Origin of the sequence: Celeribacter ethanolicus (genome assembly GCF_001550095.1) — a bacterium.
Classification (GTDB): domain Bacteria; phylum Pseudomonadota; class Alphaproteobacteria; order Rhodobacterales; family Rhodobacteraceae; genus Celeribacter; species Celeribacter ethanolicus.
In genome coordinates, this window is the sequence record NZ_LRUC01000014.1 from 1 (window position 1) to 56058 (window position 56058).

59 protein-coding genes and 1 pseudogene (1 of these 60 only partly in view) are annotated in these 56058 nt (G+C 62.0%); 31 read left to right on the top strand and 29 right to left on the bottom strand.

What is annotated here, in order from left to right; genetic code table 11:
* Positions 1 to 284: 284 nt before the first annotated feature.
* The 3 genes from NH195_RS07345 to NH195_RS07355 all read right to left on the bottom strand — a co-directional run bounded on the left by NH195_RS07345 (position 285) and on the right by NH195_RS07355 (position 3354).
* On the bottom strand, positions 285 to 1382 hold the full coding sequence (locus NH195_RS07345) for a quaternary amine ABC transporter ATP-binding protein (protein WP_081423823.1): 1098 nt from the start codon (positions 1380 to 1382) through the stop codon (positions 285 to 287).
* Positions 1375 to 2265 carry an ABC transporter permease gene (locus NH195_RS07350; RefSeq protein ID WP_202906494.1) on the bottom strand — a complete coding sequence of 297 codons (891 nt, stop codon included), beginning with the start codon at positions 2263 to 2265 and terminating at the stop codon, positions 1375 to 1377. The genes NH195_RS07345 and NH195_RS07350 overlap by 8 nt, the downstream gene beginning before the upstream one ends.
* A gap of 75 nt (positions 2266 to 2340) precedes the next feature.
* Positions 2341 to 3354: a glycine betaine ABC transporter substrate-binding protein gene (locus NH195_RS07355; RefSeq protein ID WP_066705092.1), complete on the bottom strand. Its 1014-nt coding sequence runs from the start codon at positions 3352 to 3354 to the stop codon at positions 2341 to 2343.
* 373 nt (positions 3355 to 3727) lie between these two features.
* On the opposite strand from NH195_RS07355, the gene NH195_RS07360 reads away from it, so the two are divergent.
* The 4 genes from NH195_RS07360 to NH195_RS07375 all read left to right on the top strand — a co-directional run bounded on the left by NH195_RS07360 (position 3728) and on the right by NH195_RS07375 (position 7811).
* Positions 3728 to 5515 (top strand): ABC transporter transmembrane domain-containing protein, encoded by a 1788-nt coding sequence (locus NH195_RS07360; RefSeq protein ID WP_066705094.1) that lies wholly within the window; start codon positions 3728 to 3730, stop codon positions 5513 to 5515.
* An 87-nt stretch (positions 5516 to 5602) separates the two neighbouring features.
* On the top strand, positions 5603 to 6025 hold the full coding sequence (gene lysM / locus NH195_RS07365; RefSeq protein WP_066705096.1) for a peptidoglycan-binding protein LysM: 423 nt from the start codon (positions 5603 to 5605) through the stop codon (positions 6023 to 6025).
* Positions 6026 to 6212: 187 nt separating this feature from the next.
* A complete protein-coding gene (locus NH195_RS07370) occupies positions 6213 to 6494 on the top strand; it encodes a hypothetical protein (RefSeq protein ID WP_066705099.1) in 282 nt (93 codons plus the stop codon).
* 39 nt (positions 6495 to 6533) lie between these two features.
* On the top strand, positions 6534 to 7811 hold the full coding sequence (locus NH195_RS07375) for a DUF2254 domain-containing protein (RefSeq protein ID WP_066705101.1): 1278 nt from the start codon (positions 6534 to 6536) through the stop codon (positions 7809 to 7811).
* Here NH195_RS07375 and NH195_RS07380 read toward each other — a convergent pair.
* Complete coding sequence (locus NH195_RS07380) at positions 7775 to 8893, bottom strand: beta-ketoacyl-ACP synthase III (protein ID WP_066705104.1); 1119 nt, start codon at positions 8891 to 8893, stop codon at positions 7775 to 7777. The genes NH195_RS07375 and NH195_RS07380 overlap by 37 nt on opposite strands.
* A 241-nt stretch (positions 8894 to 9134) precedes the next feature.
* On the opposite strand from NH195_RS07380, the gene NH195_RS07385 reads away from it, so the two are divergent.
* The 3 genes and pseudogenes from NH195_RS07385 to NH195_RS21865 form a co-directional block, all read left to right on the top strand.
* Positions 9135 to 11033, top strand: coding sequence for an acyl-CoA synthetase (locus tag NH195_RS07385; protein ID WP_066705106.1), 1899 nt, complete (start codon positions 9135 to 9137; stop codon positions 11031 to 11033).
* 255 nt (positions 11034 to 11288) lie between these two features.
* Positions 11289 to 11501: a hypothetical protein gene (locus tag NH195_RS07390; protein WP_066705108.1), complete on the top strand. Its 213-nt coding sequence runs from the start codon at positions 11289 to 11291 to the stop codon at positions 11499 to 11501.
* 89 nt (positions 11502 to 11590) lie between these two features.
* Positions 11591 to 11845, top strand: a pseudogene (locus tag NH195_RS21865) (hypothetical protein); the annotation flags it as partial.
* A 49-nt stretch (positions 11846 to 11894) separates the two neighbouring features.
* Here the strand turns inward: NH195_RS21865 and NH195_RS07395 are convergent.
* The 5 genes from NH195_RS07395 to NH195_RS07415 form a co-directional block, all read right to left on the bottom strand.
* Entirely contained in the window at positions 11895 to 12398 is a 504-nt protein-coding gene (locus tag NH195_RS07395) for a GNAT family N-acetyltransferase (protein WP_162265853.1), read from the bottom strand.
* 193 nt (positions 12399 to 12591) lie between these two features.
* On the bottom strand, positions 12592 to 14235 hold the full coding sequence (groL, locus tag NH195_RS07400) for a chaperonin GroEL (protein WP_066705113.1): 1644 nt from the start codon (positions 14233 to 14235) through the stop codon (positions 12592 to 12594).
* A gap of 39 nt (positions 14236 to 14274) precedes the next feature.
* Complete coding sequence (groES, locus tag NH195_RS07405) at positions 14275 to 14562, bottom strand: co-chaperone GroES (protein WP_066705114.1); 288 nt, start codon at positions 14560 to 14562, stop codon at positions 14275 to 14277.
* 216 nt (positions 14563 to 14778) lie between these two features.
* Positions 14779 to 15192: a hypothetical protein gene (locus NH195_RS07410; RefSeq protein ID WP_066705116.1), complete on the bottom strand. Its 414-nt coding sequence runs from the start codon at positions 15190 to 15192 to the stop codon at positions 14779 to 14781.
* Positions 15193 to 15293: 101 nt separating this feature from the next.
* The gene (locus NH195_RS07415) at positions 15294 to 15923 is read right to left on the bottom strand and encodes a DUF2161 domain-containing phosphodiesterase (protein ID WP_202906495.1); all 630 of its coding nucleotides are present in this window, start codon (positions 15921 to 15923) and stop codon (positions 15294 to 15296) included.
* 105 nt (positions 15924 to 16028) lie between these two features.
* Between NH195_RS07415 and NH195_RS07420 the strand changes: the two genes are divergently transcribed.
* From NH195_RS07420 to NH195_RS07460, 9 genes are all read left to right on the top strand, one after another.
* Positions 16029 to 16949: a manganese-dependent inorganic pyrophosphatase gene (locus NH195_RS07420; protein ID WP_066705118.1), complete on the top strand. Its 921-nt coding sequence runs from the start codon at positions 16029 to 16031 to the stop codon at positions 16947 to 16949.
* 69 nt (positions 16950 to 17018) lie between these two features.
* A complete protein-coding gene (locus tag NH195_RS07425) occupies positions 17019 to 17735 on the top strand; it encodes a hypothetical protein (protein WP_066705122.1) in 717 nt (238 codons plus the stop codon).
* 31 nt (positions 17736 to 17766) lie between these two features.
* Entirely contained in the window at positions 17767 to 18246 is a 480-nt protein-coding gene (locus NH195_RS07430) for a GNAT family N-acetyltransferase (protein WP_066705123.1), read from the top strand.
* Positions 18246 to 18626: a hypothetical protein gene (locus tag NH195_RS07435; RefSeq protein WP_066705125.1), complete on the top strand. Its 381-nt coding sequence runs from the start codon at positions 18246 to 18248 to the stop codon at positions 18624 to 18626. Before NH195_RS07430 ends, NH195_RS07435 begins: the two co-directional genes overlap by 1 nt.
* Before the next feature lie 63 nt (positions 18627 to 18689).
* Entirely contained in the window at positions 18690 to 19562 is an 873-nt protein-coding gene (locus NH195_RS07440) for a TIGR01459 family HAD-type hydrolase (protein WP_066705127.1), read from the top strand.
* Positions 19563 to 19820: 258 nt separating this feature from the next.
* On the top strand, positions 19821 to 20264 hold the full coding sequence (locus NH195_RS07445; protein WP_066705277.1) for a MaoC family dehydratase: 444 nt from the start codon (positions 19821 to 19823) through the stop codon (positions 20262 to 20264).
* A 30-nt stretch (positions 20265 to 20294) separates the two neighbouring features.
* Entirely contained in the window at positions 20295 to 21221 is a 927-nt protein-coding gene (locus tag NH195_RS07450; protein WP_066705129.1) for a bifunctional riboflavin kinase/FAD synthetase, read from the top strand.
* Positions 21218 to 21667 carry a YcgN family cysteine cluster protein gene (locus NH195_RS07455; protein WP_066705131.1) on the top strand — a complete coding sequence of 150 codons (450 nt, stop codon included), beginning with the start codon at positions 21218 to 21220 and terminating at the stop codon, positions 21665 to 21667. The genes NH195_RS07450 and NH195_RS07455 overlap by 4 nt, the downstream gene beginning before the upstream one ends.
* Positions 21667 to 22704 carry a threonine aldolase family protein gene (locus NH195_RS07460; protein ID WP_066705133.1) on the top strand — a complete coding sequence of 346 codons (1038 nt, stop codon included), beginning with the start codon at positions 21667 to 21669 and terminating at the stop codon, positions 22702 to 22704. The genes NH195_RS07455 and NH195_RS07460 overlap by 1 nt, the downstream gene beginning before the upstream one ends.
* A 38-nt stretch (positions 22705 to 22742) precedes the next feature.
* Here the strand turns inward: NH195_RS07460 and NH195_RS07465 are convergent, their stop codons facing one another.
* The gene (locus tag NH195_RS07465) at positions 22743 to 23354 is read right to left on the bottom strand and encodes a 2-hydroxychromene-2-carboxylate isomerase (RefSeq protein WP_066705135.1); all 612 of its coding nucleotides are present in this window, start codon (positions 23352 to 23354) and stop codon (positions 22743 to 22745) included.
* Between the two features lie 112 nt (positions 23355 to 23466).
* Here NH195_RS07465 and NH195_RS07470 point away from each other — a divergent pair, with 112 nt between their 5' ends.
* Positions 23467 to 24483 carry a ribose-phosphate pyrophosphokinase gene (locus tag NH195_RS07470; protein ID WP_066705137.1) on the top strand — a complete coding sequence of 339 codons (1017 nt, stop codon included), beginning with the start codon at positions 23467 to 23469 and terminating at the stop codon, positions 24481 to 24483.
* A 72-nt stretch (positions 24484 to 24555) separates the two neighbouring features.
* Here NH195_RS07470 and NH195_RS07475 read toward each other — a convergent pair whose 3' ends face one another.
* The 9 genes from NH195_RS07475 to NH195_RS07515 form a co-directional block, all read right to left on the bottom strand.
* Positions 24556 to 24903 (bottom strand): H-type lectin domain-containing protein, encoded by a 348-nt coding sequence (locus tag NH195_RS07475; RefSeq protein WP_066705139.1) that lies wholly within the window; start codon positions 24901 to 24903, stop codon positions 24556 to 24558.
* A gap of 84 nt (positions 24904 to 24987) precedes the next feature.
* A complete protein-coding gene (locus NH195_RS07480) occupies positions 24988 to 25341 on the bottom strand; it encodes a hypothetical protein (protein ID WP_066705140.1) in 354 nt (117 codons plus the stop codon).
* A 69-nt stretch (positions 25342 to 25410) separates the two neighbouring features.
* Complete coding sequence (atpC, locus tag NH195_RS07485) at positions 25411 to 25818, bottom strand: ATP synthase F1 subunit epsilon (protein WP_066705142.1); 408 nt, start codon at positions 25816 to 25818, stop codon at positions 25411 to 25413.
* A 24-nt stretch (positions 25819 to 25842) separates the two neighbouring features.
* Positions 25843 to 27273, bottom strand: coding sequence for a F0F1 ATP synthase subunit beta (gene atpD / locus NH195_RS07490; RefSeq protein WP_066705145.1), 1431 nt, complete (start codon positions 27271 to 27273; stop codon positions 25843 to 25845).
* Between the two features lie 98 nt (positions 27274 to 27371).
* The gene (locus tag NH195_RS07495; RefSeq protein WP_066705147.1) at positions 27372 to 28088 is read right to left on the bottom strand and encodes a hypothetical protein; all 717 of its coding nucleotides are present in this window, start codon (positions 28086 to 28088) and stop codon (positions 27372 to 27374) included.
* Positions 28089 to 28137: 49 nt separating this feature from the next.
* The gene (locus tag NH195_RS07500) at positions 28138 to 29010 is read right to left on the bottom strand and encodes a F0F1 ATP synthase subunit gamma (RefSeq protein WP_066705149.1); all 873 of its coding nucleotides are present in this window, start codon (positions 29008 to 29010) and stop codon (positions 28138 to 28140) included.
* Between the two features lie 17 nt (positions 29011 to 29027).
* A complete protein-coding gene (gene atpA, locus NH195_RS07505) occupies positions 29028 to 30566 on the bottom strand; it encodes a F0F1 ATP synthase subunit alpha (protein WP_066705151.1) in 1539 nt (512 codons plus the stop codon).
* Entirely contained in the window at positions 30566 to 31126 is a 561-nt protein-coding gene (locus NH195_RS07510) for a F0F1 ATP synthase subunit delta (protein WP_066705153.1), read from the bottom strand. The genes atpA and NH195_RS07510 overlap by 1 nt, the downstream gene beginning before the upstream one ends.
* A gap of 398 nt (positions 31127 to 31524) precedes the next feature.
* Positions 31525 to 32274 (bottom strand): class I SAM-dependent methyltransferase, encoded by a 750-nt coding sequence (locus NH195_RS07515; RefSeq protein WP_066705155.1) that lies wholly within the window; start codon positions 32272 to 32274, stop codon positions 31525 to 31527.
* 70 nt (positions 32275 to 32344) lie between these two features.
* On the opposite strand from NH195_RS07515, the gene gloB reads away from it, so the two are divergent.
* The 3 genes from gloB to NH195_RS07530 all read left to right on the top strand — a co-directional run bounded on the left by gloB (position 32345) and on the right by NH195_RS07530 (position 36760).
* Positions 32345 to 33133: a hydroxyacylglutathione hydrolase gene (gene gloB, locus NH195_RS07520; protein WP_066705157.1), complete on the top strand. Its 789-nt coding sequence runs from the start codon at positions 32345 to 32347 to the stop codon at positions 33131 to 33133.
* Positions 33134 to 33368: 235 nt separating this feature from the next.
* The gene (gene clpA, locus NH195_RS07525) at positions 33369 to 35702 is read left to right on the top strand and encodes an ATP-dependent Clp protease ATP-binding subunit ClpA (RefSeq protein ID WP_066705159.1); all 2334 of its coding nucleotides are present in this window, start codon (positions 33369 to 33371) and stop codon (positions 35700 to 35702) included.
* Positions 35703 to 35782: 80 nt separating this feature from the next.
* A complete protein-coding gene (locus NH195_RS07530; protein WP_066705280.1) occupies positions 35783 to 36760 on the top strand; it encodes a M23 family metallopeptidase in 978 nt (325 codons plus the stop codon).
* Between the two features lie 3 nt (positions 36761 to 36763).
* Here the strand turns inward: NH195_RS07530 and NH195_RS07535 are convergent, their stop codons facing one another.
* The 3 genes from NH195_RS07535 to NH195_RS07545 all read right to left on the bottom strand — a co-directional run bounded on the left by NH195_RS07535 (position 36764) and on the right by NH195_RS07545 (position 40234).
* Complete coding sequence (locus NH195_RS07535) at positions 36764 to 38386, bottom strand: peptidoglycan -binding protein (RefSeq protein ID WP_066705161.1); 1623 nt, start codon at positions 38384 to 38386, stop codon at positions 36764 to 36766.
* 3 nt (positions 38387 to 38389) lie between these two features.
* Entirely contained in the window at positions 38390 to 39562 is a 1173-nt protein-coding gene (locus NH195_RS07540) for a biopolymer transporter ExbB (protein ID WP_066705163.1), read from the bottom strand.
* A gap of 87 nt (positions 39563 to 39649) precedes the next feature.
* Complete coding sequence (locus NH195_RS07545) at positions 39650 to 40234, bottom strand: gamma-glutamylcyclotransferase (protein WP_066705165.1); 585 nt, start codon at positions 40232 to 40234, stop codon at positions 39650 to 39652.
* A gap of 78 nt (positions 40235 to 40312) precedes the next feature.
* Between NH195_RS07545 and NH195_RS07550 the strand changes: the two genes are divergently transcribed.
* Positions 40313 to 41314 (top strand): DUF2125 domain-containing protein, encoded by a 1002-nt coding sequence (locus NH195_RS07550; RefSeq protein WP_066705168.1) that lies wholly within the window; start codon positions 40313 to 40315, stop codon positions 41312 to 41314.
* Positions 41315 to 41431: 117 nt separating this feature from the next.
* Here NH195_RS07550 and NH195_RS07555 read toward each other — a convergent pair whose 3' ends face one another.
* The 6 genes from NH195_RS07555 to NH195_RS07580 form a co-directional block, all read right to left on the bottom strand.
* Positions 41432 to 42379, bottom strand: coding sequence for a prephenate/arogenate dehydrogenase family protein (locus NH195_RS07555; protein WP_274377271.1), 948 nt, complete (start codon positions 42377 to 42379; stop codon positions 41432 to 41434).
* The gene (gene hisC / locus NH195_RS07560; RefSeq protein WP_066705169.1) at positions 42372 to 43466 is read right to left on the bottom strand and encodes a histidinol-phosphate transaminase; all 1095 of its coding nucleotides are present in this window, start codon (positions 43464 to 43466) and stop codon (positions 42372 to 42374) included. Before hisC ends, NH195_RS07555 begins: the two co-directional genes overlap by 8 nt.
* 121 nt (positions 43467 to 43587) lie before the next feature.
* Positions 43588 to 44619 carry an endonuclease/exonuclease/phosphatase family protein gene (locus NH195_RS07565; protein WP_066705170.1) on the bottom strand — a complete coding sequence of 344 codons (1032 nt, stop codon included), beginning with the start codon at positions 44617 to 44619 and terminating at the stop codon, positions 43588 to 43590.
* Between the two features lie 141 nt (positions 44620 to 44760).
* Complete coding sequence (rpsD, locus tag NH195_RS07570; protein WP_066705172.1) at positions 44761 to 45381, bottom strand: 30S ribosomal protein S4; 621 nt, start codon at positions 45379 to 45381, stop codon at positions 44761 to 44763.
* A gap of 288 nt (positions 45382 to 45669) precedes the next feature.
* Positions 45670 to 46731 carry a Hint domain-containing protein gene (locus NH195_RS07575; RefSeq protein WP_066705174.1) on the bottom strand — a complete coding sequence of 354 codons (1062 nt, stop codon included), beginning with the start codon at positions 46729 to 46731 and terminating at the stop codon, positions 45670 to 45672.
* Between the two features lie 132 nt (positions 46732 to 46863).
* Positions 46864 to 47343: an aminoacyl-tRNA deacylase gene (locus tag NH195_RS07580; RefSeq protein ID WP_066705176.1), complete on the bottom strand. Its 480-nt coding sequence runs from the start codon at positions 47341 to 47343 to the stop codon at positions 46864 to 46866.
* Between the two features lie 224 nt (positions 47344 to 47567).
* Between NH195_RS07580 and NH195_RS07585 the strand changes: the two genes are divergently transcribed.
* The 5 genes from NH195_RS07585 (at position 47568) to NH195_RS07605 (ending at position 51884) form a co-directional block, all read left to right on the top strand.
* A complete protein-coding gene (locus tag NH195_RS07585) occupies positions 47568 to 47777 on the top strand; it encodes a DUF1127 domain-containing protein (RefSeq protein ID WP_066705178.1) in 210 nt (69 codons plus the stop codon).
* A gap of 335 nt (positions 47778 to 48112) precedes the next feature.
* Complete coding sequence (locus NH195_RS07590) at positions 48113 to 49153, top strand: hemin-degrading factor (RefSeq protein WP_066705182.1); 1041 nt, start codon at positions 48113 to 48115, stop codon at positions 49151 to 49153.
* Complete coding sequence (locus NH195_RS07595) at positions 49154 to 50008, top strand: heme/hemin ABC transporter substrate-binding protein (protein ID WP_066705184.1); 855 nt, start codon at positions 49154 to 49156, stop codon at positions 50006 to 50008.
* A 3-nt stretch (positions 50009 to 50011) separates the two neighbouring features.
* On the top strand, positions 50012 to 51085 hold the full coding sequence (locus NH195_RS07600; protein WP_066705186.1) for a FecCD family ABC transporter permease: 1074 nt from the start codon (positions 50012 to 50014) through the stop codon (positions 51083 to 51085).
* A 1-nt stretch (position 51086) separates the two neighbouring features.
* A complete protein-coding gene (locus tag NH195_RS07605; RefSeq protein WP_066705188.1) occupies positions 51087 to 51884 on the top strand; it encodes a heme ABC transporter ATP-binding protein in 798 nt (265 codons plus the stop codon).
* A 70-nt stretch (positions 51885 to 51954) separates the two neighbouring features.
* Here NH195_RS07605 and NH195_RS07610 read toward each other — a convergent pair whose 3' ends face one another.
* Positions 51955 to 52254 carry a DUF2218 domain-containing protein gene (locus NH195_RS07610; protein WP_066705190.1) on the bottom strand — a complete coding sequence of 100 codons (300 nt, stop codon included), beginning with the start codon at positions 52252 to 52254 and terminating at the stop codon, positions 51955 to 51957.
* Between the two features lie 108 nt (positions 52255 to 52362).
* Between NH195_RS07610 and NH195_RS07615 the strand changes: the two genes are divergently transcribed.
* The 5 genes from NH195_RS07615 to gph all read left to right on the top strand — a co-directional run.
* The gene (locus tag NH195_RS07615) at positions 52363 to 53256 is read left to right on the top strand and encodes a siderophore ABC transporter substrate-binding protein (protein ID WP_066705192.1); all 894 of its coding nucleotides are present in this window, start codon (positions 52363 to 52365) and stop codon (positions 53254 to 53256) included.
* Positions 53253 to 54182 (top strand): ABC transporter permease, encoded by a 930-nt coding sequence (locus NH195_RS07620; RefSeq protein ID WP_066705194.1) that lies wholly within the window; start codon positions 53253 to 53255, stop codon positions 54180 to 54182. Before NH195_RS07615 ends, NH195_RS07620 begins: the two co-directional genes overlap by 4 nt.
* Complete coding sequence (locus tag NH195_RS07625; protein ID WP_066705196.1) at positions 54175 to 55116, top strand: iron chelate uptake ABC transporter family permease subunit; 942 nt, start codon at positions 54175 to 54177, stop codon at positions 55114 to 55116. Before NH195_RS07620 ends, NH195_RS07625 begins: the two co-directional genes overlap by 8 nt.
* Complete coding sequence (locus NH195_RS07630) at positions 55113 to 55865, top strand: ATP-binding cassette domain-containing protein (protein ID WP_066705198.1); 753 nt, start codon at positions 55113 to 55115, stop codon at positions 55863 to 55865. Before NH195_RS07625 ends, NH195_RS07630 begins: the two co-directional genes overlap by 4 nt.
* Positions 55866 to 55971: 106 nt before the next feature.
* On the top strand, positions 55972 to 56058 hold the beginning of the coding sequence (gene gph, locus NH195_RS07635; RefSeq protein ID WP_066705200.1) for a phosphoglycolate phosphatase. 549 nt of this gene lie beyond the right edge of the window; the window shows 87 of its 636 coding nt (coding positions 1-87); its start codon is at positions 55972 to 55974; the stop codon falls past the right edge of the window.

Below are 56058 nucleotides of genomic sequence, written 5' to 3' on the forward strand. Positions count from 1 at the left end.
AACCAAAGCCCCCCAAAAGCCCCACACAAGCGAGCCCGCCCCAATACTCTTGTGAATCACCGGGACATGCAGGTCGTTTTTCACCTCATGGGTGTAAACTTCCCCGAATTACCCCAGCGTAAGGCGAGTAAAATGCCGGAATCATCTCGTTCTGTAGCCGTGTCGACCGCGAGTCGGTGCGACTCGGCTGCATTCTTGCCGACTCGCGTGACATGAAGACGACTCGGCCACGAAAAAGGGCGGGGTCTCCCCCGCCCTTTCCCATTTCCACTCTGTCGCAACGCTCAAGCGTAGCGCACATCCTCGTCACTGTCGCTTTCCAGCGGCTTGAGCGCATTGATCGCATCGTCGAGAGAGACAGCCCCGAGCGGTTCACCCGTGCGCGACACCACCGGACATTTGCGATCCGGGGCACGCGTGAGTTTCGGCAGCGCCTGCTCGATGGACATCCCGCCCTTGAGCGTCGCCCCCTGCCCTGTCTCGCCTTTCCTGGCAATCGAACGCAGGCGCACGACCTTGGCGCGGTTGATGTCGCGGATGAAGTCGGTGATGTAATCGTCCGCCGGCTTCATGACGATGTCCTGCGGGTCACCCGACTGAACGATTTCACCATCGCGCAGGATCGCAATCTGGTCGCCGATGTTGAGCGCCTCGTCGAGATCGTGGGTGATGAAGATGATCGTCTTGTGCAGTTCCTCCTGCAACTGCAACAGGATCGACTGCATGTCGGTGCGAATGAGCGGATCGAGCGCGGAGAAGGCCTCGTCCATCAGGAGAATATCCGCATCCGTCGCCAGAGCACGGGCGAGACCCACGCGCTGTTGCTGCCCGCCGGAAAGCTGCGAGGGATATTGCTCCTCGAACCCGGCAAGCCCGACCCGGTCGAGCCATTTGCGCGCCCGCGCGTCCGCCTCTTTGCCGTCGACGCCCTGAATCTCCAGACCGTACATCGCGTTTTCCAAAACGGTGCGGTGCGGCAGCAGGCCGAATTTCTGGAACACCATGGACATCTTGAAGCGCCGCAGATCGCGCAACTGCTTCGCATCCATCGCCAGAACGTCCTCGCCGTCGATCCAGATCTCGCCCGACGTGGGCTCGATCAACCGGTTGAGGTGGCGGATCAGGGTGGACTTGCCCGACCCGGACAGGCCCATGATCACCTGAATTCCCCTGGCCGGGATGTCGAGGTTGATGTTGTTGAGGCCCAGCGCATGGCCGTGTCGGTCCATCAGCTCCGGCTTGGTGGTGCCGGATTTGACATGTCCGAGCGCCGTAGTCGGGTTGTCGCCGAAAATCTTGTAGAGATTGCGGATCGAGACTTTGACATCTGCGTTCGGGGTATCGTCCATTGCGGGTTGTTCTGTCACGCTTGCATCAGTCATGGCCGGTCTCCCGATAGGCTTGCAGGCGTTTGCCGTAAGTCTGGCTCACCCGGTCGAAGATGATGGCCAGCGCCACAATGGCGAGGCCGTTCATCAGCCCCAGCGCCAAATATTGGTTGCCGATGGCGCGCAAGACCTGCGTCCCCAGCCCCTTCACCCCGATCATCGAGGCAATGACCACCATGGAGAGCGCCATCATGATCGTCTGGTTCACCCCGGCAAAGATATTGGGCAGCGCGAGCGGGATCTGGACCCCGAACAGCTTTTCGCGCGCCGAGGCACCAAAGGCATCGGCCGCTTCCATCACATCCTTGTCGACAAGTCGGATGCCGAGATTGGTCAACCGCACGATGGGCGGGATGGCATAGATGCACACCGCGATCAGCCCCGGCACCTTGCCGATGCCCAGAAGCATCACCACCGGGATCAGATAGACGAAGGAGGGGATGGTCTGCATCACGTCGAGGATCGGCGTCACGATGGACTGTGCCCGATCCGAACGCGACATCAGAATGCCGACCGGAATACCCAGCGCCACACAGACCAGAGTGGCCACAGTGATCATCGCCAGCGTCGCCATGGTGTCTTCCCACATGCCCATGAAGCCGATGAGCAACAAAGACAGCACAGCACCGATGGTGATTTTCCAGCTACGCGCACCGAGCCATGTGATGATCGCAATCACCAGAATGACAATCGGCCAGGGGGTGTTGATGAGAACCTTCTCGAACCAGACGAGAAATTTGAGAAGGGGATTGAAGAAGGCCTCGAGCGCTTCGCCATATTGGCGGGAAAAGGCGCGAAACCCTTCGTCGATCCCCTGCTTGAAAGCCGAGAGATCGCTCCGGCCCAGAGAGGGGAATTCAGTGAGAAACTCCAGCAAGTTTTCACTCCTATATATAGAGGATAGGGCCCGCGAGGGTATCGCAGGCCCAAAATGATCAGACAGATCGAACGGTCAGAGTGCGTCCTTGACCTTTTCGGCGACCTCGGGCGTCACCCACTGGGTCCAGATGTCCTCATGTTTCTCAAGGAACTCATAAGCGGCATCTTCGCCGATGGCCTGATTGTCCGTCATGTAAACGAGCATCTCGTTCATCACCTCGCCCGGGAAGACCCGCGCCTTGAGGTAATCGAGCACGCCTGCGGGCGCGATCTCCGGCACGTCCTTGGTCACGACGGTCGAGACTTCGGATTTGGTCCAGCTCGACGGTTGCGGATCGGCGCATTCATCGACCGATTTCACCATGCAGCCGTCCCAGTTCTCCGACCCGGCCCATTCGGTTTCGAACGGCAGAGACACGAGCTTGTACTTGCCGACCACGGCGGTCGGGTTCCAGTAATAGCCGAACCAGTACTCGTCCCGGTCGGCGGCTTTCGCAATCGCACCTTCGAGACCGGCCGCGGAACCCGGATCGACCAGCGTCCAGCCCTTGTCTTCCATGTCGAAGGCACGGAACATGTTCGCGTTGGCCGGCTGACAGCCCCAGCCCGCCGGACAGCCCATGAAGGCGCCTTTGCTTTCGTCTTCCACGTAGGGGAAGAATTCCGGGTGTTCGAGCACCTTCTCGACCGTGTCGATTTCCGGGTGATCCTTCGCGAATGCCGGTGTCACCCACCAGCCCTCGCCAAGCCCGGTGATCGGCCCATCGAGAAGCTTGATCATGCTGCCCTCTTCCAACGCTTTCGCGAGAGGCTCGCGCACCGCATTGGTCCAGAGCTCCGGCGCGATCTGCGGCTCGCCCTTCTCGTTCATCGAGGCGAACAGCGTGTTCGTGCCGCCATTGATCAGCTCGACGTCACAGCCGAACCCCTCTTCGAGGATGATGGCATCGACATTGGCCATCAACTCACCCGAGGCCCAGTTGAACTCGGCGATCTTCAGAGCGCCACAGTCCTCCGCCGCGAAAGCGCCGCCGGCCATGGTGCCCAAGGCCAGAAAACTGACCGCAAATAGTTTGTTGTTTTTCATAAGGGGGACTCCCGCTTACTTCGTGTGAGTTCTCCGATCCCCGCGCTCTTGGCGTCTCAGGACCAGTCACCACCCCGAATTGGGCGATTTCTCCGCGCTTGCCGTTCGCTGCCCATCGAAGGAGCGCCTCGGCCTCCCCCTCTCACATAAGCATGCAGAGAAGACCATGAGGCACGATCCGGCGGAGCGTGACCATAACCCAACATATCACGCCTCGTGATGCAACCATCTTCCCGGACACCGCGACCTCACGCCCCGTCTGACACGAAAAATTCACGAAACTTCGCGCAATCCCCGCAGGTGTTGCGCCAAAGCGACGCGCGCACTATCAGTCATGCACCTATGCGCACTTTACATATACGAAGGACAGGACATGGCCGCCGACCGCACTCTTACGGATGCCGCTGACCGCGAGAAATCGAAACACATCGGCGCCCTCGGTGCGCTCTGGCCTTTCATCCGGCCCTACAAGGGGCTGATGATCGCCGCCCTCGTGGCGCTGGTGATCACCGCCTGCATCTCCCTCATCCTCCCCGTCGCCGTGCGCCGGGTGGTCGACGGGTTCCAGAGCGCGGGCGTCGTCCTGCTCGATCAGTATTTCGGCGCGGCGCTGATGATCGCGGGTGCCTTGGCGCTCGGCACCGGCATGCGCTACTACCTCGTCACCCGTCTGGGCGAACGCGTCGTGGCCGACATCCGCAAGGCGGTGTTCGACCGGATGATCCGCATGTCGCCCGCCTTCTATGAGCGCATCATGACCGGCGAGGTGCTCTCGCGCATCACCACCGACACCACGCTCATTCTCTCCGTCATCGGCTCCTCGATCTCCGTCGCTTTGCGCAACGCGCTCATCATGGTGGGCGGGCTGATCCTCATGCTCTTCACCTCGGCGAAACTCACCGGGCTGGTGCTTCTGATCGTCCCCGTCGTGATCGTGCCGATCGTGGTTCTGGGCCGACGCCTGCGCAAACTGTCGCGCGAGAACCAGGAATGGATCGCCTCGTCTTCCGGCACCGCCTCCGAAGCGCTTCTCTCCGCCCAGACCGTGCAGGCCTTTACCGGAGAGGCGCAACAGGCCGAGCGCTTCGATGCCGTCACCGAGAAAAGTTTCACCTCCGCCCACACCCGCATCAAAACCCGCGCCGTGATGACCGTGATCGTCATCGCGCTGATTTTTTCCGGCGTGGTCGGCGTGTTGTGGATCGGTGCCCGAGACGTGCGCACCGAAGCCATGACCATCGGCGAGCTGGTGCAATTCGTGATCTACGCCATCATGGTCGCGGGCGCCTCCGGTGCGCTGTCCGAGATCTGGGGCGAATTGCAGCGCGCCGCTGGCGCGACCGAACGCCTCGTCGAGCTTCTGTCCTCCGAGGACCCGGTCAAGGACCCCGCCGATCCGAAACCCTACCCCCTGCCCGCCAAAGGCGCGATCTCCTTCAAAGACGTGCGCTTCTTCTACCCCTCGCGCCCGACGACGCCCGCCCTCGATGGCGTGTCCTTCGACATCCAGCCGGGCGAAACCGTCGCGCTCGTCGGCCCCTCGGGCGCGGGCAAATCCACCATCATCCAGCTCCTGCAACGCTTCTACGATCCGCAGGAGGGCGTCATCTCCATCGACGGCATGCCACTCTCCGACATGGCCCGTGGCGATTTCCGCCGTCACATCGCGCTGGTGCCGCAAGACCCGGTGATTTTTGCCGCCTCCGCCGCCGACAACATCCGCTTCGGACGCCCTGACGCACCGATGGACGAGGTGATCAAAGCCGCCAAGGCCGCCGCCGCCGATGAGTTCCTCGCCAAACTCCCCGAAGGCTACGACTCCTACGTCGGCGAGCGTGGCATCATGCTGTCGGGCGGCCAGAAACAGCGCGTCGCCATCGCCCGCGCCATCCTGCGCGATGCGCCAATCCTTCTCCTGGACGAGGCCACCTCCGCGCTCGACTCGGAGAGCGAACGTGCCGTGCAGAAAGCCGTCGAAGATATGGCCCGCACCCGCACCACGCTGATCGTCGCTCACCGCCTCGCCACCGTGAAGAAAGCCGACCGCATCCTCGTCTTCGAGGACGGCAAGATCGTCGCCACCGGCACACATGACGCCTTGGTGGCCGAGGGTGGGCTTTACGCGCGGCTTGCAAAGCTCCAGTTCACAAACGAGGCGTAACTCCGGGGAGAAACCGGTGAAATTCCCGTTTTCATTCCGTCACATTCGACGGATAGTCTGAGCCGACCCTATGACAGGAGATGAGTGATGGGACTGTTCAGCTTTGTGAAAGACGCCGGCAAGAAAGTGTTCGGCAAGAAGGAAGAAGAACCGAACGCGGACGATCTTCTCGCCGAAATCAAGGCCTTGGGTCTTGAGGCCGATGGCGTCGAAGTGGCCGTGGATGGCGACAAGGTGGTGATCGGCGGCACGGTCACCGATCAGGCGACCAAGGAAAAGATCATCATGGCCGCCGGCAATGTCGAAGGCATCGCCTCCGTCGAGGACACGCTCGAAGGCGCCGACCCGGTGTTCCACGAGGTGAAGAAAGGCGACACGCTCTGGGCGATCTCCAAGACCGCGCTCGGTGACGGCAACCGCTACATGGAGATCTTCGAGGCCAACAAGCCGATGCTCTCCGACCCGGACAAGATCTACCCCGGCCAGATGCTGATCATCCCGCAGGGCTGATCCCGCCGAAACCGCCAAGACATCCGGAGGGCGTCCTCACAAGGGCGCCCTTTTGCATTTGGCAAAGGCCCTGCCCCGCTGTGCGCCTCTCCGCTTATCGTTTTCATTTGCGAAACAATGCAATGGCCGTTTCGAGACAATCTGATTAGTTTACCCCCCGTAGTGACGAGGAAACGGACCGCCCACGTTGGATGAGAGCACAAGACAGGATTGGCTCGAGGAACAGATCATCGCATGTCTTCTAATCGAACGGCAAAGCCCGTATGATACGCTCAAGACACTGTTGGCGCATCCCGATCTCGCCGACCCGATGGCCGCCGTCTTTGCCCTGACCACCGTGGCCGCCGATCTCTCCGGCTGGCACGAACCCGTCCTCCACGATCTGTCGAACCGCTGTTTCGAGGCCGCCACCCTGTTCATCTGTGAGCTCTGGGCCGATGGCTATCGGCTTGAACCGCCCGCAGATTGAGCCATCATAAGGGGAACCCCAAAGGCATAAGGCCCAGAGATGCCCGATGTTCTGAAAAAACCCCTGTTGCTATTCCGGCGCTATTATCATGCGCTCTGGCTGCGGGTGACGCTCTATGCGCTTATGTCGCTCGCCGTCTCGCTGATCACGCTCGTGCTGCGCCGCTACATCCCCGAAGAACTGGCCCAGCGCATCGACACCGCGGCCGTGTTACCGGTCCTGACCATTCTCGCCTCCTCGATGCTGGCGGTCTCGACCTTCACCCTCAATGTCATGGTCAGCGCGCATAGTTCGGCAGCCAATACCGCCACGCCGCGCATTCACCGTCTGTTGCTTCAGGACACGACAACGCAATCGGTCCTGGCCGCCTTCATCGGCGCGTTCATCTTTGCGCTGAGCACCATCATCCTGTTCCGCACCCATCTTTACGGCGATGACGAGGCGGTGGTGGTCATGGCGCTCACCATTGTCGTCGTGGTGGTGATCATCATCGCCATGCTGCGCTGGATCGAGCATCTGAGCCAACTCGGCAGCCTCGACAACAGTCTCAATCTGGCCGAAACGGAAGCGCGGCGCAGCATGGCGGCGCTGCGCAAAGACCCTGCTTTGGGGGCCAACCCTCTGACGCCCGAGACGATCCTGCCGGAGACAACATCGCCGCTCCGCGCTCCGAAAACCGGCTATATCCAGTTCATCGACACACGGGCGCTCAACAGTTGCGCAGGCGACCACGGGTTGGTCTATATTTTGCACCGCCCCGGCGCTTTCGTCCTCGAAGGCACGGCTCTCGCCCAGCTCTCCGGCATGTCGCCCGACAGCGATCTCGACGCCATGGCCCGCGCCTTCGTCATCGGCACAACCCGCACCCATGAGATCGACGCGGAGTTCAGCCTCAGCACCCTGTCGGAAATTTCCTCGAAAGCCCTCTCCCCCGGCGTCAACGATCCCGGCACCGCGATCGACGCCGTGACCCGGATGACCGCGCTGTTCTGGGAGGCCGCGCACATCGCGCCAACCGACACCGTGCGCGCGCCGCAGGTGTTCTGCCCGGCCCCCTCGGCACGGGCGCTGATCGACGCGGCGTTTGCCGCCACCGCCCGCGACGGCGCCGGTCAGATCGAGGTCACCCGCACCCTGCGCCGGTGTCTTCTGTCTCTGACGGGGGCGCCGGACGAGGCGCTTGCCGAAGCGGCTAGAGAGATGGCCGAGCGCGCTTTGGACTATGCCCGCGCAGCCTTACCGCTTGAGAGTGAGAAACTGGAACTCGGCGACGTCCCGGCTCAGAGCTTCTCGACCACCACAGAGCCGACCGAATAGCCCGCCCCAAACGAGCAGATCAGCCCCAGATCGCCCGCGCTCATCCCGTCGTGATGCTGGGCAAAGGCAATGATCGAGCCGGCCGACGAGGTGTTCGCATAGTCCTGAAGGATGTTCGGCTGTTCTTCCGGCTCCGGCACCCGCCCCAGAACCTTCTTGCCGATGTAATCGTTCATCGACTTGTTCGCCTGATGCAGCCACATGCGTTTGAGCCCGGTCGGATCCTGCCCTTCTTCTTCCATATGCTGCGCGATGTGATGCGACACCAGCGGCAACACCTCTTTGAACACCTTGCGCCCGTTCTGCATGAACTGCATGTCGCGGCGGTCTTCCATCTGGTCATGCGCGCGGCGCAGGAAACCGTTGTTGTTGCGGATATTGTTGGAGAACTGCGTGGCGCAGCGAGTGGAAAGCACTTTGAACTGCGGCGTCTCGGCTACGTCCGAGGACTCCAAAAGCACGGCGGTCGCAACATCGCCGAAGATAAAATGACAATCCCGGTCGCGCCATTCGAGATGGCCGGAGGGCAACTCCGGGCACAAAACCAGCGCGCGTTTGATCGAGCCTGCGCGGATCATGTCCACCGCCGTCTGGATGCCGAAGGTCGCCGAGGAACAGGCGACATTCATGTCGAAGGCAAAGCCGCCTGCGCCCAGAAGCGCCTGAATTTCCACGGCCATCGCCGGATAGGCGCGTTCCATGTTGGAGGCGGCGCAGAGGATCAGGTCGATGTCCTTGGCCTCGACACCGCCCATGGCAAGCGCCTGCCCCGCGGCATCGACGGCCATCTCCGCCATCAGCGAAGGCTCCTCGTCCAAGCGTGGCGCATAGCGCGGGCACATCCGGGTCGGGTCGAGAATACCCTCTTTCTCCATCACGTAGCGGCTTTCGATGCCGGAGGCCGCAAAGATGAACTCCGAGGAGGAATAGCTCTTCGCCTCGACCGTCCCTGCCGCGATCTCGTCGGCATGCTCGGCATTGTAAAGATCGACATAGGCATTGAACGACGCGACAAGCTCGTCGTTGGAAATCGCATAGGGCGGCGTAAAAACACCCGTTCCGCTGATCACAACCTCTTTCATCGCACCGCTCCTTTGACGTATTCAGAGTGCGCGCACACTAGTCAGGCGCAAGGGGTTCGTCCACTGTTCCTGACCGGGCGATATAAATTCTGACGTCGCGTCCAAGGGGGAATTTCGTCGCATGACGCTGCGTTTCGCCTACCGGGGGCGCTCTTGCGCGGTGCGGGGATTGCCCGCATCATGACCGCGAGGAGACGCACGTGCCGGAACGAACCGCACGGCGGCATAAGGGGAGGACAGCATGCCATCCGATTTCAGCTCGCTTCAGGCGCGCAACGCTATTGACGCGGAAATGCCGTGGGAGGCACGCGATGTGCCGGTCACGATCTATGAACGCCTGAAGAAAACCGCACAGGCATTCGGGGATCGCCCGGCGTTTTCCTATCAGATCACCTCCGGCCCCAAGGACAAGGCGGAGACCCTGACCTGGTCCCAGACGCTTCATAAGACCACGCAGGCCGCGAACATGTTCCGCGCGCTCGGTGTGCATGAGACCGACGTGGTTGCCTATATCATGCCCAATGCCAACGAGACGGTGCTGACCTTCCTCGGCGGCATGGTCGCGGGCATCGTCAACCCGATCAACCCGCTTCTCGAACCGGAACAGATCGCCGCCATCCTGCGCGAAACCAATGCCAAGGTCGTGGTGACGCTGAAAAGCTTCCCGAAAACCGACGTGGCCCAGAAGGTCGCCGAAGCGGTGCGTCACGCGCCCAATGTGAACACGGTGCTCGAGGTCGATCTCCTGCACTATCTCACCCCGCCGAAGAAATGGATCGTTCCGTTCATTCGTCCGAAGAACGACGATGCGCGCGCGCATCACGCCGACATGCTCGATTTCAACACCGAGTTGGCGAAATATCCCGGCGACAAACTCAGCTTCGCCGATGCCACGGAAGACCGCGTTGCCGCCTATTTCCACACCGGCGGCACCACCGGCATGCCGAAGGTGGCGCAGCACAAATATTCCGGCATGATCTACAACGGCTGGATCGGCTCGCGCCTGTTGTTCACCGAGCGGGACAACATCATGTGTCCGCTGCCGCTGTTCCACGTCTTCGCCTGTCAGGTGATCGTGATGAGCCAATTGGCCTCCGGCGCCCATGGTGTTTACCCGACCCCTGCGGGCTATCGCGGCGAGGGTGTGTTCGACAATTTCTGGAAGCTCTGCGAGCGCTGGAAAATCTCCTTCATCATCACCGTGCCGACCGCCGTCTCGGTCCTGATGCAGCGCAAGGTGGATGCCGACATCTCCTCCGTCCGCATGGCATTTTCCGGCTCCGCGCCGCTGCCCGTCGAACTGTACAAACGCTTCGAGCAGGCCGCGGGTGTCGAGATCGTCGAGGGCTACGGCCTCACCGAGGCCACCTGTCTCGTCTCCGTCAACCCGGTGGGCGGCCCGAAAAAGATCGGTTCCGTCGGCATTCCCTTCCCGCATACGGACGTGAAAATCCTGCGCCACACCCCCGAAGGTCCGGTGGAATGCGCCGTCGACGAGGTGGGCGAGATCTGTATCGACAGCCCCGGCGTTTTCGCGGGCTCGACCTACACCGAGAAGGACAAGAACCACGACCTGTTCCACCATGACGTCTATCTGCGCACCGGCGATCTGGGCCGGATCGACGCCGACGGTTATATCTGGATCACCGGGCGTGCAAAGGACCTGATCATCCGCGGCGGACACAACATCGACCCGGCCGAGATCGAAGAGGCGCTGGCCGGACACGAAGCCGTCGCCATGGCCGGGGCCATTGGCCAGCCCGACGCGCATGCGGGCGAGCTGCCCTGTGTCTATGTCGAACTCGTTGAGGGGGCTTCCGTCACGGCGGACGAGCTGATGGCCTATGCCAAGGTTCACATCCACGAACGCGCCGCGATCCCGAAACATGTCGAGATCATGGACGAGCTGCCGAAAACCGCCGTGGGCAAGGTGTTCAAACCCGACCTGCGCAAGCGTGCCATCACCCGCATCTACAACGCGGCTCTGGAGGCCGAAGGGCTCACCGCCCACGTCATCCAGGTGATCGACGACAAGAAACGCGGCCTCGTCGCCCGGGTCGATCCGGCCGCCAAAGCCGAGGCCGAACAACTCTCCCATGTGCTGGGCCGCTTCACCAACCCCTGGGAATGGGCCGAGTGAATCAGAGAAGAAACATGGGCTGACGGCCCGAAACGACATTGCGAAAAGCCCCGCTCCGGCGGGGCTTTTTCGTGGGCCGGAACCTCATGTCTTTAAAATTCGACGGTCTTTTCTGGCCTTTAATCGAATTTCAACCTTTCCCACGCCATGATTGTGCCCAGATCGCCACCTAACGTGATCTCCATCCCGCCGGTACATTCGGAAAACACCGGCCTCTCGACCCTTGAACCAAACCCGTTGGAAAAGGACTGCGCCATGCTCGTCGGACTGCTTTCCCTCTCTCTGCTCACCGCAGCTCTCGCCACCGGACTTGGCCTGGGACTCGGAATGCCGCTTTGGCTCGGACTTGTCACCCTGCCGATGATCGGCAGTGTGACGCTTCTCCTGCTGTCAGCCCTGCTCTACGGCTTGCGCGCCACCCCGAAGGAGCACACCGCACTTCCCGAGGGCGATCATCTCCTCGCCTGAGCGCTTTTAATCCTCCCGGATCTTGCGAACCATAAGCCGCGAGAGACGCCCCGGAGACAGTCGGTTGAGCCAAAAGGACAGCCGCGGCGATCCCGGCTGGCTGGTTTACGGTCGGCGGATCACCCAGGTCTCCGCCGACGACCGGAAGCACGCAGACGGAGCGCTGTTTCGATCCGACAGTGACGCGGCTGATGCAGGAAATCCGCAAACGACAACCAGAGGCTAACCCGGTCCGGGGTGGCGCCTATTTCGTCTTCACCGTCTCGGCGATGCTCTCTGTCTGCACCTCACGCTGGCAGATCGCAGCGCTGGCCGGGGAAGAGCCGCCCCGAAAACAGCCTGCCCGATTTCTGCGAAGCAGGCTGCGAGACCGGGACACGGGCGTGATCCGCCTCAGAGCAGATCCTCTTCGCTCAGATGCGCATAGGCATCCGGGTAGATCAGCGTCTCCTGCGCCATGCCGGTGCCCGGTGCAATCGGATAGAGCAAAGTGTGTTCCGGCATCATCTTGGTTTCCAGACGCGACGCCGCCAGTTTGGAAAAGCCCATACGCGAGAAATAGCGTGCATCGCCGATCACGATCACAGCCTTCGCTCCCGCGCGCTTGGCATGATCCATGCCCCGCACCACAAGCTCCCGCCCCATGCCGCGCTTATGGTGGCTCGGCGAGACGGCCAGAATCGACATCACCCACCAGTCTTGCGGCAGCACCATCCGCGCGCAGCAGATATAGCCCAGAATGGACCCTTTATCGTCAAAGGCCACACGCTCCATCGCGACCGCCTCTTCGCGCCGCAATTCCCTGGTGAAGCGGTACATGTCGGGACCTCCGAATGTACTGTCCAAAAGGATCGACAGCGGAAGTTCATCGTCTTGCGTTAAAGCGCGTAAGTGCATTTCTTGCCCCATGGACATAAGGTTTCCCGTCAGCCTTGCAGATGCAGAAAGTCCAAGGCAAGCAAGAACATTCCCCGTGCAGCGCGGCAACGCCTTCTTTATCCGCTCGCCGAAATTTCATGCAACCGCATAACTGAAACTCATAAAAAAGGCTGCCCGAAGGCAGCCTTTTCATAGGTTTATGACGGGGCGATTACATCATGCCGCCCATGCCGCCCATGCCGCCCATGTCCGGCATACCGGCACCTGCGCCGTCTTTCGCCGGTTTGTCGGCAACCATGGCTTCGGTGGTGATCAGCAGACCGGCAACGGAGGCCGCGTCTTCCAGAGCGGTGCGGGTCACTTTGGCCGGGTCGATCACGCCGAATTTGAACATGTCACCATATTCTTCGGTCTGAGCGTTGAAGCCGAAGGCGGTGTCGGTGGATTCGCGGACTTTACCGGCCACAACAGCCCCGTCCACACCGGCGTTCTCAGCGATCTGACGCAGCGGCGCTTCGATGGCTTTGCGCACGATGGTGATCCCGGCGTTCTGATCGGCGTTCGCGCCTTCCAGACCTTCGAGAGCCTTGCCGGCCTGAACCAGAGCCACACCGCCGCCGACGACGATGCCTTCCTGAACGGCTGCGCGGGTCGCGTTGAGAGCATCGTCCACACGGTCTTTGCGCTCTTTCACTTCCACTTCAGTCATGCCGCCGACCTTGATCACCGCCACACCGCCAGCGAGTTTGGCAACGCGCTCTTGCAGTTTCTCACGGTCGTAATCGGAGGTGGTTTCCTCGATTTGGGTACGGATCTGGGCCACGCGGGCTTCGATCTCGGCCTTGTCGCCAGCGCCGTCGACGATGGTGGTTTCGTCTTTGGTGATGGAGATTTTCTTGGCGGAGCCGAGCATGTCCATGGTGACATTTTCAAGCTTCATGCCGAGATCTTCGGAAATCACCTGACCGCCGGTGAGGATCGCGATGTCTTGCAGCATGGCTTTACGGCGATCGCCGAAGCCCGGTGCTTTCACAGCCGCGATTTTCAGGCCGCCGCGCAGTTTGTTGACCACGAGGGTCGCCAGCGCTTCGCCTTCCACGTCCTCGGCGATGATGAGGAGCGGTTTCTGGGACTGGATGACCTGCTCGAGGAGCGGCACCATCGGCTGGAGCGAGGAGAGTTTCTTCTCGTGCAGCAGCACGATGCAGTCTTCCAGCTCGGCGACCATCTTGTCCGGGTTGGTCACGAAATACGGCGACAGGTAGCCACGGTCGAACTGCATGCCTTCGACCACGGTGGTCTCGGTTTCCATGCCTTTGTTCTCTTCGACGGTGATCACGCCGTCATTGCCGACTTTCTGCATCGCGTCGGCGATCTGGCGACCGATTTCGGTCTCGCCGTTGGCGGAGATGGTGCCAACCTGAGCGACTTCGTCGGAATCGGCAACCGGACGCGCGGAAGCTTTGATCGCTTCGACGACTTTGAGGGTCGCGAGGTCGATACCGCGCTTCAGGTCCATCGGGTTCAGACCGGCAGCAACCTGCTTGAGGCCTTCCTTGATGATCGCCTGCGCCAGAACGGTCGCAGTGGTGGTGCCGTCACCGGCTTCGTCGTTGGTGCGGGAAGCGACTTCCTTCACCATCTGCGCGCCCATGTTTTCGAACTTGTCTTCAAGCTCGATCTCTTTGGCCACGGACACACCGTCTTTGGTGATGCGCGGGGCGCCGAAGGATTTTTCCAGAACCACGTTGCGGCCTTTCGGGCCGAGGGTCACTTTCACAGCGTCGGCGAGGATGTTCACGCCTTTGAGCATGCGGTTGCGTGCGTCGACGTCAAACTTGACTTCTTTAGCCATTGTTCACTCCGTAAATTCGGTTTGAGGGGATCGGATGTCTCAGGCGATGATGCCGAGAATGTCCGACTCTTTCATGATGAGAAGCTCTTTGCCGTCCACGGTGATTTCCGTGCCGGACCATTTGCCGAAGAGGACGATGTCGCCCTCTTTGACGGACGGTGCGATCAGCTCGCCGCTGTCTTTGCGAGCGCCTTCGCCCACGGCAACGACTTTGCCTTCGGCGGGCTTTTCTTTCGCGCTATCGGGAATGATGAGACCACCTTTGGTCTTTTCGTCGCTCTCAACACGTTCGACCACAACGCGGTCGTGCAGCGGTTTGAATGCCATCTTCGAGGCTCCTTCGCTCAAAGTTCCAGGTTTGCATCCACCCTCACGGGCGGGGATAAATCATGTGTTAGCACTCATAGGGTTCGAGTGACAACGACGCATAGTTAGGAAGGAGGTGGAAGTGAGTCAACAGGGGAGATGGGGAAATTTTGATGCGGTGTGCGCAGGGCGTTCGTAAAATTACTCGCGTTCGAATTGACTAATCTTAGGGTAAATCTAAGAGAGGCGCTCAATACGAAAGTTAGTACAAAGCTCAGGCTTGGCGAAATCATCTTCGGCCAGCTCTGCCGCGAGCGGCCGAAGCACCAACTTTATGTGACCAACATCGCATCTTGCAAAATCATAGATGAAATAGCTTTGGGACGCACAGTCAACGACGACCGCCGCAGTTGCATCGCCATCGTTCTCAAAGCCTAATCTTCGGAAGCTATTCACATTCAAGGCCACTGAACTGTCGCAGACTGGCCGCAGCACAAAGGAGGAAAACATAGTCTGGACGATGTCTTCCCACTCATCATAGGCCTCTTCGTAGTCCGTCGCGATACCTGCGGTCTCGGCGATCGGAACAAGGGCTTCGAGCGCTTTGATGCATAGTCCCACTTGCGCTTTAATATCGACAGCTTGGTTCAATTCTTTTCCTCTTAAACAGCCAATTAGACTAGCATAATTTCACTTGTGTTTTGATGAACGACAGCAGCGTATGCACAGCAGCCATTCACAAAGCAAATCACTCAACCCACCACCCCATAAACCCCCAAACCAACCTTCTCAAACCACCCATAATGATTGTCCCGCATCATACGGGTGGCATTCTTCACTCCCGTCGCCCGCGCCACCTCCGCCCCCTTCGACGGCCCATTCTCCCGCAAATAATCCCGGCATTTCTCCGCGTCCTGACGATAGGCGGTCACACGCCCGCCCGCCGGAGTGCCCCCCAAATTCGGATCCCCCTCCCGGCGTTCGAATTCGGTCAAAAGCTTCCCGGCCTTCGCCTTGTTCTTACGGGGCACAAAAGCACGCGGCTCGTGATGCACTTGCACCGTCTGCTCCGCCACGTTCACCGAAATCACCCCAAGCCCCAGCCGCTTACACAGCCCAAGGTTCCCCTTGAACATCCGCCACGCCGCCCTGCCCTTCCAACGCGGCACCGCCAGATAGACCTGATCGGAAATCGCCTGCCGCGCCACGCCCTGTTGCAACAACAAGAGCGAAAACCCGGTCTTCAACTCGACGATCACCGTCTCCTCGCCCCGAACCGCCACCACATCCGCGTCCCGCACCTCCGCCTTCACAACATATCCCAGCCCCTCGAAATGGGCTTTCACGGGCGGATAAAGATCGGTTTCGCGCAGCTTGGTCATGTCCCATGTGTTACAGCCAAGCCGTGAGCGCTCGCAAGGCGTGACAACCCATGCTGCACCGCCTATAAGGCGTCCGAAATCGCCAATATCCATGGGACAGCTCACATGACCACGCTTGTTTTCGGCCACAAATCCCCCGACACCGATTCCACCGGCTCCCCGCTCATCTGGGCGTGGTATCTGAACGAAGTGAAAGGCGTCGACGCCAAAGCCGTCCTTCTGGGCGAGCCGAACACCGAGGCCGCTTTCGTCATCGAAAAATGGGGCTTCGACAAGCCGGAGATCATTTCCGAGGTTGCCGAAGGTCAGGACGTCGTCATCGTCGACACCAACAACCCCGCCGAGCTGCCCGCCGCGATCAACGACGCCAATGTCACCGCAATCATCGACCACCACAAACTCGTAGGCGGTCTTGAGACCAAAGGTCCGATCGACATCACCATCCGTCCGCTCGCCTGCACCGCCACCATCATGTACGACCTGATGGGCGACGACGCCGACAAGATGCCCGACAACATCAAGGGCGCGATGCTGTCCTGCATCCTCTCCGACACGCTGGAATTCCGCAGCCCGACCACCACGGACGTGGACCGCGCACTGGCCGAGAAACTGGCCTCCGAGCTGAACATCAATCTGGGCCAATACGCCTCCGAGATGTTCGAAGCCAAATCCGATGTGGCCGCCTTCTCGGACGCCGAGTTGATCCGCATGGACTCCAAGGAATACACCGTCGGCTCGACCGACCTGCGTGTCTCCGTGCTGGAAACCACCGCGCCGAAGATGATCCTCGACCGCAAGGACAGCCTGATGGCCTCCATGCCCGCCGTGGCCGCCGAGGACGGCGCCCATGAAGTGCTGCTCTTCGTTGTCGACATTCTTAACGAGGAAGCCACGCTGCTGGTGCCCAACGACACCGTGAAAGCCATCGCGGAGGCCTCCTTCGGCTGCACCGTCGAGGGCGACACCGTGGTGCTTCCGGGCATCATGTCCCGCAAAAAACAGATCATCCCGAACCTCAAAGTCTGATCGACTTTTCAGGTTCAATAGGTTTTCAAGGGGTGCGGAAATCCGCGCCCCTTTTTGTTTGGTTGTGTCATGTTGTTCACCCCCCGCCGTCTTTGGCTGTTCACCCTTCTCTATGTCCTCGCCACCTTCGGCGCGGCGCCGATCCCGTTGGGGAAGTTGGCCGAAAAAGTCCCGGACGCCATTGGCGACGGCGGCGCAAGCGCCTTGTTCATGTCCGAGTTTCTCGGACTGGCCCTCGCGCCCCTCTTCGCCCCGCTCGCGCTTGTGCTCACGACGCCTCCCGTAGCGATCCGCGTCCTGATCTCGCTCCTGTGGCTGCCGAGTCTCCTGATCCTGATCATGTCGGGACCGGGGATGACACATATCTTTCTCTATATCTTCGTCACATGGGCGGCGCTGATTGGTCTCTGGGCCCAGCGCTCACGCATGGGGCAAGCCCTCCTCCTCACGGTCACGTTCATCTCCCTCTGGTCGCTTGGAACCATGGCCCTCGCAGCCTCTCAGATCATCGCCAAGACCCAAGGCGCGCCCTATTGCGTGGCCCGTTCCGGCGCCCCGATCCATTCCATCGCAGAGCTGCGCGGGCTGGCGTTTTACACCGACGAAACCGGGTTCAAATCGACATCGCGCTGGACCTTCCACGGCGTCCTCCTCACGGAAAATCAGGCCTGGAACTGGTCGCCACAGCGCCTGCGCTTCGATCCCATTCCCGAGCCGGTCTTCCCCGACACCCGCCGCCCGGAGTGTCCGCTTGAATCGCACTTCCTGCGCAGGCATATCTTCTGAACCAACCGCAGAAGCCCCGAAGGAAAGCCCCATGCTCAAATCCCCTGACTTCATGCGCGAGATGAAACGCGGCGAGGAAACCGCCGTCGCAGATCTCCTGACCGAGGCTTTCGGCCAGAAAGACGAAGCGCACCTGGTCGAGGCGCTGCGCAAATCGCGCGCCATCGCCGGTGAAATGGTCCTGCCCATGAACGGCGAAGTGATCGGATATGCCGCGCTCTCGACCATGCTCTCGCCCAAGGGCTGGCTCTGCCTCTCCCCGGTGGCGATCCGCCCGAATCTTCAGGGCCGCGGCTTTGGCCGTCGTCTCACCGGCATGATCACGCAATGGGCCGAGATGTCCGGTCAGACCGTCGTTGTCCTCGGCGATCCGGATTTCTACAGCCGCTGTGGATTCAAAATGATCGCCAACGGCTTCACCTCCCCCTACCCGCTCACACATACGTTGACGGCAGGCCCGGCCAAGGCCAAGGTGAAAGACCTGATCTATCCCAAAGCCTTCGGTGCCTGATGCCTTCATTTCCGCTTTTGTCCCGGATCACTGCCGGAATTTGTCTGGCCCTCGCGATCACGATTTTCGTCGCTCCGTCGTTGTTTTTCTGGCTCTTCCATCTCGACCCCTCCGTGACTGGTGCCGTCATGGCCCGCCGCGCCGCCGTTTTGTTCCTCGCCCCCGCCCTGTTGCTCTGGGGCCTTAAGGACATCGCCAAATCCGACATGGCGCGCATGGCCATCGCCCGCGCCATCGCCGTGACCATGCTCGCAATGGCGCTTCTCGGGCTGAGCGAATTCGCTCTGGGCCGCGTCGGACCGGGGATCGGACTGGCCGTGATCACCGAGGCCGCGCTGTTCTGGCTCTGGTATGGGCTGATGAAAGACCCGCAGCGCTGATCTCCACTGTCCTTTTGCGACCACGCGCGCTAGGTAAGGCACAACGCAAACAGTGAGGCCGCGATGACCCGCCTGATCCGAGAGCTTTCCGAAATCTCCAACGAATACGACGCGTTGTTCGTCGACCTCTGGGGCTGCATGCACAATGGAGTCACCGCTTTTCCTGAGGCGGTCGCGGCGATGCAGAAGTACCGCGCAGGCGGCGGCAAGGTCGTTCTGGTCACCAACTCCCCCCGGCCCTGGCGCTCCGTCGCCGATCAGATCGCGGAATTCGGCGTGCCCGACGACGCCTGGGACGCCATCGCCACCTCGGGCGACTCGGCGCGGTTGGCAATGTATCTCGGCGTGGTCGGTCAAAAGGTCTGGCACATCGGCGAGATGTTCGAAGCAGATTTCTTCCAGCCGATGGAACTTCTCGACGCGCCGCTCGACGTGACCGTCGTGCCGCTCGAGGAGGCCGAGGGCATCGTCTGCTCCGGCCCCGAGGACCCGCTGGCCGACCCGGAGATTTACCGTCCGCAATTCCTCTATGCCAAACAGAAGGGGCTCAAACTCCTCTGCGCCAATCCCGACATCGTCGTGGACCGTGGCGAGGTGCGCGAATGGTGCGCGGGGGCATTGGCGGCGCTTTACACCGAGATGGGCGGCGAGAGCCTCTATTTCGGCAAGCCGCATCCGCCGATCTACGACCTCGCCCGCAGGCGTCTGGCACAGATCGCGCAGATCGACGACAACCGCATTCTCTGCATCGGCGACGGCATCGGCACGGATGTGATGGGCGCGATCGGCGAAGGGCTCGACGTGTTGTTCATCACTGGCGGTCTGGCGGCGCAGGAATTCGGCCCCGATCCGGTCAACCCCGATCCGATGCGCCTCAAGATGTGGCTGTCGGAACAGAACCTCTCGCCGACGGCCGCGATTTCCTTCCTGCGCTGAGTATTTTCGACAGCAAAGGAAACAGGGCGTCGGAGCGATCCGACGCCTTTTCTCATGTTTGAGAGGCCTGTCGGGGTCCGACAAAAGTCCGACACAAATCCGACGTTAATCCGACAGGGCAAACCGGGCCAGATCGCCCCCTTTTTGCAACTTATTTACAATAATTGCGCAAACATGAAAATTTTCTTTCGCGCAATATTGTTTCTTAACTTCTTTTTCGCTATGCTGCACCGCAACATCACGAAGGAATCGGAGATCATGTTGGACAATCAGCCGCGCGGCACCATCTGCATCGAAGACATCGAGATCGGCATGACGCGCTCCCTGCGCAAAACCATCACCGATCATGACATCGAACTGTTCGGCGAGGTTTCGACCGACCGCAATCCGGTGCATTTCGACGACGCCTATGCCGAGGATACGATTTTCGAGGGACGCATTGCCCATGGCATGCTGACCGCCGGGCTGATCTCTGCCGTGATCGGCGAACAGCTTCCGGGGCATGGCACGATTTACATGGGGCAAACCCTCAAGTTTCTTGCCCCTGTGCGCCCCGGCGACACGGTGCTCGCAGAAGTGACAGTGACCGACATCCAGCACGCGAAACGCCGGGTTGCCCTTGATTGTCGCTGCACCGTGGGCGATACCGTGGTCCTGAAAGGCGAGGCCATGGTGCTTGCGCCCAGCAAAAAGTTCGACTGACGACGCGGGGGCTGCCTCGCGAGGAGCCCCATGCAGATCTACACGCACTGGACCGACATTCCCGACGAGGCCAAAGGCTGTTCCGCGGCCATTGGCAATTTCGACGGCGTCCATCGTGGCCACCGCCATGTGATCGACCTTGCCCGCGCCCATGGCCCGCTGGGCATCGTCACCTTCGAACCGCATCCGCGTGAATTTTTCGCCCCCGGCGCCCCGCCCTTCCGCCTGATGAACGCCGAGTCGAAAGCCAACCGTCTGGCGAAACTCGGTGTCGAACGCCTGTTCCAACTGCCCTTCAACGCCGATCTCGCCGCCAAGACGCCAGAGCAATTCGCCCGCGAGATCCTGGTCGAGGGGCTGGGCCTCAAACATGTGGTGGTCGGCGCGGATTTCTGTTTCGGCGCGAAACGCGCGGGCACGGTCGAAGAGCTGAAATGTTTCGGTGCGCAGATGGGGTTCGAGGTCACCGTGGCCGAGCTTCTGAAAACCGACAGCGGCGTATCCTCCTCCTCGGCGATCCGCGCCGCGCTGGCCGAAGGAGATCCCCGCCGCGCGCAAGAGATGCTGGGCCACTGGCACCGCATCGAGGGCAAGGTGAACCATGGCGACAAGCGCGGCCGCGACCTCGGCTTTCCAACGGCGAACATGTCGATCGACGGGCTGCACGCGCCGAAATTCGGCGTCTATGCCGTGCTCGTCGATGTGCTCACCGGCCCGCACAAGGGCCATTACCAGGGCGCGGCCTCACTCGGTGTCAAACCGACCTTTGGTGCGAACCTGCCCTGTCTCGAGACCTTCATCTTTGATTTCAAAGGCGATCTTTACGACGAACATCTCTCCATCGCCTTCGTGGATTATCTCCGTCCCGAGCTGGTGTTCACGGGCCTCGATCCCCTGATCGAGCAGATGAACGCCGATTGCGATCAGGCGCGGGAGATCCTCGGGGCGCTGGAATGAGCAAGCGCCCCCGGTTCTGGGAAACCGTTCCGCTCGCCAAGATGACCGAAGACGAGTGGGAAGCGCTTTGCGACGGCTGCGGCAAATGTTGCCTCAACAAGATCGAAGACGCGGACACCGGCGAGGTGTTCCTGACCCGCGTCGCCTGTCGCCTTCTGGACGATTATTCCTGCCAATGCGGGCAATACGAAATTCGCAAACGTCTCGTCCCAGAGTGCATTCAACTCACCCCCGAGAACATCGCCGATCACGCCTATTGGATGCCCGCCACCTGTGCCTATCGGCTGTTGTGGCAGGGACGCACCCTGCCCGACTGGCACCCGCTTCTGACCGGCGATCCGGAGAGCGTTCATGCCGCAGGCATTTCCGTCCGCGGCATGACCGTGCCGGAGTTTGAGGTCGACGAGGAGGATTGGGAGGACCATATCATCGAGGAGCCCAACTGATGTTTTTCGGATCCGACAACACCTCCGGCGTGCACCCCAAACTCATGGAAGCGCTGGCGAAGGCCAATGACGGCTATGCCGCGCCCTATGCGAATGACCTTTGGACGGCCGAGCTGACCGAGCGGCTGCGCGACATGTTTCAGGCCCCCGATGCGCTGGTCTATCCGATGACCTCCGGCACGGGGACCAACGCCGCGCTTCTGGCCGCAATGACCCCGCCCTGGGGCATCATCTATTGCCACAAGACCGCGCATATCGAGGTCGACGAGCGCAATTCCGTGCCGTTCTATTCGGGCGGGGCCAAGCTCAAACTCATGACAGGCGAAGGCAGCCGGATGACCCCGGAGGAGCTGCGCCAAGCGGTGATCAACGACAGCTCCAAGGACGATGTGCACGCCAGCCCGCCCGCCGCCGTCTCGCTGACCAACCTCACCGAGTTTGGCGAGTTCTACCGCCCGGCCGACATCGCGGCCCTTGCAGAGGCCTCCCGCCTGCCGCTGCATTTCGATGGCGCGCGGTTTGCCAATGCCATGGCGGCCAGTGGTGCCACTCCTTGGGAAATGACCCGCGAACTGGCGACACTGTCGCTGGGGGCGACGAAAACCGGGGCGATGGGGGCCGAGGCCGCCGTTTTGTTTGACCCGAGTTACAAAGAGGCGTTCGAGAGCCAGCGCATGCGCGGTGGGCATAACCTGTCGAAAGCGCGCTATATTTCGGCGCAGATGCTGGCGTGGCTCGAAGGTGATCTCTGGCTTGAGCTGGCGACGCAGGCCAATGCTATGGGTGCGCGTCTGGCGCAGGGTATTTCGGAAATCGGCGGCGAACTGGCTTACAAGGTCGAGGGCAATCTGGTCTTCGCCCGCCTGCCCCGCAAGATGCATGTGAAAGCCAAGGCCAAGGGTGCGGTCTATAACATGTGGGGGCCGGGCACCGCGCTCACCGGCGATCCGGACGCGCCGCTTCTGGCGCGTTTCGTGGCAAGCTGGTCCACGACCGAGGCCGATGTCGATGCGCTTCTGGCTGCGTTGAGCGACTGAATGAGGGCGGGTTTCCCCACCCCTCTGCGCCCTGCGCCTCAGAGCGTCCCGAGATAGTCGTCCAACATCTCCAAACGATCCTGCCCCCAGAACCGCTCGTCCGTGTCGGTAACGATGAAGAAGGGGGAGCCGAACACCCCCGCCGTCATCGCGTCTTCGAGATTGCGTGGGTAAAGCTCCGCCCCTGTCAGCATACCGGTCATCGACAGCATCGGATCGAAGCCCGCGTCTTTCAGCGCCGCGGTGATGACCGCATCCTCGGAAATGTCCTTGTCATCGCGCCACATTGCAGCGGACAAGCCGTTCACCAGTTTGCCGAGATCGCCTTCGCTTCCATTGCGCACCGCCTCCTGCGCCGCGATCAGCGCATAGGAGGCCGGGGCCACATTCGTCGGCCAGAAGGGGGGCGTGAGGTTCATCGGCAGACCGGATTTTGCCTTGAAGCGCTTCAGCTCCTGCATCCGGTAGACCTTGCGGCCCTCGGGACGTTCGGAGGGGCGTGGCGCTCCGAGACGATCAAACGCCGTCAGCAGATCGAAGGGCTTGTACGTGACAGTCGCCCCATGTTTTTCCGCGATCTTTTCGAGCCGTCCGTCCGAGAGATAGATCCACGCAGACAAAAATGAAAAATAATAGTCGATATGTGCCATTTGCTCTCTCCCGGCGCCGCATGATGTTTGCAAGAAGCTAGCGGGGTGGTAAGCGGTGTCAACGTTACGATTCCGTGACGGCCAGGCCGAAAATCACCCCGGGAAAGCTGCTATGCCCATGACTCACGAGCCCAAACTCATCGCCGGTAATGCCAACCGCACCCTCGCCAATGCCATCGCGCGCCGCCTCTCCATGCATCGCGGCATGTCGATCGACCTCTGCGACGCGCGTGTCGAGCGGTTCAACGATGGCGAGATCTTCGTCGAGGTCTACGAAAACGTGCGCGGCGAGGACATGTTCGTCGTTCAGCCGACCTCAAACCCGGCGAACGACAATCTCATGGAGCTTCTGATCATCACCGACGCGCTGCGCCGCTCGTCTGCCGGTCGCATCACCGCCGTGGTGCCCTATTTCGGCTATGCCCGTCAGGACCGCCGCACCAAGGCGCGCACACCGATCTCCGCGAAACTCGTCGCCAATATGATGGTCGAAGCGGGCATCGAACGCGTTCTCACCCTCGATCTGCACGCGACGCAGATCCAGGGCTTCTTCGACATCCCGGTGGACAACCTCTACGCCTCGCCGGTCTTCGCCCTCGACATCAAGCACAATTTCAAGGACGGCATGGACGACATCATGATCGTCTCCCCGGACGTCGGCGGCGTGGCCCGCGCCCGTGAGCTTGCCAAGCGGATCGACGCGCCGCTGTCCATCGTCGACAAGCGCCGCGAGAAACCCGGTGAGGTCGCCGAGATGACCGTCATCGGCAACGTCGAAGGCAAGAAATGCATCATCGTGGATGACCTTGTCGACACCGCCGGCACGCTCTGCAAGGCCGCCGATCTTCTGATGGATCACGGCGCCGCCGAAGTGCACGCCTATATTTCCCATGGCGTTCTCTCCGGCCCGGCGGTCGAACGCGTGACCAATTCGCGCCTGTCCTCGCTGGTGATCACCGACTCGATCGAGGCCAATGATTCGGTCGCCAAGTGCAAGAACATCCGCGTGGTCCCCACCGCGCCGCTGTTCGCACAGGCGATCATCAACACCTGGAACGGTACTTCCGTGTCCTCTCTCTTCGAAGACAAGACGCTGATCCCGCTCTACGAGGGCGTGTATCACCCGTAACTCCGGTGTCATGGTCACGAGAAAGGCGCGCAGGACCTCCTGACGCGCCTTTTTTCATGCCGGATCGGTCGATCAGAGGTCCCAGTCGTCCTCATGGCGCACCGCCCCGAAGGCGGTCCAGTCGGCGCGCACACGGGCGATCTTGGTATCCCCCCAGGTGCGAAAGACGATGACGAAACCGTCCTCCGTGACCATCTCGGCGGAGATGTCGACGCGGTGATTGGTCGAATGGTCGATGTCCAGCATCGACAGGCTCACCTGCACCAGGGGCGGTCGCATGAAAGCCTCGTCGAATTCCACGACCCGTCGCAGCTCGCGCGGGCCCTTGCCGGTCCACATGGCTCCGCCGTCCTGGAAATCGGAAAAAAGCACAAAGGATCCCTGCGTGATCCCGAGCTGATGGCTGTCAATTCTCAACATCGGTCTTTTTGATCTTGTCCCCCGCGCTCAGACTGCCTCGAAACGCCCAGGAAAGGAAAGAGGGAAAAGTCGCCCCTGCCCTTGCTAAAACTGCGGTTTCCCAGCGTGTTTGGCGCGAATTCTGGCGATGATTGCGGGGCTTTCGATGCGGGACAGCTCTTTTTCCGCCTCATGTGCAAGGTCGATGCCATGGGTCGCACAAAGCGAAGCGAGCGTCACCATGACCCCACCGATTTCCTGTGGCGCATCGCCTTGAGGGCGGGAAAACACATAATCGACCAGTTCGTGGGCAAACGTCCGGCTCGCCCCCAGCGATTGCACCAGTTCCAGCGCTTCTTCCAGAAACCGTCGGTTGCGCTCTGCCGCATCCATCGCGATCTCTTCGCCGAAACAGGTCAGCACCCAGTCATGCACCGCATCTTGAAATTTCTTGTCCATCAAACCATCCCTTCAAACAAAAAGGCCCCGCATCGCGCAGGGCCTTTCCAATTCCGTATCGACATCCAATCAGAGATTGGTGTGGAACCCGAGGTCCTCGGCGATGTGCACGAGATCGGCGAGGAAGGAATGCGTTTCCGCCTGTTCTTCCTGCGTCGCCTTGTTGTGCTCGGCGCGGGCCTGCGTGATCATCTCGTTGACGATCTCCTGGGACATTTCCCCGCGCGGCAAAGCCACCTCGGCCAGCACGGAAATATGTTCGGGAGACAGCTCGGCGAAACCGCCGGTCACGATGAACTCCAGCTCGCCCTCCGGCCCGATCGCGATCAGGCGACCGGGGCGCAGGGTGAGGATGGTGGGCTCATGGCCCGCCATCGCAGTCAGACGACCTTCGGAACCCGGGATCTGGACCTGCTCCACAGTCAGAGACGCAAGTTTGCGCTCGGGAGAGACGAGATCGAATTGGACTGTAGCCATAATCGGCCTCCTTCCGGGTTACTGTTAAGCGGCTTCCGCAGCGAGTTTTTCGGCGCGTGCCAGCACTTCGTTGATGCCGCCAACCATGTAGAAGGCCGCTTCCGGCAGGTGGTCGTACTCGCCGGCCACAACCGCCTTGAAGGACGAGATCGTGTCTTCGAGCGGAACCTGCACACCGTCGGAGCCGGTAAATACTTTCGCCACGTCGAACGGCTGGGAAAGGAAACGCTGGATTTTCCGGGCGCGGGCCACGGTCAGCTTATCTTCTTCCGACAGTTCGTCCATGCCGAGGATGGCGATGATGTCCTGCAGCGACTTGTAGCGCTGGAGGATACCCTGCACGTCACGGGCCACCTGGTAGTGTTCTTCGCCGACGATCTGCGGGTCGAGGATCCGGGACGAGGAGTCCAGCGGGTCCACAGCCGGGTAGATCCCGAGCTCGGAGATCGCACGGTTGAGAACGGTGGTTGCGTCCAAGTGGGCAAAGGTCGTGGCCGGTGCCGGGTCGGTAAGGTCGTCGGCGGGCACGTACACAGCCTGGATCGAGGTGATCGAGCCGTTCTTGGTGGAGGTGATGCGTTCCTGCATCGCACCCATGTCGGTGGCCAGCGTCGGCTGGTAGCCCACAGCGGAGGGGATACGGCCGAGAAGTGCGGACACCTCGGAACCGGCCTGCGTGAAGCGGAAGATGTTGTCCACAAAGAACAGAACGTCGGTGCCGGACTGGTCACGGAACTGCTCAGCCAGCGTCAGACCGGTCAGAGCGACGCGGGCACGGGCCCCCGGAGGCTCGTTCATCTGACCGTAAACCAGAGCCACTTGCGACTCGGAGAGGTTGTCCGGCTTGATCACGTTGGATTCGATCATCTCGTGGTAAAGGTCGTTGCCTTCACGGGTCCGCTCGCCAACACCGGCGAACACGGAGAAGCCCGAGTGCACTTTCGCGATGTTGTTGATCAGTTCCATGATGAGAACGGTTTTGCCCACGCCGGCACCGCCGAAGAGACCGATCTTACCGCCTTTGGAGTAAGGCGCGAGAAGGTCGATCACCTTGATGCCGGTGACGAGGATCTCGGTGTCGGTCGCCTGCTCGGAGAATTCCGGAGCTTCGGCGTGGATCGGACGGCGTTCGGTGGCTTCGACCGGACCTTTTTCATCGACCGGCTCGCCGACGACGTTGAGGATACGACCAAGGGTCGCATTGCCGACCGGAATGGTGATCGGGCCACCGGTGTCGGTCACGAGCTGACCGCGCACGAGACCTTCGGTCGCGTCCATGGCGATGGTACGCACGGTGTTCTCGCCGAGGTGCTGAGCCACTTCGAGGATCAGACGGTTGCCATTGTTGTCGGTCTCAAGCGCGTTGAGAATTTCAGGAAGCGCGTCTTCGAACTGCACGTCGACAACGGCGCCAATCACCTGAGTGATCTTGCCTTTCGATCCAAGTTGAACCATTGTGTGTTCCTTTGTTTCTTTCCAAATTGCCAGCGATAGCTTTGTGGCACCTGTGATTGATTACGGCACGGTCACGCGCCGCACGTGAGACTTGAGAGCTAAGTTATATCATACCAGCCGCCAGGGATTTGCACCTCTCCGGTTGTACAGAACAGCTTACGCCCGGGGTAGATTTTCGAGTACTTCCCGAGGAACGCTTTCCTGCATTGCCGAAACGACTTCCCACGTGCGGCATTGCCGTCGTGCCGCAGGTGGAAATCAATCGCATACGCGCTTCCACCGGCAAGCTCCGCCATCGAACAGAGGTCCGCCCCGTAGTAATGGAACCCGGACAGATCGTAGGACGAGAACACCGGGCTCTCGCGCTTCGTGACGATGAAACATTCGTCCAGCGACTCGACGCGCCCCGGCATCTCGCCATGCCGACGGTCCTTGCCGTATTTGTCCGTGATGCGCAGGATCTGGTGACGGGATTGCCCGTTGTCCTGCCGCCACGCACAGCCCGCGACACCTGCGACCAGCCAACGCGGGTCATGCTGTTCCAGCTCTTCGAGCGCCTCGACGAGACGATCGAAACCGTGGTCGATGAGGACGATGTCCTCATGGCAGTAGATGATATACTTGCCACGACATTCGCCATACAGCCGCTTGTGCCAGTTGTAGCCGTCGAACTCGTTGCGCGCCCGGTTGTCGGCAACCAGAAACTCCGAGTTCTCAGTGGTGAACCCAAACTCTGCGAAGGACGTCAGGAGGTTGTCGTACCGCGCCATGTCACGCACCAACGAGCACACGGAGAACGTGTACTCATGGTCCATTTCAGGCTCAAAATATCGCGGTACGACAGACAATCCCTACTCCACCCATCTAGAGCGCTTCAGCGCCCGAAATGATTTCGATCAGCTCGTTGGTGATCACGGCCTGACGCGAACGGTTGTACTCGATCGTCAGCTTGTCGATCATGTCGCCCGCGTTGCGCGTCGCGTTGTCCATGGCGGACATCCGAGCGCCCTGTTCGGAGGCGGCATTCTCGAGCAGAGCCGAGAAGATCTGCGTGGCCACACCGCGCGGCAGAAGATCGGCAAGGATGCCTTCCTCGGAGGGCTCGTAATCGTAGAGCGCGCTCACCGCACCCTCTTCGACTTCGTAAGCCGCCGGGATGATCTGCTGGGCGGTCGGAACCTGCGTCACGACGTTCTCGAACTTCGCGTAGAAGATCGTCGCCACGTCGAACTCGCCCGCGTCGAATTTCGCCAGAAGATCCTTTGCGATCTCCTGTGCGTTGACGTAGCCGACTTTCTTGACCTCGGTGAGGTCCACGTGACCGACGAACAGGTCCGCATAATCCCGCTTGAGCTGCTCACGGCCTTTCTTGCCGACGGTGAGAATTTTCACCGTCTTGCCAGCCGCCAGAAGCTCCTTGATGCGGGTGCGCGCCAGCTTCACGATATTCGTGTTGAAGCCGCCGCACAGACCCTTCTCGGACGTCATGACGACGAGCATCTGCACATCGTCCTTGCCGGTCCCGGCGAGAAGCCGGGGCGCGGTATCGGAGCCACCGACCGATGCCGACAGCGCACCCAGCACAGCGTTGAACCGCTCTGCATAGGGGCGCGAGGCCTCGGCCGCATCCTGTGCCCGCCGCAGTTTCGCGGCGGCCACCATCTGCATGGCCTTGGTGATCTTGCGGGTCGATTTGACCGACGAGATCCTGTTTTTGAGATCCTTGAGGCTGGGCATCTAAGCGTCCTTCAGGATTAAGCGTAGGTTTTGGCGAATTCGTCCAGAACCGCTTTGAGTTTGTCGGCCGGCTCGCCTTTGATCTTCGGATCCTCAACGGTGATCCAGTCGAGCACGTCTTTCTTCTGGTTGCGCAGGAATTCGAGAAGTTTGGCTTCGTATTTGCCCACTTCCGACACCGGGATGCTGTCCAGGTAGCCGTTGGTGCCCGCGAAGATGACGCAGACGATTTCGGCGTTGGTCAGCGGCGCGTATTGTGGCTGTTTCATCAGCTCGGTCAGACGCGCACCACGGTTCAGAAGTTTCTGAGTTGCGGCGTCCAGATCGGAGCCGAACTGAGCGAAGGCGGCCATCTCACGGTACTGAGCAAGCGACAGTTTCACCGGGCCAGCCACGGAGGACATGGCTTTGGTCTGAGCCGAGGAGCCCACGCGGGACACGGAGAGACCGGTGTTCACAGCCGGGCGGATACCCTGGTAGAACAGTTCGGTTTCGAGGAAGATCTGACCGTCGGTGATGGAGATCACGTTGGTCGGAATGAACGCGGACACGTCACCGCCCTGGGTTTCGATGATCGGCAGAGCCGTCAGCGAGCCAGCGCCGAAATCTTCGTTCAGCTTCGCGGAACGTTCCAGCAGGCGCGAGTGGAGGTAGAACACGTCACCCGGGTAAGCTTCACGCCCCGGCGGACGGCGAAGCAGCAGGGACATCTGACGGTAGGACACGGCTTGTTTCGACAGGTCATCGTAGATGATCAGGGCGTGACGGCCATTGTCGCGGAAGTACTCGGCCATCGCGGTCGCGGTGTAGGGCGCGAGGTACTGCATCGGCGCCGGGTCGGACGCGGTGGCAGCCACGATGGTGGTGTATTCGATCGCACCGGTTTCCTCGAGCTTCTTGACGAGCTGAGCCACGGTGGAACGCTTCTGACCGACAGCGACGTAGATGCAGTAGAGTTTCTTGCTCTCGTCGTCGCCAGCCGCCTCGTTGTAGGACTTCTGGTTCAGGATCGCGTCGAGCGCCACGGCGGTTTTACCGGTCTGACGGTCACCGATGATCAGCTCACGCTGGCCACGACCGATCGGGATCATGGCGTCGACGGATTTGAGGCCGGTGGCCATCGGTTCGTGCACGGATTTACGCGGGATGATGCCCGGCGCCTTGACGTCGGCGATGCGACGCTCGGAAGCGGCGATGGCGCCTTTGCCGTCGATCGGGTTGCCGAGACCGTCGACCACGCGGCCGAGAAGCGCGTCGCCGGCGGGCACGTCCACGATGGACTTGGTGCGCTTGACGGTGTCGCCTTCCTTGATGTCACGGTCGGAGCCGAAGATCACGACACCGACGTTGTCGGCCTCGAGGTTGAGCGCCATGCCCATGATCCCGCCCGGGAACTCGACCATTTCACCGGCCTGGACGTTGTCGAGGCCGTACACACGTGCGATCCCGTCACCGACGGAGAGCACGCGGCCCACTTCAGCGACTTCGGCCTCCTGGCCGAAGTTTTTAATCTGCTCCTTAAGGATCGCAGAAATTTCAGCTGCCTGGATTCCCATTATCCGACCTCTTTCATTGCATTCTGGAGGGAGTTGAGCTTGGAGGCGATCGAGGTGTCGATCATCTTCGAGCCCACCTTAACGACAAGACCGCCGATGATGGCTTCATCCACGGTCGCATTGATGTTCACGGTCTTGCCAAATTTCTCGGAGAGGGTCTTGGCAAGTTTGGTGGTCTGCGTCTTGGTCAACGCCTTGGCGGAAGTCACCTCGGCGGTCACTTCGCCGCGCGCCTCGGCCAGCAGATCGCCAAGCTTGGCGACGAGCTGCGGCAGGACGAACAGACGGCGGTTTTGCGCCATCAGCCCGAGCGTGCCGGTGACGATGCCGGAGAGACCGGCCTTTGCGGCAATCGCCTTGATCGCGGCTTCAAGCTCTTCGCGGGTATAGACCGGCGAAGTGATCAAAGCCTTGAGATCGTCGCTCTCGGCGAGCGCGGAAGACAGCGTCGCCACGTCCCCCTCGAGCGCCGCGATGGCATTGCTTTCCTTGGCCAGTTCAAAAACGGCCGTTGCGTAACGGACGGCGATGCCGCCGGAGATCGAAGCTGGTTCGGACACGTCCACCCTTCCGATGTCTTAGGGCCCGTCCCCGGTCGCCCCTTGCGGGATCTCGTGTCGGGAATGAGCAGCTTGATTGACCCGCGCAGCACACGCAGGCAACAAAATCAGCGTGGATGTAGCAGAGCCCAGACCATGCCGCAACCTTGTTACGACAGTTTAGCGCCAACACTGGCAAACTTGCTTTGTTTGGATTTCAGCGGCTTAGGCGGAAACCACCGCCGGGGCGCAAAAAAATTTCACACAGGATACGGAAGGCCTTCACGGATTCGTGCGATTCCCCTCTCCGCGCCCCATTTTCGCCGCCTTGGGACGGTTGCCCGACAGCCTCGAAAATCCGTAACCGACGGGCGGAATTCACGGCAATATGGTGCCGTTTCCGTTCTTTGCTGCGGGCGTCACACCGGCTTCGCCTCAGGCACCGGGCGGAGCCCTTCGAGCACCCCTGCCTTGCGCCGCACCGCCTCGGGCGTGCCCGACCCGGTCTGGGCGTAAACCTGTTTCGAGGCTTCGACCACAAGAACCCCACCGGCAAGCGCCGTCGGCATCTGCCGACCGATCCGCTCCCAAAGCGGCCCCCAGCGTTTCCAGAACCGTTTGTGCGACGGCGGCTGGAACAGCACAGCCGCATGGCGTTCCGGCACGAACCGCGCGCGCCGGAGCTGAATTTCGAGCTGTCCCATGCTGTAGGGCCGCCCATAACCGAATGGCGTACTGTCAGACCGCGACCAGAGCCCGCCCCGGTTCGGCACCACGAAGAGCACCTTGCCCCCCGGTCCCAGCACCCGCCAGCATTCCTCAAGCAGAGCATCCGGTGCATCCGACATCTCAAGCCCGTGCATCACCACGAGCTTGTCCACGAACCCGGTCTGGATCGGCCAGCGCGTCTCAGGACACAGCGCCGAAACATTCGGCAGGCCCGCAGGCCAGTGCATCACGCCCTGCTGATCCGGCATCAGCCCCACGACGCGGCGGGCATCGTCGAGAAACGGGCGCAACAGCGGCACGGCAAAGCCAAACCCCGCCACGGTCTGGCGTTCGGCATTGGGCCAGAACTCCACGACCTGATCGCGGATCGCCCGCTGCGCGGCGCGGCCGAGCCCGGTGCGGTAATAGAAATTTCTCAGCTCAACGACGTCGAGATGCATTGCATTCCCTTGGACTTCCCAGAATGCTGGGCTTCACGGTTACCATAACCGCAAGACACCGGAGAATGCCATGCCAGAGATTACGCCGAAATCCGCCCTCGAGATCGTCACCGTCGCGGCCCTCTCCGACAATTACGATTTCCTCGTCCACGATCCGGTGAGCGGGCGCACGGCGCTGGTCGATGCCGCCGATCCCGCCCCGATTCTCGATGCCTTGTCCGAGCGCGGCTGGACCCTCGACGAGATCTGGCTCACCCATCACCATTGGGACCACATAGATGGCGCCGCGGGCGTGTTCGAGGCCACGGGGGCCACCCTCACCGGTGCGAAAGCCGATCAGCATCGCCTGCCGCCGCTCACCCGTGTGATCGAGCCGGGGCAGAGTTTTGACTTCGCGGGGCATGAGGTCCAGATCCTGGGCGCGGATGGTCACACCGTCGGCCATATCGCCTATTACATCCCCGACGCGAAGGCGCTGTTCTCCGCCGACAGTCTGATGGCTCTGGGCTGTGGCCGATTGTTCGAGGGCACGCCGGAGCAGATGTGGGGGACGCTCTCGCGCTTCGCCGCCCTGCCCGGGGACACCATGGTCTACTCGGGTCATGAATATACCGCCTCGAACGCCCGTTTCGCGCGCACCGTCGAGCCCGACAACACCGCGCTGCAAAATCGTGCCAAAGCCATCGAAGAGGCACGCGCCAAAGGAGAGGCCACCGTACCCTCCGCGCTGTCGCTGGAACTGGCGACCAATCCGTTCCTGCGTGCGGGCCTTACCCCGGTGAAACAGGCGCTCGGCATGGCAGAGGCCTCCGATGTCGCGGTGTTCACAGAGATCCGCGCGCGCAAGGACCGCTTCTGACACCCGGCCTGCCCCCTTGTTTTCCTGTCAAGTCATCATAGATGGTTTTTAACGAATGAGGGGAACATTCGGCCCAAACCGCACAAAACTTGGCGCCTCCGAAAAATTTACCGGCGTTAACCACTTTTTTCCTTGAAGCTCGGACGTATCAATCGAACTTTAAGAGTATGAGGCCACGGTAGGGTGCGGGGCCAGTCCCCCTCCAGACCCCGAATGCGAAGGAGCACAGAACGACGTGCCGTCATTTTCGAACACCCTTGAGCAAGCCATCCACGCAGCTCTGGCGCTGGCCAATGCCCGCCGCCACGAACTCGCCACCCTGGAACACCTACTGCTGGCGCTGATCGACGAACCCGACGCGGCCCGCGTCATGCAGGCCTGCAACGTCGATCTCGAGGAGCTTCGGAAAACCCTTCTGGATTATATCGAAGACGATCTTTCGACGCTCGTCACCGATGTCGAAGGGTCCGAAGCGGTCCCGACCGCCTCTTTCCAGCGCGTGATCCAGCGTGCCGCGATCCATGTCCAATCCTCTGGTCGCACCGAAGTGACCGGGGCAAACGTGCTCGTCGCGATCTTTGCCGAACGCGAATCCAACGCCGCCTATTTCCTGCAAGAACAGGACATGACGCGCTATGACGCGGTGAATTTCATCGCCCATGGTGTGGCCAAAGACCCGGCCTTTGGCGAACAGCGCCCGATCACCGGCGCCGACCAGAATGAGGAAGAGGCCCAGACGCAACAGGCCCAGCCCGCGAGCGAGGACAAGGAATCGGCGCTGGCGAAATACTGCGTCGATCTGAACAAGAAATCCATGAAAGGCGATGTCGATCCGCTGATCGGTCGCGCCGAAGAGGTCGAACGCTGCATTCAGGTGCTCTGCCGTCGCCGTAAGAACAACCCGCTTCTGGTGGGCGATCCGGGCGTGGGCAAAACCGCCATTGCCGAAGGTCTCGCCAAGAAAATCGTCGATGGCGAAACCCCGGAGGTTCTGGCCCATTCCACGATCTACTCGCTCGACATGGGCGCGCTTCTGGCCGGAACCCGGTATCGCGGCGATTTCGAGGAGCGCCTGAAAGCCGTGGTCAAAGAGCTCGAAGATCACCCGGACGCGATTCTCTTCATCGACGAGATTCACACCGTGATCGGCGCCGGTGCCACATCCGGCGGCGCGATGGATGCGTCCAACCTGCTGAAACCGGCTTTGCAAGGCGGCAAACTGCGCTGCATGGGCTCGACGACCTACAAGGAGTTCCGCCAGCATTTCGAGAAGGACCGCGCCCTGTCCCGTCGGTTCCAGAAAATCGACGTCAACGAGCCGTCTGTGGACGATGCCGTGAAAATCCTTCAGGGTCTCAAGCCCTATTTCGAGGAGCATCACGACATCCGCTACACCCATGATGCGATCAAGACCGCCGTGGAACTGTCCGCGCGCTACATCCACGACCGCAAACTGCCCGACAAGGCGATCGACGTGATCGACGAGGCCGGGGCCGCGCAACATCTCGTGGCCGAAAGCAAGCGCCGCAAAACGATCTCCCCGAAAGAGATCGAAGCGGTGGTGGCCAAGATCGCCCGCATCCCGCCGAAGAACGTCTCCAAAGACGACGCCGAGGTGCTCAAGGATCTCGAAGCGACGCTCAAACGTGTGGTCTTCGGTCAGGACAAGGCCATCGAAACCCTGGCCTCCGCGATCAAACTGGCCCGCGCCGGTCTGCGCGAGCCGGAGAAACCGATCGGCAACTATCTCTTCGCGGGTCCGACCGGCGTGGGGAAAACCGAAGTCGCAAAACAGCTCGCCGACACTCTGGGCGTGGAGCTTCTGCGCTTCGACATGTCGGAATACATGGAGAAACATGCCGTCTCCCGTCTGATCGGCGCGCCTCCGGGCTATGTCGGTTTCGATCAGGGCGGTCTTTTGACCGACAGCGTGGACCAGCACCCGCATTGCGTGCTCCTGCTCGACGAAATCGAAAAGGCGCACCCGGATGTCTACAACATCCTGTTGCAGGTAATGGACAACGGCAAACTGACCGATCACAACGGCCGCACCGTCGATTTCCGCAACGTGATCCTGATCATGACCTCCAACGCCGGGGCGACCGAGCAGGCGAAAGAGGCCATCGGTTTTGGTCGCGACCGTCGCGAGGGCGAAGACACCGCCGCCATCGAGCGAACGTTCACGCCGGAGTTTCGCAACCGTCTGGATGCGGTGGTCTCCTTCGGTCCGCTGCCGAAAGAGGTCATCCTGCAGGTCGTCGAGAAATTCGTGCTGCAACTCGAGGCCCAGCTCATGGACCGCAACGTGCACATCGAACTGACCCGCCCGGCCGCCGAATGGCTCGCCGACAAAGGCTATGACGACAAGATGGGCGCACGTCCGCTGGGCCGCGTCATCCAAGAATATATCAAGAAACCGTTGGCCGAAGAACTTCTGTTCGGCAAGCTCGCGAAGGGTGGCGTGGTCAAGATCGGCGTCAAGGATGGCAACATTGACCTGATCATCGAGGAACCCGGCGCCCCGCGCATCGGGCGTTCGAAGAAACCGCCTCTGCTGACCGCGGAATAAGCCTTTGAAAAGCCCCGTCCCTTGACGGGGCTTTTTCTTCACGCAACGGTGCCCCGAACGATCCCCAACCGATGTCTGTCATGCGTGCCCTGATTGCCCCCCTGGTTCTTGCCCCTCTCCTCGCCACCCCGGCCCTCGCCCGTGACCCGGTGCTCGCCCCGCCCATCGACTGTGTGTTGGGCCAGTCCTGTTACATCCAGAATTACGTCGATGCCGATCCCGGCCCCGGTGCCGCCGATTTCACCTGCGGCACGCTGAGTTACGACGGTCACAAGGGCACGGATTTCGCCCTCCCCGTCACCCTCGACATGTGGCAGGGCGTCGATGTCCTCGCCTCCGCCCCCGGCACGGTGAAGGCCATTCGCGACGGCATGGAGGATGTTCCCCAAGGCAGCGAGGGGGCGCCCGACGTCACCGGCAAGGAATGCGGCAATGGTGTGGTGATCGACCATGGCGACGGCTGGAGCACGCAATATTGCCACATGATGAACGGCACCATCGCGGTTCAGCAAGGTCAGCGTGTCGGGGCTTCCACCGTTCTGGGGCAGGTCGGCCTCTCCGGCATGACCGAATTCCCTCATGTTCACCTCGCCCTGCGCCACAACGGAAAGATCATCGATCCGTTCAACCCCACCGGGCTGATATCCTGCGGCGAAGAGGCCATGTTGAACGGCACGCTCTGGGACCGCGACATGGTCTATCACGCGGGCGGCCTGCTGACACTTGGCCTCGACACCAAGGTGCCGGATTACGAGAGCGTCAAGGCGGGAACGGCGGGTAATGTCCCGCTCGGTTCCGACAGCCCCGCGCTTGTGGTTTTCGGCTTCGGCTATGGCACTTTGAAAGGCGATATTCTTCGGATGAGCATCTTTGGCCCCGAGGGCGAGGTGATCAGCCACGACGCCCTTCTCGACAAGGATCAGGCCCGCATGTTCCGCGCCGTCGGGCGCAAATCCCCGGGCGCGTGGCCCATAGGCGGCTATACCGCCACGGTGCAACTGATCCGCAAGGGCGCAGAGATCGACCGGCTGGAAGAACGCTTTCGCATTGATAAATAAGGCTTACTTCTCGGTGAGTTTCAACTCGATCCGACGGTTCTGCGCCAAAGCCTCGGGGCTGTCCCCCACCGCAATCGGCTGATATTCCCCGAAGCCCGCCGCGACGAGACGTGACGGATCAAAGCCCAGATCGTTGACCATGTAGCGCACCACGGCGAGCGCGCGCGCCTGAGACAGCTCCCAGTTGTCGCGATATTCTCCGGTCCCCGACAGCGGCGTCTTGTCGGTGTGCCCATCGACGCGAATGACCCAGTCGATCTCCGGCGGGATCTCCGCCGCCACCTCGGACAGGATGCGTGCCACCCGCGCGATCTGCGTCTTGCCCAGAGGCCCCAGCTCGGCAGAGGCCGGTTCGAACAGAATCTCGGAGGAGAACACGAACCGGTCCCCGACGATTTTCACCCCTTCACGATCGCCAAGAATTTGCCGCATCCGCCCGAAAAACTCCGAACGATAGCTCTGAAGGCTTTTCGCCTCCTCCTCCAACCGTTTGCGCTCCGCCTCTTCCAAAGCGGCCCGCGCCCGTTCTTCGGCGGCGACCTGCGCCAGAGCGGCGTTGAGCCGTTGCGTCAGGCTGTCGATCTGAACCTCGTTCTCCGTATCTGCCGCCGTGCGCACATCCAGCGTCGATTGCAGCGCCGACAATTGCTCTCGCATCTGTGCCACCTGCGCATTCAGAAGCGCCAGCTTGCGTTCGCCTTCCGCCGATTTCGCCTCTTCGTCGATCAGAGCTGCCTGTGCGGTCGCCAAAAGCGCCGCCTGTTTGTCGCGATCCGACACATCGCTGTCGAGTTCGGCCTGCAACTTGTCCCGCGCCGTGCGCGCCGCCGCCAGAAGCGTCAAAGTTTCCTCGGCCTGCTTGCGCGCCTCTTCCAAGGCCAGCGTCATCGCGGTCAGCTCATCGTCCGATCCGGCCATCCGATCCTGCAAAGCCTTCAACGCCGCCGCATCCGCCAGCCGGTCTTTCTCCGATTGAGAAAGCTGTTCCTGCGCCGCCACCAAAGCCGCCTGACGTTCGTTCGTCTCCGTCTTCAACTGCGCCACCAAAGCGTCCAGCGCCTCGCGCCGCGCCGCCGCCAAACGCGCCTCTTCCGTCGCCGCGTCGATCTCGTCGCGCGCTTTCGCCAGCGCAAGCTGCGCGGCCTCCTGATCCGTGATCAACTGCGCCTTCGCCGCCTCCAGATCCTCGATCTGCGCCGCCAGTTGCGCGCCCTCGGTCAGTGCCGCATCGCGCTCGGCCATGAGGCTCGCCACCTGCGCTTCGAACGAGGCGATCCGTCCGGTCAGCGCGGCATTCTCGCCCTGTAGCCCCTCGATGGTCGCGGCCTGTGCCTTGGCCCGGGCCTGCACATCCGACAGCGTCGCCTGCAACGTGCCGATCTGGGTCTCAAGCCCGAGACTCTTCTGTTGTTCCAGCCCAAGCGCGGTGGCCAGCGCGTTCAATTCGCCGGTCAGGGCATCAAGCTCGTGCTCCTGCCCGGAAATCTGGTCGCGCAGCATGGATTGCACCACCATAAAGATGGTCAGAACGAACATCAGCACCAGCAAAAGCGCCGTCATCGCATCGACAAACCCCGGCCAGATCGAGCCGGACATGCGATGGGAGGAGAGGCGCAGAACGGCCATGGGTTATTCGCCCAATCCACGCAGTACGCGGGTCAGCTCGGCCAGTTCGGAGCGCAGTTCGGAGACGCTTTCCTGACGCCCCGCCGAGAGTTCCTCGAGAATGCGCAGAAGTTGCACGTCAATCGAGCGTAACCGCATCCGGGCCTCGGCGTCGAACGGCTCTTCCTCTGTCGCGAACCGGCTCTCCATCACCCCGATCAACCGCTCCTGCCCCTCGGCGATCCGTCCGAGCAGAGGCGCCGCGCCGGTGTCCGCATCCATTTGCAACACCAGCCGGTCCATTGAGGAAACCAGTTGTTCCAGACGGTTGTCGACCGCGACACGGGCGGCGTCGGAGCGGGTGAACATCTCCTGCAACTGTTGCATCTGCTCGCTCATGTAATCGAGCACCGCGATCGCCCCCGACATCTCGCCCTCGCCCACATCCGAGGCAAAGCCGATGCGGGTGATGGTGGACATCCACTCTTCCAACTCGCGGTAGAACCGGTTCTGACCATGGGTCGCGAACAGTTCGAGCATACCGACAACCAGCGACCCCGCAAGCCCCAGAAGCGAAGAGGCAAAGGCCGTCCCCATACCGCCCAACTGGCTTTCGAGACCGCCCATGAGCTGGCCCAAAACATCGCTCGCGCCTTCTCCCTCAGAGGGCGACAGCGAGCGGATGGTGTCGACGAGCGCCGGAACGGTGGTGGCGAGGCCATAAAACGTCCCGAGAAGCCCGAGGAAAATCAGCAGGTTGGCAATGTAGCGCGTGATGTCGCGCGCCTCGTCGATACGGGTCGCGACCGAATCGAGGATGGAGCGCGAGGAGCTTGCCGAGATTTGCGAATGCGCGCCGCGCCCGCGCAGAAGTGCCGCCAGAGGCGCAAGAAGCCGCGGCGCCGCCTTGCCCGGCACATTCGGACGCTGGCCGGTGAAACGCTCGATCCAGTTGACCGAGGCAACCAATTGCGCCACCTGCCAGAAACACGACAGGATGCCGATGATGAACACCACGGCGATGAAGCCGTTGAGATAGAGATTGGCGAAGAACACCGGTCCAACCCGCGGCAGAGCCATGACCGATCCGGCCACGACCAGCCCGAGCACGACGATCATCAGCGTGATCTGGCGCACGGGTTGGGAAAAGAATTTCAGCTCGGCCTGACGCTTTCGCGTGTGATCGGGTTGGTCCATCGACGTCCTGACCCCTTGACGGTTCGTGCTCACGATAGGGGCTCTAAAGCCCTCTGCCAACACGCGATTTCGTGTCCGGACGTTTCCTTACGTTTTAAGCCGATGCCGGACCATCTCGGAAAGCTCTGTCAGCTCAAGATCTTCCATCCCGAGCTGGGCCAGATGCTCCGCCGTCGAGAAAAGATAGTCGCAATTCGGCCCCCGCCCGCCACAGGCCCCGGCGATCACCTCGGCCTGTCGCTCAAGGCTCAAAGGCCCGGTGTATTGCACATGTGCCGGGTCGACCACATAGGCCAGCGCCGGAACATCGCGCCCATCTGACAGGGTCAACACCACCTCGTGTTCGAGATAGGCCGAAGACACCAACTCGCGTTCCCGCAACGCATCCAGCGCCTGTTCGGCCACTTCCGGCCCAATGCGAAACGCCAGCCCGTGACAGGAGCCCCCCGCCTCCGCATCGAGCGCCAAAACCAGCCCCGGAACCTCGGGCGAGCCGCGATGGTGGATAGACCACATGCAGAAAGACCGCGCATAGCCAGTTAGAACCGCAGGAACGCGCTCGACGAACGCAAATCCCGGATTCCACATCAGGGAGCCATAGCCAAAGACCCAAAACCCTTCGCGCAGGTCCACATGCACAAGCGCGTGATCCGCCGCATCATAGGAGGACATCGCCCTCTCTCCTCTTTTCAGCTCCGCCTCCCCCCGTTAAACACGGGCCATCCGGGAAAGAAAAGACGGGACCCCAAGATGCGTAAAATGATCTGGCTCGTGCTGGCCGTGTTCATCCTTTATTCCGGCTACTGGATCATCGGCGCGCGCGGCACGGAACATGCGATTGCTGCCTGGATCGACGCCCGCGCCAGTGAGGGTTGGCAAGCCGAAACCGTCGAGGTCAAGACCCGCGGCTTCCCGGCCCGCTTCGACACCGCGATCATGGAGCCGCGTCTGGCCGATCCACGCACAGGGGTGGCGCTTTCGACACCGAAGATCGAGATCCTCAGCCAAAGCTTCCGCCCAACCCGGTTTACCCTCCATATGGCGCCGGAACTGACGCTGGCCTCCCCCTATCAGCGCCTCGACCTCACCCAGGATTCGGCGGAGGCGCAATTGTTCGTCGATCCCGGCCCGAACCTGACGCTCGATCATGCCTCCGTGGCGATCGACGGGTTGAAACTCCTGTCGACCGCGACCTGGGGCCTGACGCTCGACAGTGCGCAGGTGGCCTCTCAACGGCGCGCCGACGACGCGTTGACCCATGACATCACTCTGAATGCCCAAGGTTTCGCACCCACAGGTGGTCTGGTCGAAGATCTGGACCCCAAGGGGCTTTTGTCGGACCGCTTCGAGGAACTCGATCTCAAAATGACCGCAACTTTCGACACCCCCTGGGACATTCACGCCCTCGAAGGTCCGCGCCCGCAGCCGACCCATATCGACGTCGAGAATTTCTCGGCCCATTGGGGAGAGCTGAAACTCAAGCTCACCGGTGCCTTCGACGTCGACAAGCGCGGCTATCCCGTCGGCAAGGTGGCTGTGAAGGCGGAGAACTGGCGCGAGATGATCGAGCTGGCGATTGCCACCGGCGCGATCCCGGAGAACATGAGCAATCTGGCGCTCCGCGGCGGCGAGATGTTGGCCGGGCTGTCGGGGCGCAAGGATACGATTGACGCGGAGCTGAACCTGAAAGATGGGATGATCACGCTCGGGTTCATCCCTCTGGGGCCTGCACCGCGCATTGTCATCCGCTGAGGTTCCGCCCCTCTCGCATGAACCTGAGTGCCGCACCTCAATGAGGCAAATCATATTCCCGAAATGAAACGGCTCCCCAAAAGGGAGCCGTCGCTTTTCCGCCAACTGAGGTCGTACTCAGCCGCCTTTTTTTCCGCGTCCGAAATCCGGCGCGTCCGTGTCCTGCCCCGCCTCGATGATGCCGCGACGGATGGCGCGGGTGCGGGTGAAATAGTCATGCAGCGTGTCGCCATCGCCGGTGCGGATCGCCCGTTGCAGGGCAAAAAGCTCTTCGGTAAAACGCCCGAGAATTTCCAGCGCCGCCTCCTTGTTGGTCAGGAACACGTCGCGCCACATGGTCGGGTCGGAGGCCGCGATGCGGGTGAAATCCCGGAACCCTGCGGCGGAGAATTTGATCACCTCCTGATCGGTCACCCGGCGAAGATCGTCGGCGACACCCACCATCGTATAGGCGATCAGGTGCGGCACATGGGACACCACGGCACAGACAATGTCATGGTGCTCCGGGTCCATCCGCTCGATGTTGGCGCCAAGGGCGGACCAGAAATCCTCGAGCTTCTTGACCTCGCCCTCATCCGCGCCCTCGGGCGGCACGATCAGGCACCAACGGTTGTCGAACAGCTCGGCAAAACCAGACCGGGGCCCGGAATGCTCCGTCCCCGCCATCGGGTGGGTGCCGATGAAATGAGCACCCTCGGGGATATGCGGCATGACGGCGTCCAGCACGGATTTCTTCACCGAGCCGACATCGGTCACCACCGCGCCGGGTTTCAGCGCCGGGGCGATCTCCGCCATCACCGGCCCCATCGCGCCGACAGGCACGGCGAGCACGATCAGATCGGCGTCTTTCACCGCCTCGGTCGCGGTGTCGCAAACCCGGTCCACTAGGCCGATCTCGCGCGCCGTGTCACGCGTGGCCTGAGAACGGGCATAGCCCGTGATCTCGCCCGCCACGCCCGCGCGACGCATCGCCAAGGACATCGAGCCCGCGATCAGGCCCAGCCCGATCAGTGCGACACGGTTGTAGATCACCCCGGACGCAGCTTCAGACACAGTTTCAGACACCGGCCTGTTCCCCTTTGAACTGACCGATCACATGGGCAACACGGCGGCAAGAGGCCTCGTCGCCAACGGTGATCCGCAGGCAGTTCGGAAGACCATAGCCTCCGACCCGACGCACGATGATGCCCTGAGATTTCAGGAACTCGTCACAGGCCTCCGCCTCCGCCTGATCGGTGAACCGTGCCAGGACAAAGTTCGCACAGGAGGTGTCGGACGGAATGCCCAGCTCCATCAGCGCCTCGGCAAGCCAGGCCCGCAGCCGGGTGTTGTCCTCGCGGCATTTTTCCACCCAGTCGCGGTCTTTGACGGCGGCTTCGGCCGCGGCCAGTTGCGCCTCCGAGAGGTTGAACGGCCCGCGCACACGGTTCAGCACGTCGATGATGTCCTTGGGACCGTAGCCCCAGCCGACACGCACCCCGCCCAGACCGTAGATCTTGGAAAAGGTCCGCGTCATCACCACATTGTCGCGCGCCTCGACCAGTGCCGCCCCCCCGTCGAAGCCCTCGACGAACTCGGCATAGGCACCATCGAGCACCAGAAGCACCTGCGGCGGCAGGTTGGCAGCGAGATGCGCGATGTCGCGCTGGCCGATCATCGTACCTGTCGGGTTCGCCGGGTTGGCGATGAACACAAGCCTCGTGCGCTCGGTGCAGGCTTCGAGAATGGCGTCCACATCCACAACGCGCTCGCGCTCGGGCACGCAGACCGGCGTCGCCCCTGCGGCACGCGCGGAGATTTTATACATGGAAAAGCCGTGCTCGGTGTAGATCACCTCATCGCCCACACCGGCGTAGGCCTGGCAGAGGAAGTGGATGATCTCGTCCGAGCCGACACCACAGATGATGCGCTCCGGGTCGAGCCCGTGCACATCGCCGATCGCCTTGCGCAGACTGCTGTGGTCGGTGTTCGGATAACGATGGAGGGTGTGAACCGCCTTGGCAAAGGCTGCCTTCGCGCTTTCCGGCGCGCCGAACGGGTTTTCGTTCGACGACAGCTTGATCACATTTTCGACGCCCTGCACATGGCTCGCCCCGCTCTGATACAGAGCGATGTCGAGGATGCCGGGTTGCGGTTCGATCAAACGGGTCATGGGTCCACTCGCTTAGAATTTACCCGCTCCTCTTAGCGCCGCGTGCCGGACTTTGCCAGCGGCATGAGCAGCACAGACGCAGTTGTTGCGCGCGCGCTTCGGTTTCCACGCGATCACAGGCCTAGGCGACCGCGCCCGCCGCCGGTTTCCACCGGAACCCCGCACGTAGGATGCCGTGATCGTTGGTGCCCGTGGCCTTGTGGTCCTCGATGTTGAGGTGGTCGTTGTCCACCGTCATTTCGTCGAAGGCCCAGAGCCGCCGCTTCGAGTGATCGTAGAACTCCTGCGAAAACAGGATGTGATCGAGGCTCTCACGTTCCTTCTTGAAGACATGGGTGTAATAGACATCCCGTGTCGAGCGATATTCCTGAAGCGTCTGCGCGGTATAAAGCGCATTGTCGCCACCGCCTTCCGACAGACCCGTCAGGTATTGCGGCTGCTCCGTGAGGATGTTGAGCGTGTTCGACAGCTTGCCGTCATTCATGTCGCCGATCACCACCACGGGCGTGTTCGTGCCCTTGGTGAGATTGGTGATGATCATCCTGAGCGCCGTCGCCTCCGCCGTGCGCCGGATGGTCGACACGGCATAGCCCAGCGCGTTGAGGTGATCCTTGTGCAGATCCGCCTCGTACCACTCCTCGCGCCAAAGCTCCGTCGGGCGACGGGATTTGAAATGCGCAACAAAGACATGGATCACCGGCGTGTCCGGATGCGGCTGTACCGTAAAATGCAGGACGGGCCGCGAAAACGTCGTGAGCGCCACGGCGATGCGGTCCTGCTGCGGGTCGTCACCGCCGGAGGCCAGCACCATGTCCTCGGGGAAATCGACGATCCATTCCGGCTCATCAACAAGGAGATCCATGCGCACCATCCCGGCGCAGACGATACGATTGCCCGGATGACCGGGCGGCACCAGCGCCCGATGTGTCGCATCCAGCCCCGCCATCTGCATCGCCTCACGGAGCGCCTCCCCGGCCCAGAGTTCCTGAAACCCGACGACATCGGCGGCGATCCGTTTCAACACCGCTCCGGTGTAGAAAATCTTCGCCTCGTATTGTTCCTCGGTCCAGCGCGACCCGGAATACATCGCCACGCCCGGCGATTGCAGATTGTAGAGATTGAAAGACCCAAACGAAATATCACGCGCCGCCATATCACAGCCTCCTGAAATACCCGTCTCAGAATAGCACGAAAGGGGATTCGGATCAGGCCGGGTTTTCATGACCCTGGCACGCCAAAGTAAAAGGCCGCCCCGAGGGACGGCCTTTCGAAAATCTTCGATCTTCGGCTCAGATCAGTTCTGAGCGTAGAATTCGATGACGAGGTTCGGTTCCATCTGCACAGCGTAGGGCACATCGGAGAGGCCCGGGGTGCGCACGAAGGTCGCGGTCATTTTGTTGTGGTCGACGTCGAGGTAATCCGGAACGTCACGCTCGGTCAGAGCCACAGCTTCGAGCACGGTGGCGAGCTGTTTGGATTTCGCACGGACCTCGATCACGTCACCCTCTTTCACGCGGTAGGAGGGGATGTTTACGCGCTCACCGTTCACGAGCACGTGGCCGTGGTTCACGAACTGACGGGCAGCAAAGATGGTCGGCACGAATTTCGCACGGTAGACGACGGCGTCGAGACGGCGCTCGAGCAGGCCGATGAGAAGCTCACCGGTGTCGCCACGCTGACGCTCGGCGTCGGCGAAGATGCGGCGGAATTGTTTCTCGGTCAGGTCGCCGTAGTAGCCTTTCAGCTTCTGTTTGGCGCGGAGCTGCAGACCGAAGTCGGACAGTTTGCCTTTGCGGCGCTGACCGTGCTGGCCCGGGCCGTATTCACGACGGTTGACCGGGGACTTCGGACGGCCCCAGATGTTTTCGCCCATGCGGCGGTCGATTTTGTACTTGGCAGACGTGCGTTTGGTCACGGCTGATCTCCTTTAGGATGGCATTTCAGCTTGATCCGAAAACCGGTTCCCACTTTTCGGGCTGAAATCGCGTTTCGCCCAAGCCACGGGACAGGAAGGCGGATCGCCTTGTGCCGTTATGTAAAGGGCGTTGTCCTCTCCCCGGACGGTCTGAGCCGCACCCCGGGTTGACAGGGTTCCTCTTGCGAGGGCCACCAACACCAATGAATAACCCGGCGCACATCGCTGCACACCGGATGGCGGGCTTATATAGCCGCGCGCCCCGGTGTCAAGCGTCACAGCGCGATTTCAGGCCACATTGTGCAAGAGGATCGCCGCTTCCGCCGCCGACAGGGTCCGGCGCGCCGCCGGGCCGTAATCGCCCGGCTGATCCGCGAGATGCGGGAAACGCTCCAGGAGACGGGCGCGCTGCTCTTCTTCGACCATCGCGAGATCGGTGAAGCCCGGATGGTAGCTTTCGGTCTCCAGCCCGTTGGCAAAGATCACCTCATGGGCGTCGAACAACAGATGGATATACTCCACCGCGCGCAGGTGCCGCTCCACAGTGATCGAGCGGTCGTTGACCAGATCGCGCGCCGCCACCAGCACTTCGTCGGCATTGAACAGATCCCGCGCGGCTGGTCCGCGCAACAGCATCCGGTGGTTCGGCGACACAATGAGATCCTCATCCGGTTGCCCCATACCGAGGGCATCGGCCCGGAACCGGATCGGGCGCAGTTGCGGCAGGGCATAGAGACGCGCGCCGGACATATGGCGCTGCCCGATCCAGCGCAGCTTCTGCACGCCGTTGTCCTTGGTCTGCACCGCATCGCCCTCGCGCAGGGCCTCGACCGCGCGCGGCCCTTGCGGCGTCAAAACTTTCGTCCCGGAGGTAAAGCAAATCACGCCACCGGGGCGGCTTTCCTCGGCATCGCGCGCGCTCGCAACATGGGTCGAGACCACCCAAAGATCGGTATCCGATGGCGGCACTTCCCCCACGAACATCAGAAGCGGCGCGCCGAGATGCGGCGTGTCGATCAGGGTGATCTCATAGCGCTTGAGCCCGTCGGTGACGTCGAATCCGCCATCGAACAGACGCCCGCGCGCCTCCTTGTCCTGATAGATCGGGACATCCGCCACAGCGGCCCCGATCAGTCGGCGCACGGATTGAGCCGCACGCAGGTGCAGCTCCGCCCGCCCGATTGCCCCGTCGAGCACATAGACATCGCGCGCACCGTCGACACAGACCGCCTCGCCCGTCCAGCGCCAGGAAGCGCCCACGTTCAATGCGGTCAGCGGCGCATTGGACAGCCCGTCGAGCTCCCCTTGCGTCCACGCGATGACAAACGTGCCGGAATAGCCCGTTCTCATTGCCTGTATAGCCTGCCAAATTCTTTTTATTACGCACAGGCTAGCACAGGCGAATCGCTCTGTTAACGGCTTTTCGAACGTTTTGTCGCGTTTCGCAAAAATGTCGCGACATCCGCGTCTCTCCGGCCCCCGTCAGACGACGCTGACCTCCGCCACCGCCGCCGCCAGCGCCGCAATCCCCGGCTCGGGCGCAAGACAGACCATCAGCCCGCGCTTACCGCCGTTCATCACCACCGGGGCCTCGACTGAAATCACCGTCGCATCGAACACCACCGGCACGCGCTTTTTCTGGCCGAAAGGGCTGATACCGCCGGTATGAAACCCGGTCAGCCGTTCGGCCTTCACCGGCTCCATCATCTTCGCCGATTTGCCCTTGAGCGCCGCAGCGACCTTCTTCATCGACAGCGACCGATCCGAGGGGATCACCGCGCAGGCCGGTTTGCCGTCGACCTCGAGCATCAGCGTCTTGAACACCCGCGCCGCCTGCCAGCCGATCGCCTCCGCTGCCTGCAACCCGATGGGCCCATCGCCCCCGCCATAGTCGTATTCGAACAGATCATAGGCAATCCCTGCCTTGTCGAGAAAGCGCGTGGCCGGAGTTGCTGTGCTCATCGGGGATCTCCTTTTACCCTGCCCTCTATAGACCAAGGCCTCACGCGGGCAAACCGCAAGCCCCCGCCCGCGTGAGGCCTTTCTCGGGAGCCATGCCTCGAACGCATGACGGGACTGCCATTTGGGCATTTGTTTTCACAAATCGCCCGACATATATGCGCACGAGAATAAATGCTGCACATTTTTGATGCGGTTTGAAAACTTTATCTCAAGGACCGACAAACATGACGACCCTGTCCCACACCCTCGCGCCGAGCTCCGCCTCCGGCACCAAAGGGTTCGGCGCTGGCCTGTTCGGCAAGCTTGCCGCGTACCGCCACGCCGCCAAGACCCTCAAGGCGCTCGAAGCGCTGTCCGACCGCGAACTCGCCGACATCGGCCTGAACCGCTCGGACATCACCGATGTGGCCTATGGCCGGATGACCCGCGCCTGATCGCATAGCATCAGAGCTATCGAAAACGCGCCCCCGGACCACCGGCGGGCGCGTTTTCTTTTATGGCCTTCACTGCGCCAAATAACTTGACAGATTAACTCAGGCATTATAGCCCCATCGCAACGCAAGCGCCCGCGCGGCAGCCAGCCCGACACCGCATCTTGGGAAACGGGGCTTGCCGATGATCCTTTCAGTTCTCTGCATGACAACCGGCACAGGGCTCGCCCCGCGCCGCCCCCTCTCCCGTTCCGTTGCCAGGGTCGTCTGACCCAAGCCAGCGCGCGGGGTGGTCCTTCGTGTCCCGCGCGCGTCCACCCATCACGTGAGGCCTCGCCATGAACAAACCGCTCACCGCAGAAGACATCCGCGCCGCGAAATCCGCCAACACCGGCAAGCGCGACCGCGATCTCGCCGACAGTCTCGGCATTTCCGAAGCCGAACTGGTGGCCGCCCATGTCGGGACGACGCCGGGCATGACCGTCACCCGGATTGACGCCCATCCCGACGCGGTCATGCCCCGCCTCACCGCTCTGGGCGAGGTCATGGCGCTGACCCGCAACGCCTCCTGTGTGCACGAACGCGTCGGCACCTTCGAGACCTACAAATCCGGCCCGCATGCTTCCATGGTGCTCGGCAAGGAGATCGACACACGGATTTTCCCGAAGTTCTGGACCTTCGGCTTCGCCATCGAAAACGAAACCGAAAAAGGCATCCGCCGCACGCTGCAATTCTTCGACGCCTCGGGCGATGCCTTGCAGAAAATCTTCCTGCGCGACGGCTCAAACCACGATGCCTGGCAACCGCTTGTCGATGTGCTGGCGCTCGAGGACCAGTCGCCGGAGATCGCAGTCGAACCGCGCCAGCCCACGGAGGACGCAAAGATCAACGCGGACAAGCGCGACATCCTCGTCGAGGAATGGGCGCGCATGACAGACACCCATCAGTTCAACCGTCTGGCCGCGAAACTCGGCATGAACCGCCTCGGCGCCTACCGCCTCGCCGGTGCGCCCTTCGTGCGCAAGATCAAGCCCGAGGCCGTCGCGGATTTCCTCGACGCTGTTTCCGCCGCACATCAGAAGGTCGTCCTGTTTGTCGGCAATCGCGGCAATATCCAGATCCACTGGGGCACGCTCGACACGATCAAACCCATGGGACCATGGCTCAACGTGCTCGATCCGCGCTTCAACCTGCATCTGCGGGGCGATCATCTGGCCGAGGTTTATGTCGTCGACAAGCCGACGAAGCGCGGCCCCGCAGTCTCGCTTGAGGCGTTCGACGCCGACGGCGGGCTGATCTTCCAGTGCTTCGGCCAGCGCGAGAATGACGACGATCTGGCCCAATGGCACCAGATTCTCGCCGATCTGCCGGAGGCGTAAATGAAGCCCCTCTTTTTGAGCGCCGCACTCCTCCTGCCGCTCTCTGCCCATGCGCAGAGCTACCCGGAAGCGACCTCCATCGTCACCATCGGCGGCCCGGTGACCGAGATCGTCTATGCTCTGGGTGAAGGTGATCGGCTGGTTGCCCGCGACACCACCTCGCAATTTCCGCCTGAGGCCGAGGCCCTGCCCGATGTCGGCTATATGCGACAACTGTCGGCCGAGGGCGTGCTTTCCGTCGGCCCCGATCTGATCCTCACCCGTGACACCGCCGGTCCGCCCGAAGTGCTCGACCAGCTCCGCGCCGCCTCTATCCCCTTGGTGCCGGTCAAGGACGGGTTCACCGAAGACTCCGTTATTGCGGCAATCCACACCGTCGGCGAAGCACTCGGCGTGCCCGAGAAAGCTGCCATCTTTGCCGCCGAGATCGAAACCCAATTCGAAGCCCTTGATCAGGCACGTGACACCGCAGGCCCCCCGCCCCGCGTGCTGTTCATCCTGTCCAATCAGGGCGGGCGTTTGAACGTGGCGGGCGACGGCACCGGCGCGGATGGGATCATCGCGCTCACGGGGGCAGAAAACGTCATGTCCGGCGCGTTTCAGGGCTACAAGATCATGAGCGACGAGGCGATCATCGCCGCCGCCCCCGACGTGGTGTTGATGATGGCCAGCACCGGCCAGAGCGAGCATGACGCCAACAAGAGCGACATTCTCGACCTGCCCGCCCTGTCGCAAACCCCAGCCGGGCAAAACCACGCCTTCGTTCAGGTCGACCCTGCCGCTCTCGGCTTCGGTCCGCGCACCGCGCATTTCGCCACCGAGTTGCACAACGCGCTCTGGGCTGCGGCGGAGTAACCCATGGCCATCGTGGAGACCCGAAGCGCCCCCCTCGCGGGCGACCGTCGCGACAAGGCGCGTTTTCTGCGCCTCGTGCTTATGGCGCTCCTTGCCCTGACCATGCTTTTGGGCCTCGGCTGGGGCGCTGCGGGCGACACCGATGTGATCGGCGCGCTCATGGCCAAGGCCGGGATCGGCGAAGCCTCTTTGCGCGACATGACCATCGTCTGGGACATCCGCATGCCGCGCGTCCTCACGGGCGCACTGGTCGGCGCAGCCTTGGCTGTGGCCGGTGCAGTCATGCAGGGCCTGTTCCGCAACCCTCTGGCCGATCCCGGCCTTGTCGGGGTCTCGGCGGGCGCAGGCTTTGGCGCCGTAGCGGCCATCGTGCTGGGCGGGCTCCTTCCCATCGCGTTGCAAAACCTCGTCGGCGCCTATCTCGTCCCGATCGCGGCCTTCCTCGGCGGCTGGATCTCCACCCTCCTGCTCTACAAGATCGCCACCCGCGGCGGGCGCACCTCGGTCGCCACCATGCTCCTCGCGGGCATTGCCCTCGGGGCGCTCACCGGTGCGTTGACCGGTTTCATCGTCTACAAGGCGACCGACGATCAGCTTCGTGACCTGACCTTCTGGGGCATGGGCTCGGTGGCGGGTGCGACATGGGCCAAGCTCCTGACCGCCGGGCCGATCATTGCCCTCGCCCTCCTCGCCGCCCCGTTCCTCGCCCGCGCCCTCGATGCGCTCGCCTTGGGCGAGGCCGTCGCAAGCCACATGGGCATCGACACCCAGCGGATGAAGCGCATCGCGATTCTTTCCGTCGCGGGATCGGTCGGGGCCTCGGTCGCGATCACCGGCGGCATCGGCTTCATCGGCATCGTCGTGCCGCATCTGCTGCGCCTTCTCCAAGGGCCGGAACATCGCAATCTCCTGCCCAATGCCGCGCTTCTCGGGGCTATCACGTTGCTGATCGCCGATATGATCTCGCGTGTGGCCGTCGCCCCCGCCGAACTGCCCATCGGCATTGTCACCGCCTGTCTCGGCGGGCCGTTCTTCCTCTGGATTCTGTTGAAAAACCGCGCCCTTCTGGAGAGCTGAGATGATCACCGCCACCGACACCACCGTCCGCTTCGGCGCCCGTACCATCCTTGATCGGGTCAGCTTCGCCGCCGCCCCCGGTGAAGTCACCGCCATCGTCGGCCCGAACGGCTCCGGCAAGACCACGCTCCTGCGCGCCATCACCGGCGAACAGGCGTTCGAGGGCGAGGTCGCGCTCGACGGCGTGCCGCTCTCGCATCTTTCGCCGCTCGATCTGGCGCAACGTCGTGCGGTCCTGCCACAATCCGGCAACGTCGCCTTTCCCTTCACCGTTCTCGAACTCGTGCGCCTCGGTCTCACCGCCGGGCTGGCGACGGGACGTACAGAGGGTTTGGAACACCTGCCCCGCACCGCGCTGGCCCGCGTCGGGCTTGAAGGCTTCGAAGGTCGGATGGTGCAGGAACTGTCGGGCGGCGAAAGGCAACGCGCCCAGCTGGCCCGCGTTCTGGTGCAAATCTGGGAGCCTGTTCTCGACGGCCATCCCCGCTGGCTCATTCTCGACGAACCGGTTTCCGCACTCGACATCGGCCATCAACTTGCCGTGATGGAGCTGGCTCGCGATTACGCCAAACGCGGTGGCGGGGTAATCGCGGTGATGCACGATCTGAACCTCACCGCTATGTTCGCCGATCGCGTCACCCTCCTCGGCAGTGGGCGGGTTCAGGCCGAGGGTACGCCGCAGGAGGTCTTCACCGATCACCGCCTGTCGGCCTGTTACGGCTGCGCTTTGCGCACCAACACCCCGCCACCGACCGGGGGGCCGTGGATTTTGCCGCAGGCCTCTCAGCTCTCTCTGTAGGCGTTACATAAAAGGCCACTCCACAGAAGCGGCCTTTTCATATTCTCAATTAGTTTCAAATGATTAATCGTCACGCTGCGGCGACGATCGGCTCCCAGGCCATTTCCTCGAAATTCTCACGGAAGGCGAATTTCTTGAGATGCAGGTCGATGATCGCACGGGCATGCCCCATGCCCGCATCGTCCTTGGCCGAGAGCCGCACCGTCAGTCCGGTTTCGGTCGCCTCAAGCGTCGCCGGTCCCGGCGGAAGCGCTGCACGCCCCTCGGTCGGCGTATAGGCGACCTCCACCTTATGGGCGAAATGCTTGCAAAGCTGTTGCAGATATTTGGACGCATGCGGCGTCTCGAAACGACCGATCTGGATGCGCATGAGGTTCTCCTAGTTTTTCTGTCAGATTACGGGTTGCAGCCCTGTCGCGCAATAACCTATGAAAACAATCAAGAATGGCCCCCTGAGTCCCGCACATAGGAGAAACGCATGTCCCGCACCTTGTTGAAAGCCGCCCTTCTGGCGGTCATGGCCACCGCTGCGCAGGCCGAAGACGTCACCATCGACACCGCGACCGGCCCTGCCACCGTGCCACACGCGCCGAAAACCGTCGCCGTCTACGACATGGGCGCACTCGACATGCTCGACGCGCTCGGCGTCGAGGGCATCTCTGCCACCTCCAGCACATTCCTGCCCTATCTTTCCGAGTACCAAAGCGACATCGGCACCCTGTTCGAACCGGATTTCGAAGCGCTCAACGCGCTGGCGCCGGAGCTCATCATCGCGGGCGGGCGCTCCGCAACCCAGGTGGATGCGCTGGCGAAACTCGCCCCAACCATCGACATGACCATGTGGGGCGACAATCTTCTGGATCAGACCCGCGCCCGGCTCGCGACCTATGGCGCGCTCTTCGACAAGCAGAACGAGGCCGCAGCCCTGACCGCCAAGCTCGACGACGAGATCGCCGCCACCGAGGCCGCCGTTCGGGACAAGGGCACGGCCCTTCTGATCCTGACCAATGGCGGCAAACTGTCCGCCTATGGCGCGGGCGGGCGGTTTGGCTGGATTCACAGCGAGATCGGTCTGCCGGAGGCCGTCGCCGGCCTGACAGATACCTCGCATGGCGAATCCGTCTCCTTCGAATTCATCCGCGAGGCCGACCCGGACTGGATTCTGGTTCTCGACCGCGTCGCAGCCATTGGCGGCGAGGGCGAAAGCGCGCAGGCGACGCTCGACAACCCGATCATCGCCGACACCAAGGCCGCGAAAGCCGGGCATATCGTCTATCTGAACGCTGGCGGCATCTACATCGCGGGCGGCGGCATCCAATCCACGCTCGAGACCCTCGACATCATCAAAACGGCGTTCGGCGACGCCTCGTGAGCCGCAAGACCCTCGTCCTCGCCACTCTGGCGGTCCTCGCCCTCGTGAGTTTGCTCACGGGGGTGTCGTCGTTGCGCGGAGGCGACCTCTGGCTTCTTTTCGTCAGCCGCATTCCCCGCACCGCCGCCGCCCTTCTGGCCGGGGCGGGCCTCGCCGTCGCGGGTGTCATCATGCAGATGCTGAGCCGCAACCGCTTCGTCGAACCGGCCACCGCGGGCACCGGTCAGGCCGCCGCTCTCGGTCTGGTGGCGATCACGCTTGTCCTGCCCGGCGCGGCGATCTGGCTCAAGATGACCGCCTCGACTGCCACCGCTCTGATCGGCACCGCAGGCTTCCTCGCCATCGTCCGCCGCCTCCCGCGGCGCGATCCGCTCATGGTGCCGCTCACCGGTATCGTCTATGGCGGCATTCTGGGCGCGCTCACGACCTTTCTCGCCTATGAACGCGACCTGCTGCAATATATCGACATCTGGATGACCGGCGAGTTTTCCGGCGTCATGCTCGGGCGTTACGAATTCCTTTGGTTCGGCGGCGCGCTGACCCTAGCGGCCTATCTCTATGCCGACCGTTTCACCATCGCGGGGCTGGGCGAAGAGGCCAGCACATCGCTCGGCCTCGATCATCGCCAGATCATGGCGCTGGGGCTGGCCATCGTCTCGATCATCACCGCGATCACCGTCGTCACCGTTGGCATGATTCCTTTCGTCGGCCTTGTCGTGCCCAACATCGTCGCCCGGATCATGGGCGAAAACCTGCGCGCCACCCTGCCCGTCGTGGCCGCCAGCGGTGCGGGTCTGGTCCTGGCCTGCGATATTCTGTCCCGCATCATCCGCTATCCGTTCGAAGTGCCGGTCGGCACGGTTCTGGGCGTTCTCGGCGCAGCGATTTTCCTTTGGCTTCTGAACGGGAGAGCCGCCCGTGGTTAAAACCCGTTTTCTCCTGCTCGGCCTGCTCTTCGCGCTGTCCGTCTTGGCCTTCATGACACTTGGCGCGCGCGGCAACTGGGATTTCGTCCTGCCGTTTCGCGGCATGAAGCTTCTGGCGCTGGTGACCATCGCCACCGCCGTCGCGCTCTCGACCATGGTGTTCCAAACGCTCACGGCCAACCGCATTCTCACCCCCTCGATCATGGGATTCGATGCGCTCTACCTGATGCTGCAAACCGGGCTGGTGTTCTTTCTCGGCGGCTTCGGCTTTGCGACCCTCGACCCGACGCTGAAATTCATCCTCGAGACCGCACTGATGCTCACCGCCGCGCTCCTTCTCTTCGGCGCGGTGCTGCGCAATGCCGCCGATCTGAGCCGTATGGTGCTGACCGGGCTGATCCTCGGTGTGTTTTTCCGAAGCCTCACAGCCCTGATCAACCGCCTGATCGACCCCTCGGAATTCTCGGTGGTTCAGCAGGCGAGCTTTGCCCGCTTCAACGCCGTCAATGCCGACCTGACATGGATCGCCACCGGCATCACGCTCGCCGTCTTCCTCTGGCTGATGCGCCAGCACCGTGCGCTCGACGTGATCTCATTGGGACGCGAGGCGGCGATCAACCTCGGTGTCGATCACGACCGCGCCACAAAGCGTCTTCTGGTGGCGATTGCCCTGCTGGTCTCCGTCTCCACCGCGCTTGTCGGCCCCATCGTCTTCTTCGGCCTGCTGGTCTCCGCGCTCACCCATCGCCTGATCGGCACCTGGCGACACGCCGCGCTTTTGCCCGCCTCCGCCCTGACCGCCGCAACCGTGCTGGTCGCAAGCCAGACCCTGTTCGAACGTGCCCTTCGCCTGCAAACCTCGGTCTCCGTGGTGATCGAAGCCTTGGGCGGGCTGGTCTTTCTCTTTCTCATCCTGCATCGGAGGCCCCGATGATCGAAACCCGCTCGCTCTCCGTTCATCTGACCGAGACGCCCATCCTGCACGACGTGACGGTCAAAATGCCTCTGGGCAAAATGACCGCCCTTGTCGGCCCGAACGGCGCCGGGAAATCGACGCTTCTCTCCGCGATGGGGCGTCTGATCAAGCTCGAACATGGCGAGGTGCTGCTCGATGGCAAACCGCTCTCCGCCTACCCACCCAAGACCCTCGCCAGGCATCTCGCCATCCTTCGGCAGGACAGCCAGATCACCCCGCGCCTCACCGTGCGCGACCTTGTGGGTTTCGGGCGTTACCCTCATAGCCACGGCCGCCCCGGCCCGGCGGACGTCGAAGCGATCGAAACGGCCATCGCGCGGCTCGATCTGAAAGACTTCGCCGACCGGTACCTCGACACGCTCTCCGGCGGCCAGCGCCAGCGCGCGCTCATTGCCATGGTTCTGGCACAGGACACCGACGTGCTTCTGCTCGACGAACCGCTGAACAACCTCGACATTGTCCATGCCCGCACCGTCATGCGTGTCGCCCGCGAAGAGGCGGACAAGGGCAAGACCGTCGTCGTGGTGCTCCATGACCTCTCCGTTGCCGCCGCCCATGCCGAACATGTGGTCGCGCTCAAGGCCGGGCGTCTGCATTCCGAAGGCGCGCCCGACACGGTTCTGACCCGCGACAACCTTTCCGATCTCTACGACACCGAGGTGCAGGTGATCGAGGCGGAAGGGCGGCGCATCGTGCTGACTGTCTGAGTGCTGACCGTCTGACCTGCGCGCGTGTGTCCGATGGACAATCCCGTGCCAAGCCCCGAGAATGACACGGCACAAACCATCCCCCGGAGCACGCCCAGAGGCCCCCATGACCCGCATTCTCTTCGACCTTGACGGCACGCTGATCGACAGCGTGCCCGACATCCACGCCATGGCCAACAGGCTGCTGGATCAG

Excerpts from the sequence above, each read along its gene's own strand:
- NH195_RS07345 (WP_081423823.1), bottom strand. The coding sequence starts at position 1,382 with ATGACTGATGCAAGCGTGACAGAACAACCCGCAATGGACGATACCCCG.
- NH195_RS07355 (WP_066705092.1), bottom strand. The coding sequence starts at position 3,354 with ATGAAAAACAACAAACTATTTGCGGTCAGTTTTCTGGCCTTGGGCACC.
- NH195_RS07360 (WP_066705094.1), top strand. The coding sequence starts at position 3,728 with ATGGCCGCCGACCGCACTCTTACGGATGCCGCTGACCGCGAGAAATCG.
- lysM (WP_066705096.1), top strand. The coding sequence starts at position 5,603 with ATGGGACTGTTCAGCTTTGTGAAAGACGCCGGCAAGAAAGTGTTCGGC.
- NH195_RS07375 (WP_066705101.1), top strand. The coding sequence starts at position 6,534 with ATGCCCGATGTTCTGAAAAAACCCCTGTTGCTATTCCGGCGCTATTAT.
- NH195_RS07380 (WP_066705104.1), bottom strand. The coding sequence starts at position 8,893 with ATGAAAGAGGTTGTGATCAGCGGAACGGGTGTTTTTACGCCGCCCTAT.
- NH195_RS07385 (WP_066705106.1), top strand. The coding sequence starts at position 9,135 with ATGCCATCCGATTTCAGCTCGCTTCAGGCGCGCAACGCTATTGACGCG.
- NH195_RS07390 (WP_066705108.1), top strand. The coding sequence starts at position 11,289 with ATGCTCGTCGGACTGCTTTCCCTCTCTCTGCTCACCGCAGCTCTCGCC.
- NH195_RS07395 (WP_162265853.1), bottom strand. The coding sequence starts at position 12,398 with ATGCACTTACGCGCTTTAACGCAAGACGATGAACTTCCGCTGTCGATC.
- groL (WP_066705113.1), bottom strand. The coding sequence starts at position 14,235 with ATGGCTAAAGAAGTCAAGTTTGACGTCGACGCACGCAACCGCATGCTC.
- groES (WP_066705114.1), bottom strand. The coding sequence starts at position 14,562 with ATGGCATTCAAACCGCTGCACGACCGCGTTGTGGTCGAACGTGTTGAG.
- NH195_RS07415 (WP_202906495.1), bottom strand. The coding sequence starts at position 15,923 with ATGACCAAGCTGCGCGAAACCGATCTTTATCCGCCCGTGAAAGCCCAT.
- NH195_RS07420 (WP_066705118.1), top strand. The coding sequence starts at position 16,029 with ATGACCACGCTTGTTTTCGGCCACAAATCCCCCGACACCGATTCCACC.
- NH195_RS07425 (WP_066705122.1), top strand. The coding sequence starts at position 17,019 with ATGTTGTTCACCCCCCGCCGTCTTTGGCTGTTCACCCTTCTCTATGTC.
- NH195_RS07430 (WP_066705123.1), top strand. The coding sequence starts at position 17,767 with ATGCTCAAATCCCCTGACTTCATGCGCGAGATGAAACGCGGCGAGGAA.
- NH195_RS07435 (WP_066705125.1), top strand. The coding sequence starts at position 18,246 with ATGCCTTCATTTCCGCTTTTGTCCCGGATCACTGCCGGAATTTGTCTG.
- NH195_RS07440 (WP_066705127.1), top strand. The coding sequence starts at position 18,690 with ATGACCCGCCTGATCCGAGAGCTTTCCGAAATCTCCAACGAATACGAC.
- NH195_RS07445 (WP_066705277.1), top strand. The coding sequence starts at position 19,821 with ATGTTGGACAATCAGCCGCGCGGCACCATCTGCATCGAAGACATCGAG.
- NH195_RS07450 (WP_066705129.1), top strand. The coding sequence starts at position 20,295 with ATGCAGATCTACACGCACTGGACCGACATTCCCGACGAGGCCAAAGGC.
- NH195_RS07455 (WP_066705131.1), top strand. The coding sequence starts at position 21,218 with ATGAGCAAGCGCCCCCGGTTCTGGGAAACCGTTCCGCTCGCCAAGATG.
- NH195_RS07460 (WP_066705133.1), top strand. The coding sequence starts at position 21,667 with ATGTTTTTCGGATCCGACAACACCTCCGGCGTGCACCCCAAACTCATG.
- NH195_RS07465 (WP_066705135.1), bottom strand. The coding sequence starts at position 23,354 with ATGGCACATATCGACTATTATTTTTCATTTTTGTCTGCGTGGATCTAT.
- NH195_RS07470 (WP_066705137.1), top strand. The coding sequence starts at position 23,467 with ATGCCCATGACTCACGAGCCCAAACTCATCGCCGGTAATGCCAACCGC.
- NH195_RS07475 (WP_066705139.1), bottom strand. The coding sequence starts at position 24,903 with ATGTTGAGAATTGACAGCCATCAGCTCGGGATCACGCAGGGATCCTTT.
- NH195_RS07480 (WP_066705140.1), bottom strand. The coding sequence starts at position 25,341 with ATGGACAAGAAATTTCAAGATGCGGTGCATGACTGGGTGCTGACCTGT.
- atpC (WP_066705142.1), bottom strand. The coding sequence starts at position 25,818 with ATGGCTACAGTCCAATTCGATCTCGTCTCTCCCGAGCGCAAACTTGCG.
- atpD (WP_066705145.1), bottom strand. The coding sequence starts at position 27,273 with ATGGTTCAACTTGGATCGAAAGGCAAGATCACTCAGGTGATTGGCGCC.
- NH195_RS07495 (WP_066705147.1), bottom strand. The coding sequence starts at position 28,088 with ATGGACCATGAGTACACGTTCTCCGTGTGCTCGTTGGTGCGTGACATG.
- NH195_RS07500 (WP_066705149.1), bottom strand. The coding sequence starts at position 29,010 with ATGCCCAGCCTCAAGGATCTCAAAAACAGGATCTCGTCGGTCAAATCG.
- atpA (WP_066705151.1), bottom strand. The coding sequence starts at position 30,566 with ATGGGAATCCAGGCAGCTGAAATTTCTGCGATCCTTAAGGAGCAGATT.
- NH195_RS07515 (WP_066705155.1), bottom strand. The coding sequence starts at position 32,274 with ATGCATCTCGACGTCGTTGAGCTGAGAAATTTCTATTACCGCACCGGG.
- gloB (WP_066705157.1), top strand. The coding sequence starts at position 32,345 with ATGCCAGAGATTACGCCGAAATCCGCCCTCGAGATCGTCACCGTCGCG.
- NH195_RS07530 (WP_066705280.1), top strand. The coding sequence starts at position 35,783 with ATGCGTGCCCTGATTGCCCCCCTGGTTCTTGCCCCTCTCCTCGCCACC.
- NH195_RS07535 (WP_066705161.1), bottom strand. The coding sequence starts at position 38,386 with ATGGCCGTTCTGCGCCTCTCCTCCCATCGCATGTCCGGCTCGATCTGG.
- NH195_RS07540 (WP_066705163.1), bottom strand. The coding sequence starts at position 39,562 with ATGGACCAACCCGATCACACGCGAAAGCGTCAGGCCGAGCTGAAATTC.
- NH195_RS07545 (WP_066705165.1), bottom strand. The coding sequence starts at position 40,234 with ATGTCCTCCTATGATGCGGCGGATCACGCGCTTGTGCATGTGGACCTG.
- NH195_RS07550 (WP_066705168.1), top strand. The coding sequence starts at position 40,313 with ATGCGTAAAATGATCTGGCTCGTGCTGGCCGTGTTCATCCTTTATTCC.
- hisC (WP_066705169.1), bottom strand. The coding sequence starts at position 43,466 with ATGACCCGTTTGATCGAACCGCAACCCGGCATCCTCGACATCGCTCTG.
- NH195_RS07565 (WP_066705170.1), bottom strand. The coding sequence starts at position 44,619 with ATGGCGGCGCGTGATATTTCGTTTGGGTCTTTCAATCTCTACAATCTG.
- NH195_RS07575 (WP_066705174.1), bottom strand. The coding sequence starts at position 46,731 with ATGAGAACGGGCTATTCCGGCACGTTTGTCATCGCGTGGACGCAAGGG.
- NH195_RS07580 (WP_066705176.1), bottom strand. The coding sequence starts at position 47,343 with ATGAGCACAGCAACTCCGGCCACGCGCTTTCTCGACAAGGCAGGGATT.
- NH195_RS07585 (WP_066705178.1), top strand. The coding sequence starts at position 47,568 with ATGACGACCCTGTCCCACACCCTCGCGCCGAGCTCCGCCTCCGGCACC.
- NH195_RS07590 (WP_066705182.1), top strand. The coding sequence starts at position 48,113 with ATGAACAAACCGCTCACCGCAGAAGACATCCGCGCCGCGAAATCCGCC.
- NH195_RS07595 (WP_066705184.1), top strand. The coding sequence starts at position 49,154 with ATGAAGCCCCTCTTTTTGAGCGCCGCACTCCTCCTGCCGCTCTCTGCC.
- NH195_RS07600 (WP_066705186.1), top strand. The coding sequence starts at position 50,012 with ATGGCCATCGTGGAGACCCGAAGCGCCCCCCTCGCGGGCGACCGTCGC.
- NH195_RS07605 (WP_066705188.1), top strand. The coding sequence starts at position 51,087 with ATGATCACCGCCACCGACACCACCGTCCGCTTCGGCGCCCGTACCATC.
- NH195_RS07610 (WP_066705190.1), bottom strand. The coding sequence starts at position 52,254 with ATGCGCATCCAGATCGGTCGTTTCGAGACGCCGCATGCGTCCAAATAT.
- NH195_RS07615 (WP_066705192.1), top strand. The coding sequence starts at position 52,363 with ATGTCCCGCACCTTGTTGAAAGCCGCCCTTCTGGCGGTCATGGCCACC.
- NH195_RS07630 (WP_066705198.1), top strand. The coding sequence starts at position 55,113 with ATGATCGAAACCCGCTCGCTCTCCGTTCATCTGACCGAGACGCCCATC.